Origin of the sequence: Marinomonas phaeophyticola, from assembly GCF_026966905.1 — a bacterium.
GTDB lineage: Bacteria > Pseudomonadota > Gammaproteobacteria > Pseudomonadales > Marinomonadaceae > Marinomonas > Marinomonas phaeophyticola.
Genome location: NZ_JAPUBN010000001.1, coordinates 1 through 57,671 on the forward strand (window position 1 = coordinate 1; position 57,671 = coordinate 57,671).

At 40.3% G+C, this 57,671-nt stretch carries 51 protein-coding genes, 3 tRNA genes and 2 rRNA genes (1 of these 56 running past the window's edge); 42 read left to right on the forward strand and 14 right to left on the reverse strand.

Going from position 1 to position 57,671, the window contains the following annotated elements:
* The 3 genes from O1D97_RS00005 to O1D97_RS00015 form a co-directional block, all read left to right on the forward strand.
* A 23S ribosomal RNA gene (locus tag O1D97_RS00005) occupies window positions 1-2,019 on the forward strand; the annotation flags it as partial.
* Window positions 2,020-2,280: 261 nt separating this feature from the next.
* Window positions 2,281-2,395 (forward strand): 5S ribosomal RNA (gene rrf / locus O1D97_RS00010).
* 477 nt (window positions 2,396-2,872) lie between these two features.
* Window positions 2,873-3,805, forward strand: coding sequence for an AEC family transporter (locus O1D97_RS00015; protein ID WP_269121681.1), 933 nt, complete (start codon window positions 2,873-2,875; stop codon window positions 3,803-3,805).
* Here O1D97_RS00015 and O1D97_RS00020 read toward each other — a convergent pair.
* From O1D97_RS00020 to O1D97_RS00035, 4 genes are all read right to left on the reverse strand, one after another.
* The gene (locus tag O1D97_RS00020; protein WP_269121683.1) at window positions 3,802-4,845 is read right to left on the reverse strand and encodes a Gfo/Idh/MocA family protein; all 1,044 of its coding nucleotides are present in this window, start codon (window positions 4,843-4,845) and stop codon (window positions 3,802-3,804) included. The genes O1D97_RS00015 and O1D97_RS00020 overlap by 4 nt on opposite strands.
* Window positions 4,846-4,881: 36 nt before the next feature.
* Window positions 4,882-5,517 carry a YceH family protein gene (locus tag O1D97_RS00025; RefSeq protein ID WP_269121685.1) on the reverse strand — a complete coding sequence of 212 codons (636 nt, stop codon included), beginning with the start codon at window positions 5,515-5,517 and terminating at the stop codon, window positions 4,882-4,884.
* 35 nt (window positions 5,518-5,552) lie between these two features.
* Window positions 5,553-6,359 carry a sterol desaturase family protein gene (locus O1D97_RS00030; RefSeq protein ID WP_269121686.1) on the reverse strand — a complete coding sequence of 269 codons (807 nt, stop codon included), beginning with the start codon at window positions 6,357-6,359 and terminating at the stop codon, window positions 5,553-5,555.
* A gap of 201 nt (window positions 6,360-6,560) precedes the next feature.
* The gene (locus tag O1D97_RS00035; RefSeq protein WP_269121688.1) at window positions 6,561-7,721 is read right to left on the reverse strand and encodes a MalY/PatB family protein; all 1,161 of its coding nucleotides are present in this window, start codon (window positions 7,719-7,721) and stop codon (window positions 6,561-6,563) included.
* A gap of 295 nt (window positions 7,722-8,016) precedes the next feature.
* Between O1D97_RS00035 and betI the strand changes: the two genes are divergently transcribed.
* From betI to choV, 4 genes are all read left to right on the forward strand, one after another.
* Complete coding sequence (gene betI / locus O1D97_RS00040) at window positions 8,017-8,595, forward strand: transcriptional regulator BetI (RefSeq protein WP_269121690.1); 579 nt, start codon at window positions 8,017-8,019, stop codon at window positions 8,593-8,595.
* An 81-nt stretch (window positions 8,596-8,676) separates the two neighbouring features.
* The gene (locus tag O1D97_RS00045) at window positions 8,677-9,615 is read left to right on the forward strand and encodes a choline ABC transporter substrate-binding protein (RefSeq protein ID WP_269121692.1); all 939 of its coding nucleotides are present in this window, start codon (window positions 8,677-8,679) and stop codon (window positions 9,613-9,615) included.
* Between the two features lie 90 nt (window positions 9,616-9,705).
* Window positions 9,706-10,554 (forward strand): choline ABC transporter permease subunit, encoded by an 849-nt coding sequence (gene choW / locus O1D97_RS00050; protein ID WP_269121693.1) that lies wholly within the window; start codon window positions 9,706-9,708, stop codon window positions 10,552-10,554.
* Window positions 10,554-11,738 (forward strand): choline ABC transporter ATP-binding protein, encoded by a 1,185-nt coding sequence (gene choV / locus O1D97_RS00055; RefSeq protein WP_269121694.1) that lies wholly within the window; start codon window positions 10,554-10,556, stop codon window positions 11,736-11,738. Before choW ends, choV begins: the two co-directional genes overlap by 1 nt.
* A gap of 55 nt (window positions 11,739-11,793) precedes the next feature.
* Here the strand turns inward: choV and O1D97_RS00060 are convergent, their stop codons facing one another.
* A complete protein-coding gene (locus O1D97_RS00060) occupies window positions 11,794-12,720 on the reverse strand; it encodes a LysR substrate-binding domain-containing protein (RefSeq protein WP_269121695.1) in 927 nt (308 codons plus the stop codon).
* A 385-nt stretch (window positions 12,721-13,105) separates the two neighbouring features.
* Between O1D97_RS00060 and O1D97_RS00065 the strand changes: the two genes are divergently transcribed.
* The 6 genes from O1D97_RS00065 to choX all read left to right on the forward strand — a co-directional run bounded on the left by O1D97_RS00065 (window position 13,106) and on the right by choX (window position 18,352).
* Window positions 13,106-13,558: an MFS transporter gene (locus O1D97_RS00065; RefSeq protein WP_269121697.1), complete on the forward strand. Its 453-nt coding sequence runs from the start codon at window positions 13,106-13,108 to the stop codon at window positions 13,556-13,558.
* Window positions 13,549-14,388 (forward strand): MFS transporter, encoded by an 840-nt coding sequence (locus tag O1D97_RS00070; protein ID WP_269121698.1) that lies wholly within the window; start codon window positions 13,549-13,551, stop codon window positions 14,386-14,388. Before O1D97_RS00065 ends, O1D97_RS00070 begins: the two co-directional genes overlap by 10 nt.
* Window positions 14,389-14,470: 82 nt before the next feature.
* Window positions 14,471-15,304, forward strand: a complete 834-nt coding sequence (gene galU, locus O1D97_RS00075; RefSeq protein WP_269121700.1) for a UTP--glucose-1-phosphate uridylyltransferase GalU — start codon at window positions 14,471-14,473, stop codon at window positions 15,302-15,304.
* 547 nt (window positions 15,305-15,851) lie between these two features.
* Entirely contained in the window at window positions 15,852-16,982 is a 1,131-nt protein-coding gene (gene betC, locus O1D97_RS00080) for a choline-sulfatase (RefSeq protein WP_269121702.1), read from the forward strand.
* Window positions 16,983-17,047: 65 nt separating this feature from the next.
* Window positions 17,048-17,371 (forward strand): hypothetical protein, encoded by a 324-nt coding sequence (locus O1D97_RS00085; protein WP_269121704.1) that lies wholly within the window; start codon window positions 17,048-17,050, stop codon window positions 17,369-17,371.
* Window positions 17,372-17,395: 24 nt separating this feature from the next.
* The gene (choX, locus tag O1D97_RS00090) at window positions 17,396-18,352 is read left to right on the forward strand and encodes a choline ABC transporter substrate-binding protein (protein ID WP_269121706.1); all 957 of its coding nucleotides are present in this window, start codon (window positions 17,396-17,398) and stop codon (window positions 18,350-18,352) included.
* A 95-nt stretch (window positions 18,353-18,447) separates the two neighbouring features.
* On the opposite strand, the gene O1D97_RS00095 is transcribed toward choX, so the two are convergent.
* Window positions 18,448-18,533 (reverse strand) — tRNA-Leu (locus O1D97_RS00095).
* A gap of 169 nt (window positions 18,534-18,702) precedes the next feature.
* On the opposite strand from O1D97_RS00095, the gene O1D97_RS00100 reads away from it, so the two are divergent.
* On the forward strand, window positions 18,703-19,950 hold the full coding sequence (locus O1D97_RS00100; RefSeq protein ID WP_269121708.1) for a TIGR03862 family flavoprotein: 1,248 nt from the start codon (window positions 18,703-18,705) through the stop codon (window positions 19,948-19,950).
* 31 nt (window positions 19,951-19,981) lie between these two features.
* Here O1D97_RS00100 and O1D97_RS00105 read toward each other — a convergent pair whose 3' ends face one another.
* Window positions 19,982-21,208, reverse strand: coding sequence for an EAL and HDOD domain-containing protein (locus O1D97_RS00105; protein WP_269121710.1), 1,227 nt, complete (start codon window positions 21,206-21,208; stop codon window positions 19,982-19,984).
* Window positions 21,209-21,385: 177 nt separating this feature from the next.
* Here O1D97_RS00105 and O1D97_RS00110 point away from each other — a divergent pair.
* The 8 genes from O1D97_RS00110 (at window position 21,386) to O1D97_RS00145 (ending at window position 33,508) form a co-directional block, all read left to right on the forward strand.
* Window positions 21,386-21,461 (forward strand) — tRNA-Ala (locus tag O1D97_RS00110).
* A gap of 155 nt (window positions 21,462-21,616) precedes the next feature.
* Entirely contained in the window at window positions 21,617-25,033 is a 3,417-nt protein-coding gene (recC, locus tag O1D97_RS00115; RefSeq protein ID WP_269121711.1) for an exodeoxyribonuclease V subunit gamma, read from the forward strand.
* Complete coding sequence (gene recB, locus O1D97_RS00120; protein WP_269121713.1) at window positions 25,030-28,872, forward strand: exodeoxyribonuclease V subunit beta; 3,843 nt, start codon at window positions 25,030-25,032, stop codon at window positions 28,870-28,872. The genes recC and recB overlap by 4 nt, the downstream gene beginning before the upstream one ends.
* Entirely contained in the window at window positions 28,859-29,389 is a 531-nt protein-coding gene (locus tag O1D97_RS00125; protein WP_269121715.1) for a hypothetical protein, read from the forward strand. Before recB ends, O1D97_RS00125 begins: the two co-directional genes overlap by 14 nt.
* A 41-nt stretch (window positions 29,390-29,430) precedes the next feature.
* Entirely contained in the window at window positions 29,431-30,864 is a 1,434-nt protein-coding gene (gene recD, locus O1D97_RS00130; protein WP_269121717.1) for an exodeoxyribonuclease V subunit alpha, read from the forward strand.
* A gap of 130 nt (window positions 30,865-30,994) precedes the next feature.
* On the forward strand, window positions 30,995-32,002 hold the full coding sequence (locus O1D97_RS00135) for a tryptophan--tRNA ligase (RefSeq protein ID WP_269121718.1): 1,008 nt from the start codon (window positions 30,995-30,997) through the stop codon (window positions 32,000-32,002).
* A gap of 13 nt (window positions 32,003-32,015) precedes the next feature.
* On the forward strand, window positions 32,016-32,885 hold the full coding sequence (locus O1D97_RS00140) for a Tim44 domain-containing protein (protein ID WP_269121719.1): 870 nt from the start codon (window positions 32,016-32,018) through the stop codon (window positions 32,883-32,885).
* A gap of 116 nt (window positions 32,886-33,001) precedes the next feature.
* Window positions 33,002-33,508: a chemotaxis protein CheW gene (locus O1D97_RS00145; RefSeq protein WP_269121720.1), complete on the forward strand. Its 507-nt coding sequence runs from the start codon at window positions 33,002-33,004 to the stop codon at window positions 33,506-33,508.
* An 84-nt stretch (window positions 33,509-33,592) separates the two neighbouring features.
* Here O1D97_RS00145 and O1D97_RS19710 read toward each other — a convergent pair whose 3' ends face one another.
* From O1D97_RS19710 to O1D97_RS19720, 3 genes are read right to left on the reverse strand one after another with little or no spacing between them, the layout of a single operon-like run.
* On the reverse strand, window positions 33,593-33,961 hold the full coding sequence (locus O1D97_RS19710; protein ID WP_346433178.1) for a carbohydrate kinase family protein: 369 nt from the start codon (window positions 33,959-33,961) through the stop codon (window positions 33,593-33,595).
* 11 nt (window positions 33,962-33,972) lie between these two features.
* The gene (locus O1D97_RS19715; protein ID WP_346433179.1) at window positions 33,973-34,479 is read right to left on the reverse strand and encodes a PfkB family carbohydrate kinase; all 507 of its coding nucleotides are present in this window, start codon (window positions 34,477-34,479) and stop codon (window positions 33,973-33,975) included.
* A 2-nt stretch (window positions 34,480-34,481) separates the two neighbouring features.
* Complete coding sequence (locus tag O1D97_RS19720; RefSeq protein WP_346433180.1) at window positions 34,482-34,889, reverse strand: carbohydrate kinase family protein; 408 nt, start codon at window positions 34,887-34,889, stop codon at window positions 34,482-34,484.
* Window positions 34,890-34,979: 90 nt separating this feature from the next.
* On the opposite strand from O1D97_RS19720, the gene O1D97_RS00155 reads away from it, so the two are divergent.
* Window positions 34,980-35,726 carry a HesA/MoeB/ThiF family protein gene (locus O1D97_RS00155; RefSeq protein ID WP_269121722.1) on the forward strand — a complete coding sequence of 249 codons (747 nt, stop codon included), beginning with the start codon at window positions 34,980-34,982 and terminating at the stop codon, window positions 35,724-35,726.
* Window positions 35,727-35,863: 137 nt separating this feature from the next.
* Window positions 35,864-36,817 carry a thioredoxin-disulfide reductase gene (gene trxB, locus O1D97_RS00160; protein ID WP_269121723.1) on the forward strand — a complete coding sequence of 318 codons (954 nt, stop codon included), beginning with the start codon at window positions 35,864-35,866 and terminating at the stop codon, window positions 36,815-36,817.
* Window positions 36,818-36,922: 105 nt separating this feature from the next.
* Here the strand turns inward: trxB and ppa are convergent, their stop codons facing one another.
* Window positions 36,923-37,453 carry an inorganic diphosphatase gene (gene ppa, locus O1D97_RS00165; RefSeq protein ID WP_269121725.1) on the reverse strand — a complete coding sequence of 177 codons (531 nt, stop codon included), beginning with the start codon at window positions 37,451-37,453 and terminating at the stop codon, window positions 36,923-36,925.
* 210 nt (window positions 37,454-37,663) lie between these two features.
* On the opposite strand from ppa, the gene ihfB reads away from it, so the two are divergent.
* From ihfB to O1D97_RS00205, 8 genes are all read left to right on the forward strand, one after another.
* On the forward strand, window positions 37,664-37,969 hold the full coding sequence (gene ihfB / locus O1D97_RS00170; protein ID WP_269121726.1) for an integration host factor subunit beta: 306 nt from the start codon (window positions 37,664-37,666) through the stop codon (window positions 37,967-37,969).
* Window positions 37,970-38,042: 73 nt separating this feature from the next.
* Window positions 38,043-38,366, forward strand: a complete 324-nt coding sequence (locus O1D97_RS00175) for a LapA family protein (RefSeq protein WP_269121727.1) — start codon at window positions 38,043-38,045, stop codon at window positions 38,364-38,366.
* A 5-nt stretch (window positions 38,367-38,371) separates the two neighbouring features.
* Window positions 38,372-39,544, forward strand: a complete 1,173-nt coding sequence (gene lapB / locus O1D97_RS00180; RefSeq protein ID WP_269121729.1) for a lipopolysaccharide assembly protein LapB — start codon at window positions 38,372-38,374, stop codon at window positions 39,542-39,544.
* Window positions 39,545-39,602: 58 nt separating this feature from the next.
* A complete protein-coding gene (pyrF, locus tag O1D97_RS00185; RefSeq protein WP_269121731.1) occupies window positions 39,603-40,310 on the forward strand; it encodes an orotidine-5'-phosphate decarboxylase in 708 nt (235 codons plus the stop codon).
* Between the two features lie 161 nt (window positions 40,311-40,471).
* On the forward strand, window positions 40,472-40,822 hold the full coding sequence (locus tag O1D97_RS00190) for a ComEA family DNA-binding protein (protein ID WP_269121733.1): 351 nt from the start codon (window positions 40,472-40,474) through the stop codon (window positions 40,820-40,822).
* Window positions 40,823-41,096: 274 nt separating this feature from the next.
* Window positions 41,097-43,127, forward strand: a complete 2,031-nt coding sequence (gene uvrB / locus O1D97_RS00195; protein WP_269121735.1) for an excinuclease ABC subunit UvrB — start codon at window positions 41,097-41,099, stop codon at window positions 43,125-43,127.
* A gap of 78 nt (window positions 43,128-43,205) precedes the next feature.
* Window positions 43,206-43,634: an acyl-CoA thioesterase gene (locus O1D97_RS00200; protein ID WP_269121737.1), complete on the forward strand. Its 429-nt coding sequence runs from the start codon at window positions 43,206-43,208 to the stop codon at window positions 43,632-43,634.
* A 115-nt stretch (window positions 43,635-43,749) separates the two neighbouring features.
* Window positions 43,750-43,826 (forward strand) — tRNA-Val (locus O1D97_RS00205).
* 617 nt (window positions 43,827-44,443) lie between these two features.
* Here the strand turns inward: O1D97_RS00205 and O1D97_RS00210 are convergent.
* Both O1D97_RS00210 and O1D97_RS00215 read right to left on the reverse strand, forming a co-directional pair.
* Entirely contained in the window at window positions 44,444-45,058 is a 615-nt protein-coding gene (locus O1D97_RS00210) for a LysE family translocator (RefSeq protein WP_269121739.1), read from the reverse strand.
* 105 nt (window positions 45,059-45,163) lie between these two features.
* On the reverse strand, window positions 45,164-46,075 hold the full coding sequence (locus tag O1D97_RS00215) for a LysR family transcriptional regulator (RefSeq protein ID WP_269121741.1): 912 nt from the start codon (window positions 46,073-46,075) through the stop codon (window positions 45,164-45,166).
* Window positions 46,076-46,444: 369 nt separating this feature from the next.
* Here O1D97_RS00215 and O1D97_RS00220 point away from each other — a divergent pair, with 369 nt between their 5' ends.
* Genes O1D97_RS00220 through O1D97_RS00235 form a run of 4 tightly spaced genes read left to right on the forward strand, consistent with a single transcriptional unit; the run spans window position 46,445 to window position 51,330 of the window.
* Window positions 46,445-48,631: a YHYH protein gene (locus tag O1D97_RS00220; protein ID WP_269121742.1), complete on the forward strand. Its 2,187-nt coding sequence runs from the start codon at window positions 46,445-46,447 to the stop codon at window positions 48,629-48,631.
* Window positions 48,632-48,641: 10 nt separating this feature from the next.
* On the forward strand, window positions 48,642-49,157 hold the full coding sequence (locus tag O1D97_RS00225; protein WP_269121744.1) for a hypothetical protein: 516 nt from the start codon (window positions 48,642-48,644) through the stop codon (window positions 49,155-49,157).
* Between the two features lie 26 nt (window positions 49,158-49,183).
* Window positions 49,184-50,644 (forward strand): ATP-binding protein, encoded by a 1,461-nt coding sequence (locus O1D97_RS00230; RefSeq protein ID WP_487353043.1) that lies wholly within the window; start codon window positions 49,184-49,186, stop codon window positions 50,642-50,644.
* 5 nt (window positions 50,645-50,649) lie between these two features.
* Complete coding sequence (locus tag O1D97_RS00235) at window positions 50,650-51,330, forward strand: response regulator (protein WP_269121748.1); 681 nt, start codon at window positions 50,650-50,652, stop codon at window positions 51,328-51,330.
* A gap of 157 nt (window positions 51,331-51,487) precedes the next feature.
* On the opposite strand, the gene O1D97_RS00240 is transcribed toward O1D97_RS00235, so the two are convergent.
* Window positions 51,488-52,243, reverse strand: coding sequence for an IclR family transcriptional regulator (locus O1D97_RS00240; protein WP_269121750.1), 756 nt, complete (start codon window positions 52,241-52,243; stop codon window positions 51,488-51,490).
* A 183-nt stretch (window positions 52,244-52,426) separates the two neighbouring features.
* On the opposite strand from O1D97_RS00240, the gene purU reads away from it, so the two are divergent.
* The 6 genes in view from purU to O1D97_RS00270 are tightly spaced (at most 37 nt apart) and all read left to right on the forward strand, a layout consistent with a single transcriptional unit that may run on beyond the window.
* Complete coding sequence (gene purU / locus O1D97_RS00245) at window positions 52,427-53,281, forward strand: formyltetrahydrofolate deformylase (RefSeq protein WP_269121751.1); 855 nt, start codon at window positions 52,427-52,429, stop codon at window positions 53,279-53,281.
* Window positions 53,282-53,299: 18 nt separating this feature from the next.
* Window positions 53,300-54,172 (forward strand): bifunctional methylenetetrahydrofolate dehydrogenase/methenyltetrahydrofolate cyclohydrolase FolD, encoded by an 873-nt coding sequence (gene folD / locus O1D97_RS00250; RefSeq protein WP_269121753.1) that lies wholly within the window; start codon window positions 53,300-53,302, stop codon window positions 54,170-54,172.
* Between the two features lie 37 nt (window positions 54,173-54,209).
* A complete protein-coding gene (locus O1D97_RS00255) occupies window positions 54,210-55,457 on the forward strand; it encodes an FAD-dependent oxidoreductase (protein ID WP_269121754.1) in 1,248 nt (415 codons plus the stop codon).
* Window positions 55,458-55,466: 9 nt separating this feature from the next.
* Window positions 55,467-55,778 (forward strand): sarcosine oxidase subunit delta, encoded by a 312-nt coding sequence (locus O1D97_RS00260; protein WP_269121755.1) that lies wholly within the window; start codon window positions 55,467-55,469, stop codon window positions 55,776-55,778.
* Complete coding sequence (locus O1D97_RS00265; protein WP_269121757.1) at window positions 55,775-56,218, forward strand: 2Fe-2S iron-sulfur cluster-binding protein; 444 nt, start codon at window positions 55,775-55,777, stop codon at window positions 56,216-56,218. Before O1D97_RS00260 ends, O1D97_RS00265 begins: the two co-directional genes overlap by 4 nt.
* Window positions 56,185-57,671: the 5' portion of an FAD-dependent oxidoreductase gene (locus O1D97_RS00270; RefSeq protein WP_269121758.1), read on the forward strand. 1,024 nt of this gene lie beyond the right edge of the window; only the first 1,487 of its 2,511 coding nucleotides appear in the window; the start codon lies at window positions 56,185-56,187; its stop codon lies beyond the right edge, outside the window. Before O1D97_RS00265 ends, O1D97_RS00270 begins: the two co-directional genes overlap by 34 nt.

The window sequence follows — 57,671 nt, forward strand, 5'->3', positions numbered from 1 at the left end:
TCATCCCGACTTACCAACCCCATGCAAACTCCGAATACCAATGAGTGCAATTACGGGAGACACACGGCGGGTGCTAACGTCCGTCGTGGAAAGGGAAACAACCCAGACCGTCAGCTAAGGTCCCAAAGTTACAGTTAAGTGGGAAACGATGTGGGAAGGCTTAGACAGCTAGGAGGTTGGCTTAGAAGCAGCCATCCTTTAAAGAAAGCGTAATAGCTCACTAGTCGAGTCGGCCTGCGCGGAAGATATAACGGGGCTAAAACTGTACACCGAAGCTACGGATGCAAGATTTATCTTGCATGGTAGAGGAGCGTTCTGTAAGCCGTTGAAGGTCAAGCTGTAAGGCAGGCTGGAGGTATCAGAAGTGCGAATGTTGACATGAGTAACGATAAGGGGAGTGAAAAACTTCCCCGCCGGAAGACCAAGGTTTCCTGTCCCATGCTAATCAGGGCAGGGTGAGTCGGCCCCTAAGGCGAGGCAGAAATGCGTAGTCGATGGGAAACAGGTTAATATTCCTGTACTTATGTATATTGCGATGGAGAGACGGAGAAGGCTAGGCTAGCACGGCGATGGTTGTCCGTGTTTAAGGTGGTAGGTTGAGAGCTTAGGTAAATCCGGGCCCTCTTAAGACCGAGAACTGATGACGAGTCCTCTTTTGGACGAAGTAGTTGATGCCATGCTTCCAGGAAAAACTTCTAAGCTTCAGATATACATGAACCGTACCCCAAACCGACACAGGTGGTCAGGTAGAGAATACCAAGGCGCTTGAGAGAACTCGGGTGAAGGAACTAGGCAAAATGGCACCGTAACTTCGGGAGAAGGTGCGCCGGTTAGTGTGAAGGATTTACTCCGTAAGCATTGATCGGTCGAAGATACCAGGTGGCTGCGACTGTTTATTAAAAACACAGCACTCTGCAAACACGAAAGTGGACGTATAGGGTGTGACGCCTGCCCGGTGCTGGAAGGTTAATTGATGGGGTTAGCGTAAGCGAAGCTCTTGATCGAAGCCCCAGTAAACGGCGGCCGTAACTATAACGGTCCTAAGGTAGCGAAATTCCTTGTCGGGTAAGTTCCGACCTGCACGAATGGCGTAACGATGGCCACACTGTCTCCACCCGAGACTCAGTGAAATTGAAATCGCAGTGAAGATGCTGTGTATCCGCGGCTAGACGGAAAGACCCCGTGAACCTTTACTATAGCTTCACAGTGAACTTTGAACCTACTTGTGTAGGATAGGTGGGAGGCTTTGAAACTAGGACGCCAGTTCTAGTGGAGCCAAACTTGAAATACCACCCTGGTATGTTTGAGGTTCTAACTCAGGTCCCTTATCGGGATCGAGGACACTGTGTGGTGGGTAGTTTGACTGGGGCGGTCTCCTCCCAAAGAGTAACGGAGGAGCACGAAGGTGTGCTCAGCATGGTCGGAAATCATGCGTAGAGTGTAAAGGCAAAAGCGCGCTTAACTGCGAGACAGACACGTCGAGCAGGTACGAAAGTAGGTCTTAGTGATCCGGTGGTTCTGTATGGAAGGGCCATCGCTCAACGGATAAAAGGTACTCCGGGGATAACAGGCTGATACCGCCCAAGAGTTCACATCGACGGCGGTGTTTGGCACCTCGATGTCGGCTCATCACATCCTGGGGCTGAAGCCGGTCCCAAGGGTATGGCTGTTCGCCATTTAAAGTGGTACGCGAGCTGGGTTTAGAACGTCGTGAGACAGTTCGGTCCCTATCTGCCGTGGACGTTTGAGATTTGAGAGGAGCTGCTCCTAGTACGAGAGGACCGGAGTGGACGAACCTCTGGTGTTCCGGTTGTCACGCCAGTGGCATTGCCGGGTAGCTATGTTCGGACGGGATAACCGCTGAAAGCATCTAAGCGGGAAGCCTCCCTCAAGATGAGATCTCACTGGGACATAAGTCCCCTAAAGAGCCGTTGAAGACTACGACGTTGATAGGTTGGGTGTGTAAGTGCTGTGAGGCATTGAGCTAACCAATACTAATTGCTCGTGAGGCTTGACCATATAACACCAAAGTGGTTTTGAGTGATAAAGAGAGACTGAGAAAACTCGTAAAGAGAAGGGTCAAACGGCATCATGAAAAGATCATAGAGACACAGATTACGACAGCATCAGCAATGATGTGGCTGGTTTGATACTTGGTTATCGCTATTTCAAAAAAAGCATTGTTAAAGATTCAAGCACGTATTGGCGTGTTGTGAGTGAACCTGCTGGATTAAGCCTAACGGCTTAACACAGACACTCAGAACGAACGCAACCCGTTTGCTTGACGATCATAGAGACGTTGAACCACCTGATCCCATCCCGAACTCAGAAGTGAAAAGCGTCATCGCCGATGGTAGTGTGGCATTCGCCATGTGAGAGTAGGTCGTCGTCAAGTTTTATTTAGAAAGCCCTGATTGCTCACGCAGTCAGGGCTTTTTTTCGTCTGTAGGTTGGCCTTTAGGCCAACAATAATGCCACACAGCATACCTATATCGACTAACATGATACTTTTTGTCGGGATGAATCCCGACTTACATCTCCCGTAGGTTGGCCTTTAGGCCAACAATAATGCCACACAGCATACCTATATCGACTAACATGATACTTTTTGTCGGGATGAATCCCGACTTACATCTCCCGTAGGTTGGCCTTTAGGCCAACAATAATGCCACACAGCATACCTATATCGACTAACATGATACTTTTTGTCGGGATGAATCCCGACTTACATCTCCTGTAGATGCAAGGTTGGGGTTAATGGCGACTTCAGACCGACAATAGGGTGTATGGAACTTAATTGTGTTAAAACAGATTCCTCATAATGTGATATCTGTATTAAAATTTAGCTTTGATAATAACTAGGTTGCTCAGGATGATTTCCCTTTCTTTTACTATTCTTCCCGTATTCTTATTGCTTGTGTTGGGAATTGTTTTATCTCGATATCGCTTTCCTTCGGATTCATTCTGGAGTGGTGTTGATAAACTAGTCTATTGGGTGTTATTTCCTTCTTTGCTTTATACCAAAACATCTGAGGTGGATTTTAGTAACCCAATTGTTGGTAGTTATGCGACGGTTTTTCTTTCAACCATATTTATTGTTTGTTGCTGTGTATTACTGGTAAATTATTTTTTCAAATCTTCACCTCCCACATGTACTAGTATGATGCAAGCGGGAGTACGGTTTAATACATTCATCGCTTTAGCTGTGGCTGAGAAGCTATACGGTGAGACAGGACTGCTTTTTGCCACATTAGGTGCATCTATATTGATTCCAACCATAAATGTCCTAGTAGTTGTCTATATGGTAATTAAACATGGTAAAGAGGGAGTGAACTTAGGAAGTCTGATTTTTAAAGAGTTGTTTAAAAATCCTTTGATTATTTCTATTTTGTTGGGGGTAAGTGTGAATTTGATGGGATTAAGTAAAGTGATTCCTCTTTATACCATTACCGAATTACTTGCCCAAGCAACTCTGCCTTTAGTGTTGTTGGCTGTAGGGGCCAGTTTACAGTTCCATGAAGTGAAAACAGCTTGGAAATATATAGGTTTTTCAACATTAATAAAAATGGTAATTTTCCCGGGGGTTATTATCTGGCTTTGCTTGTTGCTAAACGTTACTGGGATAATGGCTGCAGTGGCGGTTATATTCGGAGCGGTTCCAACGGCTACATCAGGTTATGCATTGGCACGCCAATTAGGTGGGAACGCTCCACTAATGGCTGTTCTAATCAGCTTTCAAACCGCCATTAGTATTTTTATGTTGCCTTTCGTTATGTGGATAGCTCAGGCCATTTTTTTAAGCTAGTGCTTATGATGATGATGTTCATGATGATGATCATGGATATCGTGTTCATCCATGGGCATCTCTTCACCATCATAATAAAGCCCAATATCATCACGTACTTCATCGAGAGTACTGATGAGTTGCAGAGAATCTTGCCATGAAAAATTAGGACTTTGTAATAAGCCTTCTTCCAAGCAGCGATTCACTTCATCTATTTCAAATTGATAGCCCATGCCAGGAAAGTCAAACTCAATTGATCTTTCATTATTGTCGACATCTATTAATCGGCAAGATTTAGACATAAACCAAGGGCCATCGATTTCAATATAGCCTTTGCTACCAGAAAGAACGGCTTTATTCGGGGAGTGAGAAATAAGGGAGGACTCTAATATTGCGAGCTGTCCTTGCTCCCAACCAAGTAGGATTTGGTTGAAAATATCGACATCAGTATCTCCAATTACGGCTTGGTTTTGAATAAAATCAGGCTTTCCAAAAAATAATTGAGCAAGAAATACTGGATAAATACCAAGGTCTAAAAGAGCGCCGCCTGCAAGTGATTTGTTAAGTAACCTGTGTTCTGGATCAGATGGACCAACAAAACCAAAACTGGCTTGAATACTGTTTAACTGCCCTAATTCACCGTCTTCAATCCAATCATAAACTTGCTCAATGACTGGGTTAAATCGTGTCCACATGGCTTCCATAGCAAAAACGTTACGCTCCTTGGCCAAATCGTAGAGCTCGCTAGATTGCTCATGATTTATGGTAAATGGTTTCTCACAAAGAATGGACTTATTCGCTAAAATACAAGCTTTAGCAATCTTGTAATGCAAGTGATGGGGTACTGCAATGTAGATAACATCAACTTGATCACTATTGATTAGAGAGAAATAATCAATGTAGGCTAGATCAACGTTAAAATCTGCCGCAAACTGATCAGCTGTTTCTTTGTTGCGTGAAGCAATTGCGGTTAATTCACCTGCTTTCGCATAAGCAAAATCATGGGCGAAATTTCTAGCGACCGTTCCTGTGCCTATAATGCCCCAACGTATTGTTTTCATAGTACTCTCCTGTCTTATTACTGGTCGCTTTTGAGGTTATTTTTCGAGTTTATTTTGTAAGTCAGAAACCTGTTCTTCTAGTTCTATAATACGATTCTTTAAGTTAATAATCAGTGAATTTGTGTCTGTTTCTGGTATACAAGTATCATGTTGCACTGTATCGATTGCAAATAGATGCACGTAGCGAATTTCCCTTTTTCCTGGAACTTTAGGTAGAGATTGAATATAAGGTCCACCTGCCATATGAATTAAAGACTGTAACGTATCCTCTACTTCTGAGAGGTCTTTGAATGTATAAAGCCTTGTGGATCTAGATCTCAGTTCACCAGATGTTTGAGGCCCCCTAAGCATGAGTAAGCAGATGATAGCAAGTTCTGGGTCGCTAAACTGAATGTCTGAAAATTCGGTATTACAAAATCTATGCTGGTATTTTGAGGTTTTGCTATTAAAGCTAGAGGTATCTATCACCAAATTACTTTGAATCAATTCGTCTAGGATTTCTTCTATTTCAGGTAGAGTAAAAGCGGTAATAGGGTCTCGACTGGATTTTTGATTGCTCGCATTTTGTAATGACTTAAGGCTTAAAGGATAGAGATCAGGAGTAGTAATCGACTTTTCTATTAAGCTACCAATAATACGGATTTGTTCATTTGTCAGAGATTGCTGGCTCATAGTAAATCCTTATGAATACTTAACGTTAATATATATTACTCTTTGTCATGCTTGTTTTGGAAGTCGCTTCTTTTAAATGATGGCATCAGTAGTAAAGAAAGTAAGCTCTTTGGGCGATAGGTTTTAGTTTGAGGCATTCCAATTTGAATTTTTTCATCTCCAAGTGACGCATTTGAGGTGTATGTATTAAAGAGTTTGTCCCAAATGCTTAAGAAAAATCCATAGTTGCTATTCGTTTCTTCTGTTACACGTGAATGATGAATTCTATGCATCTCAGGAGTAACAATGCATTTTCTTAAGATAGATTCTAAGCCTGCAGGTAACTTTATATTTGTATGGTTGAACATAGCTGAGGCATTCAAAATTATATCAAATAACAAGATGGCAAAAGCAGGCACACCAAAAATAACAACAACCATGCTTTTATAGATTAATGACAATAGGATCTCTATAGGGTGGAAGCGTACAGCGGAGGTAACATCAAGTTCCGCATCAGAATGGTGGACCCTATGTAGACGCCATATCCAGGTGATTTTATGGGAAATATTGTGTTGCCAATAAATGGCAAGATCAAGCAATATAATACCAATAATAATTTCTACCCATAGAGGGAAAGGTACTAGGTTTAGTAGGCCATATTTCGTTGCAGTGAGAGCGATCAGTGATAGTAGAATTGGTTGAAAAAAGCGAAGTGTAATTGTGTTTATGGCTAAAAGGCTTATATTTTCTACCCAACGTAGCTTCCAATGCTGTAATTTCTTTTTGGGATAAAATGTTTGCCACAAAATGAGTGCAATTACACAACTCAAAAAAATAGTTACCCTTAACGTATAATCAGTCATATTTAAATATCTTTAGTTAATATTAGAAATGGCGGTAGATAAGTGCTTAAAGTACGTTAGTGGGTGGTATAGGAATAAAGTTCCCTTATAAAGTAGCCATCTCGTCATAATTAATAGCTATGTTATTCTCTAATTTGAATCATCGTAAGAGAATAGTTTGTTACTCACTTACGATGGCTTGTATTTACTTCTTTCGGTTTGCTATGGTAGTTGCTTCATTGCATCAACCATTCTGTCGAGCGCTTTTTCTAATATTGCTCGAGGACACCCAAAGTTTAGTCTTAGAAACTGGGAATTGCCAAAATCTTTACCATCGGAAAGACCTACACCAGCTTCTAGAAAAAAGGTATGTGGGTTATTTAATTTTAATTCACTGACATCTAACCACTCTAAATAGGTGGCTTCTAATGATGCAAATTTAATCGGTGTATCCTTTAATTTTGCTCGGATAAAGTCTCTATTATCTTTTAAATACTCTAACAGCTGTGCGTGCCATTCATTCCCATTTTCATAGGCGGCTTGAGCGGCTACTAGACCGAGTAAATTGGGAGAAGGGACGATCCCGTTCTTACCTTTATTAAACTGATTCCTCAGTTTACTGTTTTCAATAATTGCAAAAGCAAATCCTAGACCTGCAATATTAAATGTTTTGCTAGGTGCCATTAGAGTAATGGTTCTGCTTTTAGCATCGTCATTTAAACTAGCGAACGGGACATGAGGGACATCTTCTAGAATCAGGTCGCAATGAATTTCATCTGATATAACAATCAGATCATTTTGTTTAGCCATTTCGTGAATGCGCTTTAATTCTTCTTTTGTATAAACTGTCCCTCCAGGATTATGAGGGTTGCAAAGTAGCAGCATGCGACTGTTTTCTTTAGCACAGGCTATTTTTAATTCATCAAAGTCAGGTAACCAACGTTGTTGATTGTCTAGTTTCATCTCAACATGAAGAACTTCGCGTTCTGAAAGTTCGGCCGCTTTTGTTAAATGGTAGTAAACTGGACCTGGAACCACGATTCCATCGCCTTGGTTTGAAAAAGTTCTTACTCCTGAATGCAGTGCACAAACAAGTCCTGGTAAGTTCACAATGGATGAATCGCTTATAGTCCATTGATAGTGTTTAGATAGGTGATTTTTAATGCTGTTATATAGTGATTCCGACGCAGCAGTATAACCAAAAATGCCATGCTTTAAGCGTTCGGATATGGCATCTTTAATAATACTTGGAGAAGCAAAGTCCATGTCCGCTACCCATAGAGGAATGACATCGTCTGAGTATCTCGACCATTTATCACTTTGAGTATTTTTCCTTGAAATAACCGTATCGAATTCCGTTTCTATATTGTGCAATCTTGTCATTATAACCTCTCAAAAGTTGAATTATTTCCTTCCTAGCCTTTATTAAACAATAACTTTGAAAATATAAATACTGATTTTTAAATTATAAAATCTAAGGAAATCAATGATATTAAATGGAATTATCGTTTTTTGAAAAAAACTTTAAAAAAACTAATAAAATAAAAATATTCAATAAAATCAATGTTTTATTTTTTTATATAAACCTTTTTTTTCATTTGTCAAGGGTTGCCCTTATTTCTTAAGCATCCTACTATGTTTAAAGTTAAACAAGCGTTTAATATAAAGGTTAATTATTATGCCAAAAGTCGGAATGCCAGCAATTAGAAAACCACAGTTAATACAGGCTGCGATTGAAGCTATTGACGAGCGTGGATTTTCTGGCGCAACCGTAAGTGTTATTGGAAAAAAAGCAGGGGTTTCTCCGGCAATAATTAATCATTACTTCGGTGGTAAAAATGGTTTATTAGAAGAAACCATGAAAAGTTTGATTCGAGAGTTTTTCTTATTATTAAAGCAAGAACTTGTTCGAGGGAAAAAGGCCTCTGGGATAGATAAAGTAATGATTATTGTAAAAACAAGTTTTAGTCATTCTCAAACTCAACCAGAAGTTGTTAAAGTCTGGATGGGGTTTTGGGCGTTAGCTATGCATAGCCATGTTTTTCTTCGGTTACAACGAGTGTATTCAAAGCGTCTTAAAACCGCGCTTGTTATGGAATTAAAAGCTATATTAGATATTCAGAAAGCAAGAGAAGTTGCGCATATAGTCGCTTCCTTGATCGACGGAATGTGGCTGAGAGGATCATTAGATGGAGGGATTAATAAATCTTACTCCACAAAACTAATTCGTTCTTATTTAGAATTAGAAATTAGTTAGTAATACATTTTGTTTAGAATTATTTCTTTCAAAATGGTCATTTCATTTAAGTTAATTGAATTATTAAAACGAGGGTAAGTTATGTTATCAATGCTAAGTAAATCCGTGGTTGCTGTCGGCGTTGCAACTGTTTCTGGGCTAACACTTGCAGCGAACTGTTCTACCGTTCGATTTTCAGATGTAGGCTGGACTGATATTACGGCGACAACAGCGGTCACTACTGAAGTGCTACAAGGGCTGGGTTATGAAACGAAAACTCAGCTGTTATCTGTTCCTATTACTTATACATCGTTAGCGAATGGAGATATTGATGTATTTCTAGGAAACTGGATGCCAACAATGGAGGCGGATATCACTCCATATCTTCAAGCGGGAACGGTTGAAGACTTAGGCCCAAATTTGACTGGTGCTAAATATACGCTTGCCGTTAATAAAGCGGCTTATGATGCCGGTGTCAAAACCTTTGCTGATTTAGCCAAGTTTAAGAAAGAATTTTCTAGCCGAGTTTATGGTATTGAACCTGGTAATGATGGTAACCGTATCATTCAAAGTATGATTGATTCTAATGCATTTGATTTAGGATCATTTAAATTGGTTGAGTCGAGTGAATCAGGCATGATTTCTCAAGTAAGTCGTAATACTCGTCGCGATAAATGGATTGCTTTCTTGGGTTGGGCTCCCCATCCAATGAATTCAAACTTTGATATTGAATATCTAGATGGTGGCGATGATTTCTTTGGACCAAATTACGGTGGTGCCAATGTTCATACTAACGTCCGTAAATCTTATGTTGCAGAATGTCCTAATGTTGGCAAATTATTGACTAATCTAGAGTTTTCATTAGATATGGAAAACCAAATTATGGGTGCAATTTTGGATGACGGTAAGCAACCTGATGTGGCTGCAAAAGAATGGTTAGCGAATAACCCTGCTGTATTGGATACTTGGTTAAATGGTGTAATGACTCAATCTGGGGATAACGGCAGTGTATCTGCTGTGAAGGCGCATTTAGGGCTGTAAGTTAGTTAAGTGAAATAAGGGTGGTTCGTTAGTTTTAGAGTTTTAGTAACCACCCTTTCTTTGAAGTCCTTATGTCGTGGAGAAAGTATAATGAATTGGTTAACTGACCATAAACTCCCTCTTGGATCTTGGATGGAGCTATTTGTAGATTGGCTCATCGAAGTTGCCGCTGTGTTTTTTGATTTTATTTCTGAAACACTAGAAACATTAATTGTATCTTTAGTTGATGCAATTGAATGGATGCCTCCTCTAGCTGTGATTATTATTGTAATGATTGGTGTTTGGCTTTTACATCGAAGTATTGGTCTAGTGATATTTGTTGCCGCATCAATGCTACTTATCATTAATTTGGGGTATTGGGTTGAAACGATCCAAACACTCGTATTAGTTGTCTCTGCTACAACAATCAGCGTGCTAGTTGGTGTGCCTATTGGTATTGCGGCGGCACATCGTCCTTGGCTTTATACGATACTTCGTCCCATTTTAGATTTAATGCAGACGATTCCAACATTTGTTTACTTAATTCCAACCCTTATTTTATTTGGTTTAGGGTATGTGCCTGGCCTTATTTCTACGATTATTTTTGCTATCGCTGCTCCTATTCGCTTAACCTATTTAGGTATTAGTAAAGTACCAACGGAATTAGTAGAAGCGGGATTAGCGTTTGGCTGTACCAAATCAAAATTGCTTTATAAAGTAGAGTTGCCAGCCGCCATGCCGAATATTATGGCAGGGGTTACCCAATGTATTATGTTGTCCTTATCAATGGTGGTTATTGCCGCACTAGTGGGTGCAGATGGATTGGGTAAACCTGTGGTGAGAGCATTAAATACAGTAAATATTTCTCAAGGCTTCGAAGCGGGTATCGTTATTGTTTTAGTTGCCATTATGCTTGATCGTATTTGTAAAAGTCCTTCTGCTAGCAAGGAGTTGTCATAATGTCTGTTGTAAGTATTCAAAACCTTGACGTTGTATTTGGTGACAATACCAGTAAAACACTTGCTTTGATGGATGAAGGTAAGTCTAGAAATGAGATCTTAGGTCTAACTGGCGATGTTGTTGGTGTTCAAAACGCAAATATAGAAGTTCAAGAAGGAGAGATTTGTGTCCTAATGGGGCTCTCTGGCTCAGGTAAGTCGACTTTGTTAAGAACGATTAATGGCCTGAATAAAGTGGCGCGTGGGAAATGCTTAGTACGAGATGGCGATACTATGGTCGATATGGCGACTTGTAATGAGTCCATGTTAAGACACATTCGGACTAACCGAGTCTCTATGGTGTTTCAAAGTTTTGCCCTTATGCCATGGTTGACGGTGCTTGAAAATGTCGCTTTTGGCCTAGAAATGCAAGGTCTGGGTAAAACAGAGCGACTAGCAAAAGCAAAAATACAAATCGATATGGTGGGACTTGGTAATTGGGCTGATAAGAAAATTGATGAATTATCTGGGGGGATGAGGCAGCGAGTGGGCTTAGCACGTGCATTTGCAATGGACTCTGATGTTTTATTGATGGATGAACCTTTCTCGGCTCTTGATCCATTGATTCGTTCTCAGTTACAAGATGAATTGATTGAATTGCAGCAACGTTTGAATAAAACCATTATTTTCGTAAGTCACGATTTAGATGAAGCTTTGAAAATCGGTTCAAAAATAGCCATTATGGAATCCGCTAAGATTATTCAGCAGGATAAGCCTGAAGAGATAGTGTTAAACCCAGCCACTGAGTATGTGGAGAAGTTTGTTGCCCATACAAACCCTCTGAATGTCCTTAAAGGCAGTTCTTTGATGTCATCTAAGTCAGAAATGGCAGTGTTTGAATCTGGATGTACAGATAACGACTTGTATTACTACTTGGATGCTACCGATCATATTTTAAAAGTTGAGCACAATGGTATAGAGCTGGGAATAAATCATTGGGCAATGGGAGAAGACATTAACGCGTTAACCGTTAATTCTGTTACTCAAGTTCCCTTCAATATTTCAATGAGAGACGCGGCTGAAATTCGTTATAAAACGGGTCAGCCATTAATGTTAATTAAAGATGAATGTTTTGTCGGTATATTGAACGATAATAATTTTTATCATGCTTTATTAGGTAAGCACTTTAGTAAATCAGAAGACTGATTCGTTATTAATCCATCGATAAAAAGGCCAAATTGTATGATTTGGCTTTTTTATTTTACGCTCTTGAAGCCATTTTCATTTCACCTTTAAGCCAGTTTACAAATGTTTCCATTAATAGTGTTTTTTCATCAGTATGAGTAAAGATTAAATGGTAGCCATTGTTTGATGTGAGGCTAAATTGTGGAAATGAGATGAGTATGTCTTTTTGGATTAGATCGTTTAGTAGTGGGGACCAAGCTAAGCACACTCCTTGTCCTGCTAAAGCGGCTTGAACGAGTAATGTGTAGTTGTCTGATTCAAATTGAGGTTGGATACCATTAAGTGTTAACCCATGTTTGTAGGCAATATCATCCCAATTCAACCAACTTTTACTTTTATTCTCATTGAGCTTTAGTAATGGAAAGGTTAGTAGCTCTTCTAGAGTATCTATACTTTTTCCGTCTAATAAGGCTTTGCTGCATACTGGTAGCACGGTTTCTATTACTAGTTGATGACTGTCGTAAGCTTGATAATGATTTGCGCCACAGACAATAACAATATCGGCGTCACCACTGTTTTCAACATCTGGGGCTTGTGAGGTTTGTAATCGAATGTCCATTTCAGGAAAGATCGATTGATATTGATTTCTAAACTCAGTTAATTTTGGAATCAATACATAGGAGGCAAAAGCAAAATCGGTGGCGACAGTTATCTTATTATTCTGTGGGCGTTGACGAATATCATCACAGACAAGTTTTAATTCTTGTAAACTTTTTTGAGTGGCTAATAAAAGTTTATTACCTGACTCTGTTAATTCTACTCCACGATAAATACGACTAAATAGCTGGCACTTTAAATTTGCTTCTAGAGATCTAACCTGTTGACTGACGGCTGGCTGAGTGGTTCCCATTTCTTTTGCTGCACGAGTAAAGCTGAGTAATCTGGCGGCAGACTCAAAGACAACTAAATTTTGTAATGGAGGAAGCACTTCTTTTTGAGGCATAAGTTCTATTTATCCCAGTGAACCAGTTTCAAGGAAAATACAGGGTAAACCGAAAGCCTTAATTGAGTAAAGACTGACATTACGTGAGCTAAGATAAATACTATATTTTTAATATTGAACTGTATTTGTGTTAATAGAAAAGCGTGGTTTTTTTATGACTGAATATGGCGTGTTTTTAACGGTTATTTTGTCGCTCTTTGAATAGAAAGAGTCGTTGTTTTAGTTGTTTTAACCCTGACGGTATATTTCGACTATATTAAGGTAAATTAATAGCATGTATGGCTTTTAATCTCAGCCATTTCTTGTATATTTGCGATTCTTTTTTACCTCGGTAGAATGAAAGTAATCCTAATGTGTTTGAGTATTCTAAAACAAGGAATAACTAATGGTTAAACAAACGATTTTACCAATATGGAGCTTATTGTTTGGTATTGTAATCATCACCATGGCAGGAGGGCTACAGGGCTCTTTGATTGGGATCAGGGCATCATTAGAAGAGTTTGATACGACTGTGACTGGTTTTATCATGTCGGGTTATTATATTGGTTTTATCCTTGGATCAATGCTTATTCCTGGATGGGTGAAAAATGTTGGTCATATTCGTGTTTTTGCTGCGGTAGCGTCTTTAGCCTCTATTACTATTTTAATGCAATCCATTGTAATAAATCCGTGGTTCTGGACTATTATGAGAACGGGGACGGGTTTATGTTACGCTGGACTTTTTATTGTTACAGAAAGTTGGCTGAATGATATTTCGTCAAATGAAACCAGAGGCCGACTGTTTTCTGTATATATGATCGTCCTGTGGGGGGATCAATTCTCGGTCAAATGTTACTAAATATCGCGTCCCCAAGTGGCTATGACCTTTTTATTTTAACGTCTGTGCTCATCTCATTTGCTTTGGTTCCTTTATTATTGGTACGTACACCATCTCCAACTATTGATGTACCTGAAAAACTGCAAATGGCGAGTTTAATTAAAACCGCTCCACTGGGGGTGACTGGGGTTACATTAGCTGGTGTCGTTATTGGCGCTGTGCTTGGGTTGGCTGCAGTGTATGCACAATCCATTGGGATGAATGTTGCCGAAATATCTTTGTTTTTAGGTGCCAGTTATGTGGGTGGGCTATTACTGCAATGGCCAATAGGTCGTTTATCTGACATTCAAGATCGTCGAGTAACCATACTCTTGGTATCCATTACTGCCTCTATCACCGCCTTTGTGGTTCCGGTCGGAATGTATTTAGATAATCATTATCTTATGCTGTTAGGTATGTTTTTAGTTGGCGCATTTTCTTTTCCTTTATATTCATTGTCGGCATCCCACGTAAATGATCAGCTCCGACCAGAACAAATTTTATCGGCCAGTAGCGGATTAATTTTATTAAACGGAATTGGTGGAGCGACAGGGCCTATTATTGGCGCTTTGGCAATGGACTTCTTGGATGTAAATGCTCTGTTTTGGTTTGTGGCTATTGTTAATATTTTTGTGGCTATGGTGGCGGCTTATCGTATTAATTATCAACCTCCAATGATTATCGAAGATCAAGGGGATCAGGTGCCTGTCGCACTTGGTGTCAGTCCTGTCGTGACGGCGGAAATGTTTGCCGAAGCAGACTCAAATCTTGAGGTGGAAGAAGAAGTTACAGAAGTTGAGATAAAACTTTAAAATTGAAAACAGCGTGTGAATTTGGTATGTATAATTACCCAGCTGTTAAAATTTGGTTATGTTTTTATAAGGAAGCACTATTATGATTCGTAAATGTTTATTCCCCGTTGCAGGGTATGGAACGCGTTTTCTACCGGCAACGAAGTCTATGCCGAAAGAAATGCTTCCAATTGTAAATAAACCACTTGTCCAATACGGTGTTGAAGAAGCGGTAAGTGCAGGGCTAAATAATGTGACGTTTGTAACCGGTCGTGGTAAACGATCCATTGCAGACCATTTTGATATTAGTTATGAGCTTGAGCATCAAATATCAGGAACTGGAAAAGAGCAGTATCTAGAAGGCATTCGTTATTTAATTAATAATGTAAATTTTTCTTATACTCGGCAAAATAACATGTTAGGTCTTGGTCATGCTATTTTGACTGGGGAACCGCTAATTGGTGATGAAGCGTTTGGCGTTGTGCTTGCGGATGATCTTTGTGTAGAAGAAGATGGCTCCGATGGCGTGATGGCGCAAATGGTTAAGTTGTATAACCAGTTTCGCTGTTCAATTGTTGCTATTGAAGAGGTGCCGGCAGACGAAGTAAATAAATACGGTATTATTGCTGGTGAAAGCATGGTCGACGGTTTATATCGTGTTACTGATATGGTTGAGAAGCCGAACCCAGAAGATGCTCCTTCGAATTTAGCTATAATTGGTCGCTATATTTTGACTCCAGATATTTTTCAAAAAATACGTGATACGCCTCCAGGTCGAAATGGTGAAGTGCAGATTACGGATGCTCTTCTTCAGCAAGCAAAAGAAGGTTGTGTGCTTGCTTATAAATTTAAAGGACGTCGTTTCGATTGCGGCAGCATTGATGGGTTTGTTGAGGCAACCAATTACTGCTATGAAAACATTTATAAGAAAAAGTAATGAATACGTTATAATCACCTAATGATTTTCCCCCAAGCTTGCAACGGCGGCGTGTCTTTTTGAAGATATGCTTCAGCCGTCGCAAGCTTTTTGATTTCTGAAGCGCATTTCAAATGCCTCTCCAATCCATTGCTTTGTTTGCTAGGCTTTAATAAATATCTAAAAACGACAAAAAAATGTTATTTAAGATCTTTTTTTTGTTTTTTTGCATGCTGATCTTTTGAAGTAAATCTATTGTGCCAGCCATTGATTTCTATCTTATTATGCAATCAAGTGTATCCCTATGAGTATTTTAAAAAACTAGCAGGAGTAGCGTTTCTCTAGGTTTAACGGAGAGTGTTATAAACAAACAGTTGTAAAGCAAAGCATGATTCTGGGTAATCACTATTTGAGTATTTTGGAACACCAAAAAATATATATAAGTTAAACTTATCTTAGTCATAAAAAATAGGCCAGTTTACAAGAAAATGTCAAAGGTTCACTCTATCTGTTATTAAGTCACGGCGTAATTTTTCGCTCTTGTTAATAACATATAGGTTACTGGTATATGACAAATAAAAAGCCCAACATCTTATTTTTAATGGCTGATCAAATGGCGGCCTCGGCACTCTCATTTTATGGACATAAAGTAGTAAAGACGCCAAACCTGGATGCATTAGCTAAAGACGCTGTTGTTTTTGATTCTGCCTACTGCAACAGTCCTTTATGTGCACCGTCTCGATATGTTCTTATGACAGGACAACTTCCCGCAAAAATAGGCGCATTTGATAACGCGGCGGATTTACCCGCTGACATCCCGACTTTTGCACATTATCTAAGGCAACAAAATTACCAAACGGCTTTGTCTGGAAAAATGCATTTTTGTGGACCAGAGCAATTGCATGGTTTTGAAGACCGATTGACTACGGATATTTACCCTGCCGATTATGGATGGTTTCCTAATTGGGATGATCCAGATACACGTCCAACTTGGTATCACAATATGAGCTCGGTGACTCAAGCCGGACCTTGTGTTAGAACAAATCAATTGGATTTCGATGATGAAGTTACCTTTCAAGCCAAGCGTTATTTATACGATTACGCGAGAGGTAAGCAAGAAAGACCTTTTTGTTTAACTGTGTCATTAACCCATCCCCATGATCCGTATGCAATCCCTGAGCAATATTGGAACCTATATAAAGAGGAAGATATTGACTTGCCAAATATTACTATTCCAAAGGCAGAGCAAGACCCTCACTCATTACGTTTGCAGGAGGTGTTCGCGTTTGATGAGAAACCGATAACAGAGCAGCAGATACGTAATGCAAGGAGAGCGTATTATGGCGCGATCAGTTATGTAGATGAAAAAATTGGTGAAGTATTGAAGTCCTTAAAAGACTGTGGTCTAGAGGATGACACTATTATTGTCTTTTCTGGTGATCATGGTGACATGCTTGGTGAGAGGAATCTTTGGTTCAAAATGTCCTTTTTTGAAGATTCTGTGCGTGTTCCCATGATGATTCATGCTCCTAAGCGCTTTGCGGCAAAGCGAGTGAGTGAATCGGTTTCAACTATGGATATTCTTCCTACTTTTGTTGATTTCGCCACAGATAAGGCTCCCCACGATTATGTAATGCCAATTCAAGGGCGTAGCTTATTGCCTCACCTTGAGGGGAAGGGGGGCATGACGAGGTCATAGCAGAATATTTTGGTGAAGGTACGATTGCTCCTCTCTTTATGATACGTCGAGGGGACTATAAGTATGTGCATTGCCATAAAGATCCTGATCAACTGTTTAACCTCAAAACAGATCCAAAGGAATTGCAAAACCTTGCCGAGAATGAAGAGCATCAAGAGCGTCTTGCGGCATTCCAAAGAGAGGCGTTAGAGCGTTGGGATAATGATGTACTCACCGAAGCGGTATTGATAAGTCAACGACGTCGTCGTTTGGTTGTGAGTGCGTTAAATAAAGGTAAGAAAAAATCTTGGGATCATCAACCCTTCTTTGACAGCAGTGAAATGTATATGAGAAATCATATTGATTTAGATGATTTAGAAACCAGATCAAGATTCCCTAAAGTAGATTGAACTCAAAAATGCAGGAGTAATACTATGTTGAAGACGTCATCTTATGTAAGTTTTATTAAAGCAGGAAGTGTCGCTGCGTTCTTAATCTCGAGTAGTTTAAGTTATGCGCAGGAGCCTATCCAATGTCAGAAAGTTACGTTCAGTGATCCAGGTTGGACTGATATTGGTGCAACTAATGGAATCACTACAACGATATTGAATGCGTTAGGCTATGAAACAAATGTGTTGTTGTTAGGGGTTCCTATTGGTTTTGAGAGTTTAAAGAGTGGAGAAGTAGATCTCTTTATGGGGAACTGGATGCCAGCTCAAACTGGCTTTATTAATGAATATAAACAAGATATTGATATTGTTAGAACCAATTTAGAAGGTGTTAAGTTTACCTTAGCTGTGCCGGAATTTGTTTATGATGCTGGGGTGAAAAATTTTGCCGACTTAAATCGGTTTTCAAGTCAATTTCGAAAACGTATTTATGGCATAGAGGCGGGAGCTCCAGCCAATCAAAACCTGCAAAAAATGATTGATACTAATGACTTTAACTTAGGTGAATGGAAGGTTGTGGAGTCTGGCGAACAAGCCATGCTATCTCAAGTAAACCGATCTGTTCGTCGAGAGCAGTTCATTGTGTTTCTTGGGTGGGAGCCGCATCCCATGAATGTCTCTTTTAATTTGAAATATTTAGCGGGTGGTGATGAGTACTTTGGGCCTAATTATGGAGGCGCAATTATTCGGACGTTAAGTCGAAAAGGGTATGGTACTGAATGCAGTAATGTCGGTCAGTTAGTAAAAAATTTAGAGTTTTCGTTAACCATGGAAAATGAAATCATTGATGGTATTTTGAATCAGTCACTAGAGTCAGGTATCGCGGCAGCAACATGGCTGAAAAAGCATCCAGAGGTACTGGAGGATTGGCTAGATGGTGTAACCACGTTTGATGGTGAGCCAGGGTTGGCCGCGGTGCAAAATTCGTTGGGCCTGAAGTAGGTTTTAGTGTTTAGGTAGGGTAAAGACGTAGTAGATACTTTGTAACAAACATAAAAAAAGCCCGTACAGATTAAAATCTATACGGGCTTTCTAATTGGTACCAGTGGGCGGACTCGAACCGCCACGCTTATTAGGCAACGGATTTTGAATCCGTCGTGTCTACCAATTCCACCACACTGGCCTTGAAACGTGGTGCATATTCTATGGATTTTTCAGCGACTGTCAATGCTTTAATTTAGAAAAAACGTTTTTAATTACAAAGTGATACCTGTTTTCTCTGAACTCAGAGCGGGAAACTGTTTTATAATAGCGGTACTCTGTTTTCAGTTCTCTTATTTTAGGTTAGTGGTATGTCTGCATTAAAGGCTCAAAAAGTTACATCTCATAAAGTTGTCGTTATCGGTGCTGGTCCTGCTGGATTAATGGCGGCGGAAAGGATAGCCAGTGCAGGATACCAAGTTGATATTTATGACGCTATGCCATCGGTAGCGCGTAAGTTTTTATTGGCGGGAAAAGGTGGAATGAATATTACCCACTCTGAAGCGGATAGGCTTTTTAGACAACGATTCTATGAGGCGAATGACTGGGTTTCTGAATGGCTAAACGTATTTAATGCTACCGATTTACGTGACTGGCTAGATCTTCTAGGAGTAGAAACCTTTATTGGTACCTCTGGTCGAGTTTTTCCAATAGAGATGAAGGCGGCTCCCTTATTAAGAAAATGGGTTCATAGGCTGAAGCAGCAGGGCGTAGAGTTCCATGTTCGACATAAATGGCTTGGCTGGCAGCAAGGATGCTTACATTTTAAGAATATAGAAAAGGATGTGTTTGTTGACTCTAACGCGGTTTTACTTGCACTGGGTGGCGCGAGTTGGCCCGCCTTAGGTTCAGATGCTCAATGGGTAAATTTTCTCGTTTCGAAAAGCGAGTTTCGTTCTTTTCGCCCTGCTAACTCGGGTTTTGAGTGCAAATGGAGTCAGTATTTCGCTGACCACAACAAGGGTAAACCAATAAAAGGCGTGTGTATTTCTTTAGCTGGAGATCCTGTTGATAAAAATAAGGTTAAAGGGGAGGTTATGGTCGATGAAAAAGGCTTGGAAGGAAGCTTGGTTTATGCTCACTCAGCATCCATTAGAAACAGGATTGAAGAGCGGGGATATGCTGAGATAACCATAGACCTGATGCCAGATTTGTTAAAGGAAGAAATCGTCAGTCGCCTTAATCAACCAAAAGGAAAGATGTCGCTTTCTAGTTTTATGAAGAAAAAGCTTAAACTCGACAGTGTGAAGAGCATGTTATTAAGAGAACGACTGTCTAATTCAGAAATGCAGGATTCGAAGGTAATGGCTTCTTATTTAAAGGCCTTTCCATTGGTATTAACTAAGTGCTTCGATATTGAGCATGCCATAAGTTCAGCCGGTGGTGTTAAGCGTTCTGCTTTAACTAAAGAGCTCATGTTGATAAATAAAGCGGGTGTGTTTTGCTCTGGTGAAATGTTGGATTGGGAAGCGCCTACAGGTGGCTATTTATTAACGGCTAGTATGGCGAGTGGCTATTATGCAGCAAATGGTCTTATTCATTGGTTAAATGAACGATAAAAATGATTTTTTGGAAGAACGTTTCGGGCGGCTATGCGATTGCTTTTAGTATGGCGTTAGCCCACAAAACACCTTCACCATAGCATCGGCTCAAAATAAGTTTACTCTTTGCTGGAATCGCTGAAATTTCATCCCAACTGTTTCTTTCAAGAGAGTTAAGCAGTTTTAAATATTTACCGATGTCCCCCTCATAATGAAGAATGATCCTTTTGACTTCATCGCTTAAGGCTATTTGATTAAGAGCTTCTTGCTTATCTATTTCTAATATGGCATCGATGCCTGACATAATACCGGCAATAAAGCCTGTCTCTTCATTGAGTTTGCCATTTATACGACACATTGTTTGGCAACAATACGCTCTAATTAAAATAACTCGGAACATTTCTATTGGCTGGTTTGAGGTCGATGTAAGAGTGATTAATAGTGCCCATTTTTTTATTTGATTAAGACCAATAAAAATAACCGCTTCTTTTATACTTTCCACTTTTTTGGGAATGCCACAAATAGGACTGTTTAGAACTCGCAACAACTGATAAGAAAATTTGGGATTTTTCTCGACTAACTTAGCCACTCTATCAATGCTGATATCAGGGTTTTGCAGTTCACTGACAAGCTCTACGGTCATCTGTGTTGCTGAGTCTACTTTTTTACCTTTGACAATGGTGGGTTTCTGCAAATAATAGCCTTGAAATAGAGTAAAGCCCATCTTTCTGCATAGTTGTAACATAGATTGGTTTTCAACTTTTTCAGCAATTAAAATAATGCCTTGTTTGAGAAGACTGGAAATCTGCTCTTTGTGTCTTTCTGGGTGAGTTGCTAAAACGTCAATTTTAATCATTTTTACCAAAGGAATTAATGGATCATATTCCTTAGTAAATTGATAATCGTCTAAAACAAAATGATAGCCAGCGTCTTTCCAAGAAGAAACTTTTTCTATGAGTGTGGCTGTGACTTTTTGTTCTTCTAAAATTTCAATATAAACTTGGGAAGGATCAATAGGAAAAAATGCATCGGATAAAAGTAGGTCGCCAGTCATATTAATGAAGAAAGGCGTATTAAGCTGTACGTTTAGTTCCGTTATACCAATACAAAGGTTAACCAATACTTGGCTTGTTGCTGCTTCACCATTCGTAAAATTAGCAAACTTCTCTTCTTGACCCCGAAATAGTAATTCGTACCCAAATAACTCATTATTGATATCAAATATTGGCTGCTGAGCCATCATAAGATCATTTAAAGGGTTATTGTTTTCTTTCAAAGTTTATACCTTTTGACGTTGATCGATCATATTATCATACGTTTAAACTGAAAAACGGGATCAAGTTAAAAGTATAAAATTTTGCAGTGAAGAAAAACAGCAATAGTTTGAAAATGTTTTTTTAGTCAATGACTTGACACCATCGTAAATAGTGACTATCATCTCGGAAAATTTGTTGGGGCCTTAGCTCAGCTGGGAGAGCGCAACGCTGGCAGCGTTGAGGTCAGGAGTTCGATCCTCCTAGGCTCCACCAACTCTTTTCTTACAAACTTTCTTTTTCTTCCCTTATTTACTCGATTACCTGTATAGAGTTTAATTCCACTGTTCTTATGGAAAGTGTACTCTTTAGTTCAAAAGTTTTATACCTTGAATATACAGTAATCTTGATATGCAGCAAGAAGGAAGGCTATGTTTCACGTCTACTCCGGAAATCATCTAGAAGACCTCTCAATCGTTCTTAATAAAATACTGTCTTTAACTCCACCTAAGAATGCATTTCAATCTGAGCATGTTTTAGTTCAGAGCCCAGGAATGGCTCAATGGCTAAAAATGGCTTTGGCTGAGCAACAAGGGGTTAGTGCGGGAACGATTTTTCCGTTGCCCTCCACATTTGTTTGGCAGTGCTTTCAGCAAAGTATTCCTGATATTCCGATGCAAAGTGAGTTTAATAAGCCTTTTCTCGTCTGGAGGCTAATGACAATTCTACCTTCAAGGTTAAAAGATGAAGCATTTTCTTCATTGGCTTGGTATTTGAAAGAAGATGATAGCCAAATGCGCTTATATCAACTGTGTGCAAGTATTGCTGACATTTTTGACCAATATCTAGTGTATCGTCCCAAATGGATATCCGCTTGGGAAGCGAATGACGAATCCGTAGACGAGATTAATAAAGTCACTGAAAAGCAGCCTTGGCAAGCGATATTATGGCGTGATTTGGTTGCTGATGTTTCTCAGCGCAATGGCTCTTTGTTTCACCGGGCTAACTTAGTAGATGCCTTAAGGGAGGCGACTCGTAATGGTCGCAAACCTTCCAGTCTACCTGATCGAATTTTCATTTTCGGTGTTTCATCTTTACCGCCAAATACCTTAGACGCATTGCAAGTTTTGGCTAAATCTGGATGGATAGAAGTGCATCTTTTTATGTTAAATCCAAGCCGTTTTTACTGGGGTGATGTTGTTGATAAACAATACTTAAATCGGCAAATTAAAAGGCAACCGAATAAACCTGGGTTAATGGCAGATAAAATGCATCTGGATGCGAACCCGTTATTGTCATCCTGGGGACGATTGGGTCGAGATTACATTTTACAGTTAATGGATTTAGCTGATAATCAGTTAGATGTCTTTGAAGATTACATTGATGAAGCTCGAATGAAAGAGGGTGAGCATGCGTCTTTACTTAGTTATATCCAACAAGACATTCTTAATTTAGATAATCATGGTTCAGAAGAAGAAAGGACGGCGAGCGCCAAAGATTCATCTTATAAACACATTATTGCTTCGGATGATGTGACTGTACAGTTTCACTCTTGCCACAGTGCGTTGCGAGAAGTAGAAGTATTACATGATCAACTCCTATCCATGTTTGAGCAAGACAGCCAGCTAACACCAAAAGACATCATTGTAATGTTACCTGATGTGAATCAATACAGCCCTTTTATCCAATCTGTTTTTTTATGTCAGCCTGATCATAAGCGAATTCCTTTTGCCTTAGTGGATTTACAAGCAAACCAAGAAACGCCACTTATTGATGCCTATGTGAGATTGCTGTCTCTAGTCGACAGCCGGTGTACGTTATCTGAGTTAATTAGTATTCTAGAGGTACCTGCGGTACTGGCACGTTTTGAGTTAAGTGTTGATGAATTGGAACGGATTAGGCAATGGAGCAATGAGTCAGGCGTGCGCTGGGGGTTAGATTCGAGTACCGCTGAGCATTGGTCTTTACCGGTAGAAACACACAATACGTGGCAAAATGGATTAAAACGCATGCTATTAGGTTATGCGGTTGGACACGATACCATTTGGAATGGCTTATTAAGTTATGGAGAAATAGAGGGGTTAGAGGCTCATGTCGCGGGTAAATTAGCTCAGTTCCTACAGTCTATTAGTGTACTTGTGAATGCGATGCGATCACCAAGATTACCAGATGAATGGGTTGTTTTTCTCTATGATATTCTAAGCGATTTCTTTGATTTGGATGACGATGATGTGTTTGCTCCCTTGTTATCTAAGCATATTAATGATGTGTCCTCTGAATGGCGTACAGCCAATTTCAATACGAAAATCGATTTAGCCGTTCTTAGGCAGATTTTAGCGCCACGATTACAAGAGCCTCAAGGAGGGCAACGCTTTTTAGCCGGACGGGTCAATTTCTGTACGCTTATGCCCATGCGCTCTGTTCCCTTTAGCGTAGTGTGCCTATTGGGTCTTAACGAAGGCGCTTACCCTAGGACTCAAATTCCTGTTGGTTTTGATTTAATGGTCGGTAACTATCAAAAAGGAGACCGGAGTCGACGAGAAGATGATAAATACCTCTTTTTGGAAGCCACCTTATCGGCTCGCCAACGACTTTATATCAGCTATATCGGTCGTAGTATTCGGGATAACAGTGAGTTAACGCCTTCTATTTTAGTGAGTGAATTGATGGAGTACATCGGTCAAAGCTGTGTGCTGGCTACCGATGTCAATTTAATACCTGAAGCCAGTCAACAGGCTCTTTTAAGTAAAATAGTGGTAGAGCACTCGTTGCAGCCATTTAACGAGAGATATTATCTATCGTTTCAAGAGTCAAGTGTTTCAAAGCGCCTTTTTAGTTATGAAGGCACATGGGTGGATGCGCTTCGCTTGCGTTCTAATGGAGTCGAAGAGGATGGTGGGGTTAATACCTCTCTGGCGTTATCGAAAGCGCCATTACCCATGTTAGAGCAAGACACTGATGAAGTTGATTTTGCTCAATTCATTCGTTTTTTTACGCATCCTGCCCGTTATTTCTATCAGCGCCGTTTAAAAGCGTATTTGTCTATTAGAGAAATACAAGAACAAGAAGATGAACCTTTTACTTTGAGCTATCTGGCGGCATTAGACTTTAGAGAGCAAGCATTACAGGCGTATGAGAATGAGGCTGTAGAAGGTTTTAAACGTAAGTTACAGTTGAGTGGTGAGTTTCCTTATGGTGAATTTGGGGAAATGTCTTTGCAAGAGTTATTGTGTCAATGTGAAGCAATGATGAAGGCGTCTCCAATACGAAAAGAGATCGATTTACCAAAAGTAGAGATTCAGCTTGGTTTTAAATCGGCAACGGGTGCTCAAACTAATTTAATTGCTTGGTTAGACCGTTGGGATAGAGATCGGCGAGTAGTGCGTTACTTAAGTCATTTAAGCTCCAGAATGCGAATGAAAACCTGGTTAGAGCATTTGGCAATGAATGCCCAAGGCGTGCCGGTACAAACCGTATTGTTGTCGTTTAAAACTTCTTCGTCGGCAGAAGTCGTTGAAACTAGTTGGCCAATGCTAGAGAAAAGTCAGGCGCTGGAACTCTTGTCTCGATACTGGGCTGTATTTGAACAAGGGGAGAATAGGGTAATACCTTTACCTGCAAAAACAGCGGATGCATGGGCGGCAGAAATGCACAAAACACAAGACGAACAATCCGCGTGGGATAAAGCATATAAATGTTATCACGATGCGTTCTTAGAATATTCAGAAGATCGAGATGTTTATTGGCAAAGAGACTTCACTTCACTCGAGCAAATGCAGGATACCTTTACTCAACTCAGTGAGCAACTTTGGCTACCCCTTTATGAGTATTTGGAGGACAAAGAATGAGTGTATCGACTGAACGCCCATTAATTGCACTTGATGCTTTTGCATTTCCTTTATATGGTCGCCGTTTGATTGAGGCGAGTGCTGGTACAGGTAAAACGTACACGATAGCCAATTTATATTTGCGTTTATTGGTGCCAACAAGGAGTGACGTTGAATTTGCTTATCCTTTGACCGTCGATCAAATATTAGTGGTTACCTTTACAGAAGCGTCCACCTCAGAGTTGAAAGCGAGAATCAGACAACGAATCAGGCAAGCGAGACAAGCACTCTTATTGGGTGCAAGCCAGGATGTATTTTTATCTCAATGGATTGGGCAGTTTTCAGCCAGTGAAGGTGAGCTTGCCGTTGAACGATTATTAAACGCTGAAAAACAAATGGATGAAGCGGCTATTTTTACGATTCATGGCTTCTGTCAGAGAATGCTTAGTCAAAATGCTTTTGAAAGTAGGATGTTGTTTCAGCAAGAAATAGAGACAGATGAAAGCATACCTTTAAGCATTGCTGTAAAGGATGTTTGGCGAGCAGAAACCTATCCTATGACATCTGAATTTGCCGCCATAGTGAGGGCGGTTTGGTCTACACCCCAAGCTTTACAAAAAGATTTAGCCAGTCTACAAAGTCAGCCTAGTGTCAATATACAAGGAGCGGATTTTGATATTGAAAATGGACTGAAACAAGCTCAAGAGCGAATTAAAAAAGTAAAGTCGCTTTGGAATGAGCAGGCGACAGACATTATTGCATTATTGGATGAGAGTGATATTAAAGGGACTTTTTGGTTTAACACCCCTAAAAAGCAAGACACGCGTGAAAAGTTAATCAATGCATTTTACCAATGGTCTAACAGCGATTCTTTTACATTACCTGCCGATATTAAAAGATTAGATGCGTCAGAGTTAGCGATGCAGGTTAAAAGGAATGGGGTTGCTCCGGTACATGAAATTTTTGAGTTGGTGTCGGACTTAAGAGCCAATTATCCAACTACAGATAAAGTAAAGCCCGCTCTCCTATCTCGCTATTGGCAGCTTGCGCAAAAACGATTAGCGTTATGGAAACAACAAACGTTAAAACTAACTTTTACGGACTTGCTAACATCTTTATATACGGCGTTGCACTCTGAAGAAGGACAACGTTTAGCCGAACGGATTCGTCAGTTGTATCCCATCGCAATGATTGATGAATTCCAAGATACAGACCCTGTTCAATATCGTATTTTTTCCTCCATATATGCATTGCAACAAGCGGAACAGCAGAATAAATCTGCGTTAGGCTTGATTATGATTGGTGATCCGAAACAAGCTATTTACGCCTTTCGAGGCGCGGATGTATACACCTATCTAGCTGCAAAGAATGATGTTGAAGCGGTGTATTCCCTAGCAACCAATTACCGTTCTTCAGCTGCCATGATTCAATCGGTTAACCGTTTGTTTATGACACAACCGAATCCTTTTCAGGTGACAGGTATTCCTTTTACGCCAGTGCAAGACCGGGGCGTGGCTGGTGGTTTTGTACGTCATGGGCAGGTTCAAACGGCGATGCAATTTTTACGTCCAGAACAAAATGAAATTTGGAGTGCGGCTACTTATGAACAAACATTGGCAGAGATGTCGGCGAGTCACATACATGAACTGTTGTTAGAGGGGCAATCGGGTCAAGCGACATTAAATACAGATAATAAGATAAGGAGCCTTGCGCCTAAAGACATTGCCATTTTAGTCTCTGGCTATCAACAGGCACAATTAATGAAGCAGTCTTTGTCTAAAAAAGGCATTAGTAGTGTTTATTTGAGTGATCGAGGCTCGGTATTCGCTTCAACTGAAGCTCAAGATTTATGGGTTATTTTACATGCAGTACATGATGAAGGCAGAGAAACCTCATTAAGGTCTGCGTTAGCAACGAAGCTTTTGAATAAATCACATGAAGAGCTAGACCTTTTCAATCATGATGATGTCTATTTTGAGCAATGGTCTGAGCGTTTTCAGCATTATCATGAAGTGTGGTTAACTCAAGGTTTGATGCCTATGCTCAGGCGATTTATTCAAGATTTGAAGTTAGCCAGTGATATTTTGAATCGAGCAAACGGTGAACGTTCATTAACAAATCTTTTGCATCTTGGTGAAAAATTACAGCAGAAAGCGATGGAGATGGAATCTCAAGAAAACCTGCTGAGGTATTTTTTGATGGTTATTCAATCTCCTGATGGTAACAGTGATGAGCAAAAAGTACGTTTAGAAAGTGATGCTGAATTGGTTCGTATTATTACCATTCATAAGAGTAAAGGCTTGGAGTACCCATTGGTTTATCTGCCCTTTGCATTAAAGCCTTTTTCTAATCGAGATAAGCATGCTCTGTTCCATGAGTCGGATATTTCAAAAAATAACCCAGTTCACAGCCCTTCATTATGGTTCTCCGCTTGCCCTAATGACCAACAAAAAAAGCAACATGAGGATGAACTGTATGCCACTGAAATTCGATTGGCTTATGTGGCCCTTACACGAGCGAAGGAAGCCTGTTTTATTGGCTGCGCAGAAATAGGCAAAGCGGCAACCAAGACACTTGCAGACAGAAGCTACCTTCATTTAAGTGGTGTGGGCTCGCTTTTGTATGCGGCCGAACCAAAAGAATACGGTGCCTTAGATGAGGTTCTGCAAACCTTATCAAAGGGTTCTATTATTCACGGGACTCACTCTATAGATGTGGTCGAGAAAACGACAGAGTCGTTGCCCAAGTTCAAGCAAAGTAGAGAGAATGAATTTACCGAATGTCAGCTTGATCAGCATGACAACCCTTTATTAGAGAATAGAAAATTTTCAGCTCAGATTGAGAGAGATTGGTGGGTTGGCAGTTACTCTTCTCTCATTGTTGGCGATGAAAACCATAAAAAATCCTCGTTGAATCCTGGTCTTGATGAGGCGGCGTTGGTAACGATTTCTGAAGACTCTGATTTGCAGCAGGCATTATTAAAAGAGCTTGCTGTGGCGGATCAAAGTGACGCGGCCGTATTGATTGACACCGTAGAGGTTGTTGAAAATAAGTTTAGCTTTCCTAGGGGGGCTAAACCTGGCACCTTTCTACACGATTTACTTGAAGGTGCGCCTTTGGCTGACAGTTACAGTCGTGTGGCGTTTGCCGATTTACTATTGGCGAAACACCAGTCAAAATTAGTTGATTATTTTGAGCGCCAAGGTTACGGCCAATGGCATGCGGTTTTGCTTAGTTGGTTACGTGATATTCTGCAAACGCCTTTAGCGACAGATTTGCCGGGTTTAACGCTAGATACCTTATCTGAGAGCCAAGTTTTCAAAGAGATGGAATTCTTTTTACCTGTATCGGGTTTCAAGGCATTAGAGTTAGATAACATTGCGAGACGTTATGATTCGGTTTCTAAAGACGCGCCTCGTATTCAAGATCGCCCTTTAAAAGGCATGTTAAAAGGATTTATTGATTTACTATTCGAATGGCAAGGTCAGTATTATGTTGTGGATTATAAATCAAATCATTTAGGTGATTCTGAAGATGATTATCATGATCAAGCGTTAAGAGAGGGGGTAGCTGATCATCGTTATGATCTTCAATATCAGCTTTATACGTTGGCATTACACCGATATTTAAAAACACGCATAGACGACTATGACTATGATATGCACGTGGGCGGCGTGATGTATTTATTCTTACGAGGAATGGATGGTAAGAGCCAGCAAGGTATTTACCGGACAAAATTGTTAAAAGAACACGTGTTGGAAATGGATGCCTTATTTACAGGAAACCAAAGGTGTCATGGCACGGATGATCTCGCATCTGGGTTTACCTCAAATGAAGAGGGTCAGTATGACTTATTCTAAAATAGAGGATGAAAATATACATCATATGACGATTGAGCCTCCCGCCTCGATTGAGGCAATGGTACTTATGTGGCATCAATCTGGAGTAATCAGAGCGATTGACGATCAATGGATTCGATCTTTGATGTTACATGCACAAGAGATGGACGATGCGGTACTGCTTGCGGGTGTTCTCTGCAGTAATTACTTGGGAATGGGTCACGTTTGTTTGTATCTAGATCAAATATTAGAAAAGCCTTTTCTAAATAGTACCAAAGACGATATTCATATATGGAAGCAGCTGCTGATACAAGAAGGCATTTATACAGTCGCCGATTGGAAGCAGAGGTTGATGCTTTCTCAACTTGTTTCTTCTGATGACAGGATCATTAGTCCTGTTTCTCCTCAAAAAATTAATACAGATAAAAGACCGTTAGTTTTGTCGGCTAATAGACTGTATTTAGCACGTTACTTTTATTATGAAGAAAAGGTGTACCAATTTTTAAAATCCTCTTCTGAAAAAAACGCTTTAATGTAAAGAAAAAATGGCTTGATGAAGTGTTTCCTAAAGAGGACGCTGTGGCTGATGGTGTGGATTGGCAGAAAGTGGCGGTTGCTTCAGCAGCAGCACAAGATTTTTCAATTATTAGTGGCGGCCCTGGAACGGGTAAAACAACAACCGTTATTAAGCTCTTAGCCTTGTTAGTTCAACAAGCCAATTTTGACAACCAAAGTATGACAATAAAGTTAACTGCTCCTACAGGAAAAGCGGCCGCTAGGCTAACGGAATCTATCAGTAACGCTAAACACAGTTTGCCGGTCGATCAATCGATTAAAGATGCGATTCCTGAGCGGGCTTCTACTTTGCATCGGCTTCTAGGCGCAAATTTTGGTCGCAGTGAATTTAAGTTTAATGCTCAGAATCCTTTACATTTAGATGTGCTATTAGTCGATGAAGTCTCTATGGTTGATTTACCCATGATGGCTAAATTAATCGATGCATTACCTGCTCACGCAAGATTAATTTTGCTAGGAGATAAGGACCAGCTAGCTTCAGTAGAGGCTGGAGGCGTGTTAGGAGATTTAACGGCAGGAATAGAAAACTTATCTTTTTCTCCGTCTTGGACGAACTACTTAACTGACATGCTAGATAATGATTTTTCATCTTATACTCAATCATTTACAAAAGATAAATGGATTGGGCAGCACTTAACGTTACTAAGAAAGAGTTATCGTTTTGATGGTCGCAGTGGTATTGGATTACTTGCCAGTGCGGTCAATAAAGGGAGTGAAAAGCAAGCATTAAAAACGCTATACAATCCTCCTGATAACAGTATAGCGTGGCATTCAGTTGAGTTGAGTCAAGAATCAAAGCAAATGCCAAATGAGAAAATAGACATTGAATTATTAGGAAAAGGGTATGCCGACTATTGGCAAGGAGTGCGGTCTAATCTGTCCATAGATCTTTTGTTCTCGCTGTTTTCAAGTTATCAGGTCTTGTGTGCTGTACGACAAGGTGAGTTAGGAGTTGAATCCATTAATGAGGGGCTGCGTCAGTATTTCTACCAACGAGGGTATCTGAATTTAGATCAAGTTTGGGAACCAGGTAAAGCCATCATGATCCGTCGTAATGATACCAGTTTAGGATTATTCAATGGGGATATTGGTATTTGTATGCCGGAATCCCCAGATTCAAATAGAATGCGAGTTTGGTTTCAATTAAGTGATGGTTCAATAAAGGGGATTCTTCCTAGCCGCTTAAGTGAATATGAATTGGTTTATGCCATGACAGTTCATAAATCACAAGGCTCAGAGTTTGATCGTGTGGTACTCGTGTTACCGGAAAAGACAGGACCCGTGTTGACGAAAGAGCTTCTTTATACTGGGATTACAAGGGCGAAGCAGCACTTCTCGCTTTGGGGAAGTGAAATGGTGCTCCGTCATGCAATTAGTAATAAAGTCATTCGATTATCAGGTTTGCAAAGTAAGATATGGTCAAATTCCGAACAATAAATCTTCTCTAAGGCAAGGCTGTTGAACTTTTTGAATTAGTCCCAACTATTTGCTAAAGAGTCTCATTTTTGAATTAATAAAATTGTGTTAGTGTAGGCATCAAATTTTATCTGTGACTAAGTAGGAACACATGAGTAAAGAGATTGTTTTAACCGGAATTACGACCACTGGAACGCCTCATTTAGGAAATTATGTTGGTGCCATTCGTCCAGCAATAGAAGCGAGTCGAGTAGACAGTAATGAAACTTATTTTTTTCTGGCAGACTTCCATGCATTGATCAAATGCCATGATCCTGCTCGTGTGCAACAATCTCGTTTAGAAATTGCAGCTACTTGGCTTGCTTGTGGTTTAGATCCTGAAATTGCCACTTTTTACCGTCAATCAGACATTCCTGAGATTGCTGAATTAAATTGGTTACTGACCTGTGTGACAGGTAAAGGTTTGATGAATCGTGCACATGCTTATAAAGCGGCAGTAGATGAAAACCTTTCAGCCAATCAAGATGCTGACTTCGGGGTGACAATGGGACTCTTTTGTTATCCTGTATTAATGTCAGCAGATATTTTAGCCTTTAATGCTAAAAAGGTGCCAGTTGGCCGTGATCAGATTCAACATATTGAAATGGCACGTGATATCGCAGGGCGTTTTAATCATATCTTTGGCGAGCATTTTGTTTTACCAGAAGCGGTTGTAGGGGAAGATACGGCGTTATTAAAAGGTTTAGATGGCCGAAAAATGAGCAAAAGCTACAACAACACGATTCCTCTTTTTGAAGGTGAGAAAAAACTTAAAAAAGCCATCAATAAAATTGTGACAAATCTATTAGAACCTGGTGATCCAAAAGATCCTGAAGATTCAACTGTGTTTGAAATTTATCAAGCATTTGCAACTCCCGAACAAACCGCTGAAATGAGACAGAAGTTTGCGGATGGTATTGCTTGGGGACAGGCAAAGAAAGAGTTATTTGAACTGGTCAATGGCGAATTAGCGGAAGCCAGAGAGAAATATAACGAATTAATGGCAAATCCTGCCAAGGTCGAAGAGATTCTGCAAGCTGGAGCATTAAAAGCTCGTACGCGTGCGCAAAGCTTGCTAAAAGAGCTAAGAGAATCTGTAGGCTTAGTCAATTTTAAATAACTGGAGAATAAAAATGAAATCAAGTGTATATGCGTTAATTGTGGCTTTCGTATTAGCCCTAGGTGTAGGTGGCTACAGTGCTGATGTTGAAGCGAAGAAATTTGGTGGTGGTAAGAGTTTTGGTAAGAGTTTTTCAACACCAAAACAAACTGCGGCACCTACTTCTGCAAGTAGTTCAACTGGTGCGGCAGCAGCTGGAACGAAAAAAGGCGGCTTCTTAGGCGGTCTTGGTGGCGGCTTGTTAGGTGGTTTGTTAGTTGGAGGTTTGTTTGCTTCTTTGTTTGCTGGTGGCGCCTTTGACGGTTTTGCCTTTGGCGATATCTTATTGTTCGCGTTGGTTGGTTTCTTAGTTTATAAGTTCTTTATTGCGCCAAAGCGTCGTGCAGCACAGGCGGCAGCAGGTGGGGCTCCTGATCAAATGTTCCGTAATATGGGGCAAAATGAAGCAACTGGAAACTCTAGTATAAATACCGGTGGTTTTGGTGGACAATCAGCGACCCCAGCGATGCAATTCCCTCCAGGCTTTAATGCGGAAGCTTTTGTTGCTGAAGCAACGAATCACTACAAAGCACTGCAAGTCGCATGGGATGATAATAATTTTGATGAAATTCAGGATTACGTATCTCCTGAGCTTTATAATTTACTAAAAGAAGAGCGTAATAAACTGGGTGCAGATAAAGCAAAAACAGAAGTGGTTTCTGTTATAGCTAACCTGGTTCGCGGTGAGTATATTGGTTCTACTGCTTCCATTTCTCTGGAATTCTCTGGTTGGGTGAAAGAAGGCGATAATACTTCTGATACGAAAGAGCTTTGGCATTTGGAAAAAAGTATGACAGAAGCGAATGCAAACTGGATGATTGTTGGTATTGAACAGCTTAACTAATCGTTATTTAAAAAAATAAGGTAAATTCGTTGATTCTTCGCTAGACTAGACTTAATAGCTGGTTCAATTAGTTAGCGAATTTACTCATTTAAACAGAATTAAAACGGATGTAAGCCATGTCTGAGATTGCGACAATTAAAGATTCCAACAAAACCGTGGTAGAAAATAAGAAAGGTGAGCTGTTACAGTATCTAACCTTTACTTTAATCGATGAAACCTACGGTATTAATGTAATGCAAATCAAAGAAGTTTTGCGCTACAGTGAAATAGCACCGGTACCGGGGGCACCATCCTACGTATACGGTATTGTTAATCTTCGTGGGAACGTTGTCACAGTTGTTGATACGCGTGTCCGTTTTAGTCTGCCTGAATGTACGATTACTGATAACACTCGAATCATTATCATTGAGCATGAAGGGGAGCAAGTCGGTCTTTTAGTTGATGCCGTTCAAGAAGTGTTTTACCTATATCAAGGTGAAATTGAGCAAAGCCCTAGTGTTGGTAATGATGAAGCCTTAATGTTTATCCAAGGTGTATATCAAAAAGACGAAGAGCTTGTTATTTTACTTGAATTGAACCGTATGTTTGAAAGAAATGATGCGCTTGGTATTGCAGCAATGTAATAGGATGTTGAATTTTCTTTGATAGAAGCAAAAAAAATCAGTTATAGTTAACTGATTTTTTTGTTTTTTTATATGCAATGAAAATTATCTGTCCCAATAGCTCTCTTCAAGACTGTCTTCTTTTTCCGGTAACCCTTTCGATAGTCGTGGTGCATTTTGCGCTAAAATCTCATAACTTACTCTATTTGAATATTTACAAATTTGGGCAAAAGATGAGTAGGCTAGATAATCAGTTTTATGTTTACTGGATTGAGGGACGAGGTCTTTGTGAAAGTTATTGGCGGCAATATCGTGCAGTAAAGCAGACAGTGCGCCATCACCTGCGCCATTGGTATTTTTGATTTTCTCTGGCCCCCCCATATAAGGGTTAATATGAGAAAACACTTTAATTGGTTTTTTACAGGCTCCCTTAGAAAGGGGGCGGCTAAATTCAAATCTATTAAAGTCAGGCAATTGCTCTGATTTTATTGGATTTGTGGTTTCTCTTTTAGCTCATCGTCAGTGTAGCCACACAAATATAGACCACTCGGTCCAGCCGTAAGTAAGACCATATCAACAAACTCTAAGGCAGAGTCGGCGGCTAATAATGGATCTGAATGGCCTGTTAATGCTTCCGCCTCAAGTTCATTCATCGCAAGAATATCAACATATTTATTAATAATATCCATTAGTTGCTGACGATTCTCATCAACTAAATGTTTAGTACCAAGAGACATTACAACAGGGATATGGTGCTGCTTAGCGTATTCCAATGACAGTGTTAATGCTTTTTGAATGGGTTTGCCGTGATGTCTAATCGGATAGGCGCAGGTAACAAATGCGGATGCTCCGGCGATGATGTCTTCTGGAATATGATCTTCATTTAATTCATCCATATCTCCTGGGGCAATGGCAAAGGTTCGCTCTCCATCAGGCGTGATTAGAGTGATTCCACGACCAATATCCCCTGCGACGCCTTGTAAGTGGTTCATGTCTACTTTGCTGCTAGTGTGGCAAATGTAGTGGTAGGCGGGGAGCCAAGTTTTATGTTGGATGACATGACGCCTAATAAAACCGACTTATCATCAGCTAAAACAGAATAGTTATGTAAGGTGTTGCCAATAGTCCCTCCTGCGAAGTGGTCAGAAATACGACCTTTATCCACTAATTCTTGATAAATTGTTGTCGCAGTTTGATGATCAACTAAGTTTGATAGGCCTTTAGTGATATTATGATGTTGTAAAAAATCATCACTAACACTTGCAACTACGTCAACAATGGTTTCGTCCAAACCCACTATATAGGTGTCTTTATCTGGTCGGACCTCTGAAGATGGTAGAATGGGCTTCGTTTGGGAAACGGGGAAGTAGTGTTTAATCTTTCTGCGACCAGGAAATTTCATTGATTGATGGAGCTCATAAAAAATAGAATGAAGTATTTTACCAAACTATTGATTATTACTCACAGTTAGATTTTATAAAAAGTGAAATTTATGAACGAAACAGAGCTTGATAGGTACAGTCGACAGATATTATTAGCAAATTTTGACTATATGGGTCAACAACGCTTATTAGATGCACGAATTTTAATGGTTGGAGTTGGGGGACTAGGAAACATTGCGGCGTCTTATTTAACCGCTGCTGGTATAGGGCACCTTACCTTAGTTGATGACGACTTTGTGGAAAGTAGTAACTTACAAAGACAGGTGTTGTTTAAAGAGTCTAATATAGGCCAAAAAAAAGTTGATGCCGCCAAAATGCAATTATCCTCTCTTAACTCTTCAACCCAGATCGATGTCATTGATGCGCGTCTATCCGGGCAAGAGCTAGTGAAGCAGATTCAACAAGCGGATTTAGTGATGGATTGCACTGATAACTTTGTCATTAGACAGCAAATTAATCAAGCATGTCATGCTTACAAAACCCCTTTAGTGAGTGCGGCCGCGATACGTTGGGAAGGACAAATCGTGAGCTTTCTTTTCGATCAAGCAATGGCTCCTTGTTATCAGTGTTTATACCCGAATCTTTCTGATAACGCTTTAAATTGCAGTCAATCAGGCATCATTAGTCCTGTTGTTGGCAGTATTGGTGTATTGCAGTCTCTAGAGGCACTTAAAATAATCAGTCAATGTGGGGTAGTTACTCATGGGGTATTGAAGTTATTTGATGGCTTTAACGGCCAATGGAGAGAGCTAACGTTAACCGCTGATCCTGACTGTAAAGTCTGCCACCCACATTGATTCTTTATAGTTAGCCCCTATCTACTTGATAGAAATAATTCGTCCTGTTTTTGTTGGGTTTTTGATACAATACGCGCCAATACTATCACCAGTAAGGTGTATTTGCTGGTCTGTTTACTATTTTAGGAGTGATATAAATGAGTGATGTAAAACACGCTAAATTGATGATTTTAGGTTCTGGCCCTGCGGGTTATACGGCAGCAGTATATGCCGCTCGTGCTAATTTAAATCCAGTAATGATTACTGGAATGCAAATGGGTGGACAGTTAACGACAACAACAGAAGTTGATAACTGGCCTGGTGATGATCAAGGTGTACAAGGTCCTGAACTAATGGAACGTATGCGCAAACATGCAGAACGTTTTGAAACTGAAATCGTGTTTGATCACATTAATAAAGTAGATTTAGAAAACCGTCCTTTCCGTCTTGAAGGCGATAGTGGTGTGTATACTTGTGATTCATTGATCATATCGACCGGTGCAAGTGCTCAGTATTTAGGCATGGAAAGCGAAACTAAATATATGGGGCAAGGTGTTTCGGCGTGCGCAACATGCGATGGTTTTTTCTACAGAAATCAAGATGTAGCCGTTGTTGGTGGTGGTAATACAGCGGTTGAAGAAGCGCTTTATCTAGCCAATATTGCAAAAACAGTTACGGTTATACATCGTCGTGATAAGTTTCGCTCCGAAAAAATCTTATCTGATAAATTGCTAGAAAAAGCAGAAAAAGGCAATGTTAAAATTGAATGGTTCTCCGAGCTTGATGAAGTATTAGGTGATGATGCGGGTGTAACAGGCGTTCGTATTAAAAATAATCAAACGGGCGAATTTAAAGAGCTTGCTGTTGCAGGATTATTTGTTGCTATTGGACATAAACCAAATACAGATATCTTTGAAGGTCAGTTAGATATGAAGGACGGCTATATTAAAATTCAGTCTGGCTTACAAGGAAATGCAACACAAACCAGCATAGAAGGTGTTTTTGCTGCCGGTGATGTATGTGATCATATTTATCGTCAAGCGGTTACATCGGCTGGTACCGGGTGTATGGCGGCGTTAGACGCTGAGCGTTTTTTGGATTCTGCTGAATAATAAAACGACTATCTTTGAGTCTTATTATTTAAGACTCAAAGATAGTTATAGTTATAAAAAAACCACGCAATTCGCGTGGTTTTTTTATAACCAATAAGATATTTCTTATTTAGCGTTGTAGGCTTCAATGCCTTCGATGATGATCGCTTTTGCCGCCGCCGCATCAGCCCAACCTTCCACTTTAACCCACTTATTTTTTTCAAGTGTTTTATAGTTTTCAAAGAAGTGCTCAATTTGGTTGCGTAATAATTCAGGAACATCATTAACGTCTTGAATGTCAGAATAAATTGTCGTCAATTTATCGTGAGGAACCGCCAGCAATTTTGCATCAGTACCCGCTTCATCGGTCATATTCAATACAGCAACAGGACGGCAACGAATAACCGAGCCTGGTACAATTGGATGCGGTGTGACAACTAATACATCAACAGCATCACCATCATCTGCAAGAGTATTGTTAATGTAGCCATAGTTTGCAGGGTAAAACATAGGCGCGGCCATGAAACGGTCTACTAAAAGTGCGTCCATGTCTTTATCAATTTCATACTTTACAGGTGAACTCTGTGCAGGGATTTCAATAGTAACGTAGATGTCGTTTGGCACGTCTTTACCAGCCGGAATGTTTGAATAGCTCATTATTTAGTCTTCCCATAGGGTTAAAATTTAACGCATTATAAAAGCTCATCGCGGCTGATGCTAGGTAGTTAGGATTATAGTTTGGGATTATTATGCATTTTTTCACCTAAAAGAAGCTAAAAAAATGAAGAGAAACGACTTAACTTATTGCTTTCTTTCCAGATTTAGCTAGTCTTAGTCTATGATCAAAATTTAGTCGTGAGGATTGAGATGACAAAATCAGAGTTGATCGAACTGCTTATTGACCAACAATCTCACCTTCCTGTGAAGGATGTAGAGTTAGCGGTTAAAGCAATACTGGAACATATGTCTGAGTCTTTGGCAGATGGCGAACGAATTGAAATACGTGGTTTTGGTAGTTTTTCATTACATTACCGTGCTCCGAGAATCGGTCGTAATCCTAAGACGGGTGAATCTGTTGAATTAGATGCGAAATATGTTCCTCACTTTAAACCAGGTAAAGAGTTAAGAGAGTTAGTGAACGATCCAGATGCCGATTTATCTGAACTAAACTAAATTTACCTTTTACCTCGAATTTTTACGCTGATCGCGGCATAATGACCTCATTAAACTTGTGGTGGGTCTTTTCATGTTAAAGTGGTTATACCGTATTATTGGTGCACTCATTCTTTTTACTTTATTAGTAATTGGTGTGTTTTTTGCTGTTCGTAATCCTCAGTTAATCAGTCTGGATTTTGTTATTTGGCAATCTCCTGAATTTAGTATTGCTTTGCACGTCATTCTAGCTTTTGGTATTGGCGTTATCTTAGCCTTAGTGGCGAGTTCAGCAATAATGATAAAATCTGAACGGAAAGTTCGTCTATTAACAAAACGCCTTGCTAAAAATCAAGCTGAACTTGCTTCTATTCGTAAAGACTCTATTGCTAAAGAGCTTGACGTGAGCGAGGAGTAAATGGATTGATTGATGTAGGTTTATTTGTTGTTCTTTTTGTTGCGTTAGCTTGCGGTTGGTTATTAGGTAAGCGCAAACCAAGAGAAACAAAAAAAGTTACTGACAAGGGAATTCCAAAAGATTACTTCAGAGGCCTCAATCATTTATTGAATGACCAGCATTCTGAAGCTATTGATGCTTTTGTTGATTCCTTACATGTCAATTCTGAGACGTTTGAAATACACCTTACGATAGGTAACCTATTTCGTAAAAAAGGTGAAATTCAAAAAGCAATTAACGTTCATCAGAATCTTCTCTCTCGTCCCGAAATCAGTCCAAAAGAAATGCGCTTGGTGCAACTTGAGCTAGCCAGTGACTTTATGTCGGCTGGATTGCTTGATCGTGCTGAACGCTTGTTACTTAATATTGCAGGGACAAACTCTGAATTTCAACCGATGATTTTGACATTATTAGTTGACTTATATGAGTTTGAACAGAGCTGGGATAAAGCCATTAAAATTGGTACTCAGTTAAATCTAATTCAAAGCAATGAAAAAATAGCTAAGCGCTTAGCTCATTACCATTGTGAAATTGCTCAATCCATGATGGACAAAGAACAATATCAGGAAGCTTATAAGTATTACACTTCAGCCTTAGATGTGGATGAAAAATGCGTCCGAGCGAGTATTGGAGCTGCAGACATTCTTATTGAACAGGGCCGTTTTAAAGAAGCGATCAAAGAGTTAAAACAAGTCGCTATTCAAGATAAAGAGTTTGTCCCGGTTATTTTACCTCAATTGAAAGAATGCTATGACAAATCATGGCGTATGGGGGGATATTTAAAGTTTCTAATTGAGCAAAACAAACAAAGCCCCTCCGCTTCGTTAATGATGGCCATTGCACAGCATTATTATCATGAAGATCCTCAGTATGCAGAGACTTTTTTAGTTGAACAATTACGTTTACATCCAACGATAAAAGGTTTTAAAGAGTTGATTAAAATGCAACTCGATGAATCGCAAGGAAAGAATAGCGATCATCTACACGTTATTTTTGAGTTAATAGAACATCTAGAACAAGTTAAACATAAATTTTTATGCCGCCAATGTGGCTTTTCAGGTCATCAATTACATTGGCAATGCCCAAGTTGTAAAAATTGGGGCACAGTAAAGCCAATTCATGGCTTAGAAGGCGAATGACCAAGTTGTTTATCTATTAAGATAAACGAGATTTATTTATCAATTCAGAGGAAGCATAATGTCCTGCCAGTCTCCCATTGTGGTTGCATTAGATTACCCGATATTAGAAGATGCAATGAACATGGCACAACGCCTAGATCCATCTCAGTGCCGAGTAAAAGTTGGAAAAGAGTTATTTACTCGTGTTGGCCCTGCCATTTTAGATGACCTGCATAAATTAGGTTTTGATATTTTTCTTGATTTAAAATTTCACGATATTCCTAATACAGTAGCCAATGCGGTAGCTGTTGCTGCTCGTGCTGGTGTTTGGATGGTGAATGTTCATGCTTCTGGTGGACGTAAAATGATGGAAGCGTCGGCTAATACGCTACAATCTATTCAGGGGGCAAATACTCTACTTATTGCGGTGACAGTTCTGACAAGTATGGACCAACAAGATCTAGCCGAGATTGGTATTGATTTGTCTCCACAAGAACATGTCCAACGATTAGCTCGTTTAGCGAAGTCCTCAGGCATGGATGGGGTGGTATGTTCTGCTCAGGAATCGTCAGTGTTGTCACACGAGTTGGGCAAAGATTTTTGTTTAGTTACACCGGGCATTCGTCCTACAGGAAGTGATCAAGGCGATCAAAAACGCATAATGACACCAACGGAAGCGATACAAGCGGGAAGTCATTATTTAGTGATGGGAAGGCCTATAACACAAGCGGCGGACCCCATTGCCATTTTACGTCAAGTAAATACAGATCTAGGTGTTGTTATTTAAATTTGTACTTTTGAAATGAATCATAGGACTTGTTTCTACTAAACTTTTTTCCTATGATTCATATACAGCTTACATGGAGTAGGCTGTTTACCGTATTTTTACTTTTCTCTTTGTGATTAATAAAAATAGGTAATTTACTATAGATTAAAAGGAGTTTATCGATGAATATCGGAATGAAACCATCCACTTTTTTCTTTTCTACCGTAAAGCTGTTAACTTTCTGGTGTGTGTTAATCCCTTCATTTTTTGTCAATGCCTATGCTGTTTCTCCGTTGAATATTAATACAGCAAGCGTCAAACAATTATCAGCAGTAATGTCTGGTGTTGGAGATGCGAAAGCAAAGGCAATTATTGCTTTTAGAGATCAAAATGGTCCCTTTGAATCCATAGACGATCTAACGAAAGTAAAGGGAATTGGTAGTGCTTTAATAAATAGAAATAGGGAATTTATCTCTGTTAAAGACTCTGAAGTACACCCTAAGAACGACATACAGGAGGCAGGTACCGAGTAGTTTTTTGACACTAGACTCAAAAATCAGTGCTGGTTATTCTGTTTACTCAGTCAAAAGGTAACCAGTGCTGAGACTTTATTCATAACTTCCCTGTCTTCAATGTGTTTAGGAGGTATTCATCAATAGCAGACAATGCCACTTTATACTTGATGCGAAGCTGGAATAAGTCGTTTCTTGAGATGTAATAGGCTGTGTTACTGTTTAAAAAGACAGTATTTCAATAAAGTTTTTGTTAAGCTTCATTTATCGTCAAAATTACTTATAGGAAGCTATTGTGTCGAATGAGTTTACGCTGGTCTCTTCTTATTCTCCTGCTGGAGATCAACCGGCAGCAATTGAAAAACTGGTTAGAGGGGTTGAGTCTGGTTTAGCGCATCAGACCTTATTAGGGGTAACCGGTTCAGGTAAAACCTATACGATTGCCAATGTTATTTCGCAAATAAAGCGCCCGACCATCATTATGGCCCACAATAAAACCTTGGCTGCGCAGCTTTACGGTGAATTTAAAGAATTTTTTCCAAACAATGCCGTAGAATATTTTGTTTCTTATTATGACTATTATCAGCCTGAAGCTTATGTGGCCGCATCGGACACCTTTATAGAGAAAGATGCGTCTGTTAATGAACACATAGAGCAAATGCGTTTGTCCGCTACCAAAGCATTATTAGAAAGAGAAGACGTTATTATTGTGGCGACGGTCTCGGCTATCTATGGCTTAGGAGATCCTGAATCTTATTTAAAAATGATGTTGCACCTTGATCGTGGAGAGCGCATTGATCAAAGGGACGTATTACGCCGTTTAGCGGAATTGCAATACACGCGTAATGATATGGTGTTTGAACGGGGAAACTTCCGTGTACGGGGTGATGTGATTGAAGTCTTTCCTGCGGACTCTGAAGACACCGCCGTTCGTATAGAGCTTTTTGATGACGAAGTAGAGCAACTTTCTTACATTGACCCTTTAACAAATAAAACCCTTCGTAAAGTTCCACGAGTAACTATCTACCCTAAAACACACTATGTAACACCTAGAGAAACTATAGTTAACGCTATTGAGCGTATCAAAGTCGAACTTGATGAGCGATTAGCACAATTAAAGTCTCTTGATAAACTGGTGGAATTACAACGGTTGGAACAAAGAACTCGATACGATCTGGAAATGATGCAGGAATTAGGTTATTGCTCTGGGATAGAAAACTATTCACGTTACCTTTCTGGTCGTCCAGAAGGTTCACCACCGCCAACCTTATTTGATTATTTACCCGATAATGCCTTATTAGTAATCGATGAATCTCATGTCACTGTGCCTCAATTGGGAGCTATGTATAAAGGAGATCGTTCTCGTAAGGAAAATTTAGTTGAATATGGATTTCGCTTACCTTCAGCATTAGATAATCGTCCTATGCGTTTTGAAGAGTGGCAGAAAATGAAACCGCAAACGATTTTGGTTTCCGCAACACCAGGTAAATATGAAGCAGAACATCAAGATTGGGTTGTAGAGCAAATTGCACGTCCAACAGGGCTTGTAGATCCAGAAATTGAAATACGTCCTGTCGCGACTCAAGTGGATGATTTACTCTCTGAAATTAATATTCGTTTACCTAAAAAAGAACGAGTGTTGGTGACGACGTTAACAAAACGAATGGCAGAAGATTTAACGGATTACCTTCATGATCATGGTATTCGTGTGCGTTACTTGCATTCAGGGATTGATACGGTCGAGCGGGTTGAAATTATTCGGGACTTACGCCTGGGTGAGTTTGATGTCTTAGTGGGTATCAATTTATTGCGAGAGGGTTTAGATATACCTGAAGTAAGCTTGGTCGCTATATTAGACGCTGACAAAGAGGGGTTTCTTCGTTCAGATCGTTCACTTATCCAAACGATTGGCCGTGCTGCACGTAATCTTAATGGCCATGCCATTCTTTATGGCGATAGAATTACTGGCTCTATGGAGAGGGCCATTAGTGAAACTAGCCGCCGGCGAGAAAAGCAAATCGCTTTTAACTTAGAGCATAATATTACGCCTAAGGGCATTTCTAAGTCAGTCGAAGATATTATGGAAGGTTCCTATAACCCAGGAGCCGGTAAAAACCGCAGTCAAAAAACGAAAAAAGTGGCAGAGATGGAAGCGGACTATAAAGTTGAAACTATGGATGATGTTTCTGATGTGCGTAAAGTTATATTGAATTTGGAAAAAGAGATGGTCATTGCATCTGAAGAACTTAAGTTCGAATTGGCTGCTGGTTATCGAGATCAAATACGCCAACTACAAAAGAAATTGAAAGAGGTGGGCGCATTATAGCGATGTGACCTATCCTGTATATTGATTAAAGAGTGCTCTTTTATGCGAGCATTAAACGAATACTATTAGAGGTGATATATGGCAGAGGAATCAAGCCAAGCGAAAGGTCGTTTAACTACTCGTACTGTTGCTATGCCATCGGACACCAATCCCGCGGGTGATATTTTTGGTGGTTGGGTCATGTCGCAAATGGACATTGCCGCCGGAATTTGTGCCGGACAGCGAGCGCAAGCGAGAGTGGTCACCGTAGAGATTGATCGTATGAGTTTTATTCGTCCAGTAAAAGTAGGAGACATATTAGGGGTTTACACTCATGTTCACTCCATTGGTCGAACCTCTATGCAAATCGCGGTGGAAGCCTGGGTTAGGCGCGGTCGTATAGGAACAAGAGAAAAGGTTACCGAAGGCATTTTTAAGTTTGTGGCATTAGATGAAAATGGAAAATCTACCCCGGTACCAGCCGAAGAAGATTTACCAGACTATGTCATGGAGAGTGCTGGCTTTTAAAAAAATTGTCGGAAACACAAAAAAATAACTTTAATAAATTCAAAATGTTAAAATTCAGGCAAACAGTACTTGCCAATGTAAAAACAATGGGTATAATTTGCGGCACAAAGACAATAGGACTATAGCTCAGTTGGTTAGAGCGCATCCTTGACATGGATGAGGTCAGCAGTTCGAATCTGCTTAGTCCTACCAAATTTATACTTACTACTTTCTTGGATTTGAGAGTATAAGTTACAAAAGCCGGACCTTATGTTCGGCTTTTTTGTATCTGATTTTGCCTAGTTTGTGCCCCATGTTACTGAATATGGATGAAAATGATGATCTTTACTTTTAATCATTATTTATGTGTGATTCGTAGAAAAGTTTTCAATCTAAGTTTTTACAAATTCAAGATTGTAGTAATGAGCGAATTAACAAGTTTTAAAAGAGTCTGCGGACAGTGCTGTACTGCTTAATCTATCTAGGGCGTTTGTTCTAGAAGGAAGCGATCAAATAGACATTGCGGGCTTCTACTCTCCCAGTAATATTAATGTGAAAATTCCTGTTCCTTATAAACGACACAAGAAACACTCCAACTCCCATTCTCGGCGTAACATTTGCCAGAATGGATGTGGATAACGGCTACCAAGGGCAGGGCATCGCTAAAAACATGGTAACCATGCAATGTAGCGAACCCTACTGATAAACGAGAGTATGAGCGTAGTTGGGTTAATTGTAGAGGGTAAAGATGATGATTTTGTTAAATTCTATCAAAGTCGTCATTTCATCTTCTTTAATAAGGAAGATAAAAATCTACGCGTTTATTTGCTTCAAATGGTATAAATGACTCGCAGTGCGAGTAAAATCAAAATAACCCCAGAGATTCGGTCAATGATCAGTGCCTTAGAGCGCACTCTGTCTATTACCTTAGAGTTAGAAAGAAAAATAGCGATTAAGCTATACCACAATCCATCAATCAATAATGGTGTTGAAACGATTACAATTTGATTAAAGGTATCATTTGCAATCGCTATAAACGGACTAAAGAGAGCGGTGAAAAACAGCATAATCTTTGGGCTTAAAATAGAAGTCAAAAAACCCTCTCGCATTCCTTCGAAAATCGGCGTCTTTTTTCCAGAAGCCAATTTAGCCGCTAGTCCTCCCTTTGAGCGCAGAGCATTCGAACCTAAGTATATTAAATAAGCGGAACCTAGAAGGGTAATGCTTGTAAATATTAGTGGTGTCTGCTCCATCACGACAGATAAGCCGATTATCGTAATGAAAGCGTAGATACCAATACCCATGGCATGTGACCAAGCGACAGCAATACCGTGAGCTCGACCACTCGCTAAAGAATGTTTTGCAACGATCGCAAGACTAGGGCCCGGAGACATAGCGCCTAATAAACAAATGCTAAAAAGTGATAACCACACTGTGATTGTCATAACCTATCCTTATTTTATTTTCTCTCATTAGATAGGAACTTGATCATTAATTGAAATCATAATTAATTATAATCGCCATGATATAAAATCATGGCGATGTATTTATCAGACACCGTATTTCGAAGTACTTAATATTCGAGCTATCTCGTATCTGAAGTACTTATGTGCGGGTTCATTATCAAATTTTGGGTGCCAAAACAGCCAATATTTCTGCTCTTGAGTCTCAAATGGGAGGACATGAGTTTTTATATCCCAATGTCGTGCTAGGTTCATCGCAATGTGCTCTGGAAGTATAATTAAGCGGTCACTGTTTGTTAATAAGTTCATAGCGGTGCTAAAGAAAGGCACCTTCAACGTAATTCGGCGAGAGTAGCCTTTATCAGCCAATTGGCGATCAACGGAGGAGTCTTTATCGGCACCACCAGTAACCTTTATATGGGTATATTTTACGATGTCTTGAACTGTTATTTGATCTTGTTCTGCTAACGTATGGTGACTGGCCATAACGCATACTGGTATATCCGAGCCTAAATAAATACTGGATACATTATCGGGCTTTTGTGTAAGCATTGATGACGCTAAGTGAATTCCAGATTCATGTAACATATTGATTAGATCCGGTTTCCACAGCTGAAAAGAGATATCCAATTTTGGAGATTGCTGTGTCAAATACTGGGCTATATCAGGGAATAGATACTGAGCGACATAATCACTCGATGCGAAAACGATTTCTCCTTGATAGCCTTTAGGCTCAAATGGAACATCGGTAAGTAACTCATCAAATTCACCAAGCAGTGAATCCAACCTGGTTTTAAGCATTACTGCTTTTGCGGTTGGGATTAATTGATTGCCATTTCTTACCAACAGCGGATCTTGGCATAAATCTCTAAGTTGAGCCAGTTGGCGGCTTACGGCAGATTGTGAAATATGAAGGCGGGCGGCCGCTTTTGTGACATGGCACTCTTCTAATAAAATATGGAGAGATCGTAATAAGTTGAGGTTAGTATTCCTTAACATGCCAAAAGTCCTGATTTAACAACTTATGATGAAGTCGTATGGTGTATTTTAAGGGTTATATAACCTTTCTGAACCGATTGAGTCAATTCATACTTTAATGCAATGCTGATCAAATAAAAGTAGAAATAATCAAGCGGAATAGAATGTCAAAATAGTCCTGTACAGCATTCACAGTATTCTAACTCATTCTCCTATGCCTGGTTAAAAAGAGCGATTTACACAATCACTAAATCTCCTCTCTTTGTCATCGTAAATTTTCTTAGAAAATGATGGATCCGCACCAAAATCATATAATTTGCCTACATTTCATAAGTAGCCTATTTGTCATTATTTTTGATATTGACTCTTAATTTAGTGGAGTACAGCGAGATGGAAAAAAAATCGGCGTTTTTAATGACGGCGCTATGTGGTTTTGCCATGAGTGGGTATGCCGTTGAATATAGTGAAGCTGAGCAAACACCTGTTTTTGATACGTTTGTGTTAAGCAGCCCTAACATGCACCATGGTGGACGGTTACCTATGTCCTACACATGTGATGGTGAGAGTGCTAGCCCGCCATTAAGCTGGCGCGGCGCACCAGAGTCGACACAATATTATGCGTTAGTCATGCAGCATAATGCCCCGGACGGTATCCATTGGTATTGGACTATGTACAACATTCCTGTAACCAAAAACCAAATACAGAGTGGTGAAATACTGGGTGAAATTGGTAATAATAGTGTTAACCGCTTGCTTCAATATGCGCCACCTTGCTCTAAAGGGCCTGGTGAGAAAGTTTACCAATTTACCCTCTACGCTTTATCGGAATTGGCTAAAATAAACACTGATAAACCAATGGATAGAGCTACATTGCTTATGTCTATAAAAGACATTACTCTTGGCTCGGCCACCATGACGATGACTTATGAGCGTGAGCCCTATAAGCGACCGCAGCAATCAGAAGCCAGGCCTAGACCTGCTGAACCAGAGAAGCTTAATCCTCCTGCATTAACAGATAGTATAGATTCCCCTCGATGCCATGATATTAGACGCTCGATAAATGCGGCTGGCTTCTCATCAAGTGTCTCAGTAACTTGTGATAATGATTACGCGTATGTCGTGTCTTCTACTTACCCCGACCATGCAATGATGACGGGCATCACAGGGACTAATGAGCAAATACCGGTTCCAGCAGAAGGTTATGCCGCTCCCATTAAGCTTCATCCTAAAAAAGCAGATACCTTTACCACCATTGATGCTGCCGTCGGTGTCGCCGTAAACGGAGTACCTATTTATGATTATTCATCTCAAGGGGAGTTGGATGTACATGAATACGATCAAAAACACGATACCTTGGTGCTTGGTCAATTAGACAATTGCGGGGGGCATGCTGGTCGCGGGGATGATTACCACTATCATGTATCACCTACTTGTATGATAGATGTAATGGAAAATCAAGGTGATGATGCCATCATTGGCTGGGGCTATGACGGTTACCCTTTATATGGGGATAAGAACCCAGATGGAAGTGACATTTCGGCTGACTCGCTAGATGTATGTAATGCTCAAGTCGATGAAAAGTACGGCTACCGTTATCAAACCTCTACGACACCACCTTATATTATTCAATGTTTAGTTGGTGAGGTGGATAGGCAGAAATTGCCTCGGGTTGCGCCTTTGAACGGTGATTATGAAGGTATAAGAGCAGACCTTCGTCCACCACAAGATGAGGTAAAAAATTTAACTCATACGATTTCCAAAGAAGGGAGTCGCAGTATGCGTTACCAATATCAAGGCGAAGATTATTTCACCACTTACACGCCTTCTACTCAAAGCAAAGGGTGTTATGACTTTCAGCAAAAGACCATTAGCAATGGTGGAAAGCTTGAGTCGGGCATATTTTGCCGAAGTGAACAACCGACTAATACCAAATCAGCGACTACAGTCCCAACAATAAAGCGCCGCTCAGTCCTATCTGGTACGCACAATTTAAGACTAGATGCCTGGGCTGATAACTGGTTTGCGGCCTATATTGGCGAAGTACTTTTGGTTGAGGATTCAGTATCAATCACGACCGAGCGTTCTTTTAATGCAGAGAGTGTTTTATTTTCAGCCGATTACCCCATTGAGTTGAATGTTATTTTGAAAGATTTTAAACAGAATGATTCCGGCTTAGAGTACATTGGTGCTCGAAATCAACAGATGGGTGATGGTGGTTTTATCATGCAGCTTACCGATACAGACACCAACAAGGTGGTTGCGGTAAGTAGTAGTGACTGGAAGTGCGAGATACTGCATAAAGCACCGCTTAATAAATTGTGTGAAAGCGAGTCAACTCCAATTCCTGGACAAGGCTATTGTACTTTTATTTCAAAGGGTGCTCCTGCTAATTGGTTAGACAGTGGTTTTGATGATTCTAAATGGGCAAACGCTACTGAGCATTCTGCGTCCTCTGTGGGCCCCAAAGATGGCTATAACGATATTAATTGGGACCGCCGTGCGAAATTTATCTGGGGTGAAGATCTAGAAACAGATAACACTCTTATTTGTAGAGCCACTATAGAAGAGCCTAAATAAGGAGTCAAAAATGCAAGTGATGATTAAGTTTCAACTATGTAAACGTGTTTTTCTGAATCTTTTAGTGATCGTGTTCAGTATGATGATTTTGCCTGTTCAAGCACATACGTTAGAGGAAACGAGTGCTCAAGTTATCTTGAGGGACGGTCAGGTTGAAGTAAGAGTCCTTACTGACATGGATCATCTAATTCTGACGCTACAGAATGATCAGGCGTGGTTAATGGGGGATATTGATGCGGTAATGCCAGACGGTTTGACTCATGATCAGCAAGAGGTCTTTATTAAAAACGCACTTAAAGCAACGTTTAGTCTGTTTGTGAACCGCCAGTCCCTCCCATTTGAGCGAGTTGCCGTTGCCAATCATGGTCATGATACTGAAATTGTTTTTCAGGCTCGGCATGCATTTGCAAAAGTAACAGACATCACTATATCCTTTCCGAAAAGCTTGGGCAGTGTACACGCCAGTTTTGTGAAGCCACAATATAGAATCCTGAGTGCTGATGATACGGCTACTATTATTTTTTAACGGTCTTTAATTATGTTTACGTGCCTGTGAAATTAATACATAAGTTCTTTTTCGCTTTTTTTATCACTAGCATGGCGCTTGTAGGTCTCATGTTTGTGTTTATTTATCTGACGTTTTCCAGTGGTTTTAATCACTATGTTGAGCAAGAAGAGCAGAAACATGTGGATGCAGTGAAGCAACAGTTGATTGACCTTTATGGGCAGTCTGATGGTTGGCAGCCGATTAAACAAAACACACTATTATGGCGCTCGATAGTTGAACAAAATGTAGACCCAAGAACCCCGCAACAACGGAACTTTAAAAATGAAGCTGAATTACCGCAAGACAAATCTTCTAAAGGCAGGACGAATCCCCCATCCCCCTCTTTTTTATGGATAAATCTCCCTCCGGGCTCATTGAAAACAGGTCAAAGGATCAGTTTATATGATGTAAATAAAGAGGTAATTGTCGGTAGGGAGTATTTAACAGATAACCCTCAAGTAGAGTCCATTTTACTGAATAATAAGGTTATTGGCTGGATAGGTTTTGAACCTTCTCGATTAGTAGAAAGTAGTCCTGCGAAGGCATTTTTAAGCGCTCAATTTCATAATTATTTTATGATTACCCTTGGTGTGATGTTATTGGCTTTCATTATGGCGATTATTTTATCTCGACATTTAATAAAACCGATAAGACAAATTGTCTCGGGAACCAATGCATTAAAAAAAGGGGATTTTTCTAATCGTATTCCTGCTCTCACTCAAGATGAGCTTGGAACGTTATCTAAGAACGTCAATGAGTTGGCTCAAACACTTGAAGAGAATCAGCAAATGCGGGCTCAGTGGGTGTCCGATACGTCACATGAATTAAAAACACCACTAACGGTACTTCGTTCCCATCTATTGGCTGTACAAGATGGGATATTTGTTGCGGATGAAAAGCGTATTGCTTTGCTGATCAAGCAAGTGGATAACCTGAACCATATTGTTGATGATCTTACGCAGTTGTCCCATAGAGACGCCGGGGTTTTTACCTATACACAGGTAGATTTGGATATTATTCAAGCGTTCGAAAGTAGTCTCGATGATTTTGTTATGCGGTTTGAGCAACAAGGGTTGTTGGTTCACCGACAGGCATTGCAAACAGTAGGGCAATGCCTAGTTAGGGGAGATAGAGATCGCTTACAGCAACTGTTTGTGAATCTATTGGAAAACACGTGTAAGTACACGAACAGAGGAGGGTCTCTCAATATTGAGGTGAATAAAACAAGGTCTCATGTTGTGCTAACTTTACAAGACTCGGCTCCCAGTGTTACGCCAGAAGACCAAGAAAAGTTATTTGAACGTTTTTATCGGGTTGAAAAATCTCGCAATAGAGAGCTAGGCGGTTCGGGTTTAGGTTTGGCTCTCTGTAAACAAATAATTGAAGCTCATAAGGGCGACATCTCTCTGCAAGACTCACCCTTTGGTGGTTTGTCCGTTCAGGTGCGCTTTCCGTTACTAGGGTAATGATGATGTCTAAGCAAACAATTCTCATCGTTGAAGATGAAGAAAATATCGCCGAAGTACTGATTGCTTATAGTCATCAGCAAGGCTATAGCACGGAATATTTTAAGAGTGGTCAAGGAGTAGTAGATTTTGTGAAACACAATACTGTGGATTTAGTGCTTTTGGATATCATGCTTCCTGTGGTCAATGGTATCGACATTTGCAAGCAGATTCGGGCTTTTTCAAATGTTGCTATTATTATGGTCACGGCAAAGCGGCAGGAGATCGATAAATTAATAGGGCTTGAATTGGGTGCAGATGATTATGTCTGTAAACCATTTAGTCCAAAAGAAGTCATGGCGAGAATCAAAACCGTCTTAAGAAGAGCGCCCCAATCTGGCAATAATGTGCTGAAACATTCGGCTTTTGAACTGCATAAAGACAGTTATCTTGCTCTGTTGCACGGTCAGCAAATGAGTCTGACCGCGGTAGAATTTAAGATCTTAGCGTTGTTGCTAGGGAAGGTCGGCCGTGTATTTAGCCGAGAAGACATCATTCAACACGCTTACCGAGAAACGACAGATATTTCGGACCGTAATATCGATAATCACATCAAAAATATACGTAAAAAAATTCAAGAAATTGAAGCGGGCTTTAACCCTATTTCTACTGTCTACGGCGTAGGGTATAAGTTTCTAAAAGAATAAAAACGGCCATTAACTCAGAGGGGGACTGGATAACCGTAAGAGGCCATAAGTGCTTAGTTATGCTACTTAAAGCTGTTCTAAATCAATCGATTAAAGATTAGGGGGTAATTCCCCCTTTTTTTGGGTTCTGAATTTAGCTTTTTAAGTGTCTTGGTGTTTAAGGGGCGACTTGTGAAATGGCTTTTGCGACGTCTAAAAGCTTTTCTTTTGCGGATTCAAATTCATTGTGATTATGCATGATTTGGTCTGCTCCTGAGATGTTTATTGCAGCGATGGTTTTGCCTAAATAATTGGTAATCGGGACCGCGATGGCTGTGGCATTATCAGAGCGATTACTAGAGAAACCTTGAGCCCATTCTTTGCGTAATAGCTGTTTTAATTCTGGTAGTGACTGGGGGTGCGGTCCTGGATATAAGTCGAGTTGTAAGGATTGATACATGGCATTTAATTCAATATCACTCAATTGTTGCAGTAACACTCGCCCCATTGCATTGGTATGGCATGGCAGTCTTGATCCCAATGGAATATTAACGGACAGGCGCTGTGATGCTTGTGAGCGATAAATATAGACAGTCTCTAAACCATCACGAATGCCTAAATGACATGAAATCGACGTGTTGTCTCTTAATTCATTTAGATGAGGGGCGGCTATGTCAACTAAATCCCGACCTGCTAAAAAGGCAAACCCCCGAGAGACCACTTGTGGTCCCAATTCATAGGCATTACGAGTCACTTTTTGTAGGTAACCCATGTCTAATAAAGTTTGCACTATTCGATAAGTGGAAGAGGCGCTCACGCCTAAAGAGTCCGCAAAGTCCTGAGTGTTTAGAACACGATTTTCCTTATCAAACATTTCTATAATCTGTAACCCTCTAGATAATGCAGGAACATGGTAATCGCTATTTTTTGTCATTTTAAATCCAAATATGATGTTTTTTTTTGTATATGAATTAATTTTCTGTTTTTTTGCTTTGTTCTAATTTTTTACTTTCAAAATTGATTTATTTAAATATATTGGAATACAGCTGTGATTAATAGTGTAAATACTATTTTTTATTTATATGTGCTCGTATTTTTATCTGTGGGGATTGGTGTTATGTCGAAAGAATTTGTTTTAAAAGCGTCCTGTGAAGCGGCAAGTGGGATTGTTGCAGCTGTCTCATCTTATTTGGCCGAACACAGTTGCTATATATCTGAGATGCATCAATTTGATGATGAAGATAGTAATCGCTTTTTTATGCGTGCTGAATGTCGAATTGAAGGAAATGAGCAAACAATTGAGTCAATTCGTCATGATTTTGATGAGCAGGTCGCACGTTTCGACATGGAATGGGACATCCTTGATAAAAACAAGCCTGTAAAAGTACTGCTCATGGTGAGTAAGTTTGATCATTGTCTAGATGATCTCCTTTACCGTCATCGTAAGGGCGAGTTACCAATGCAGATTACTGCCGTTGTTTCAAATCATAGAGATTTAAGGCCTATGGTTGAACGTGAAGGCATTCGCTTTATTCATTTACCAATAACTAAAGATAATAAGGCGGATCAGGAAGCGGCCTTGTTGGATATTATTGACGAAACGAATACAGATTTAGTGGTGTTAGCGCGTTATATGCAAATTTTATCGAATTCCCTTTGTGAAAAATTACATGGTCGTGCGATCAATATTCATCACTCGTTCTTACCTGGTTTTAAAGGCGCTAAGCCTTACCATCAAGCCCATGAAAGAGGTGTGAAATTGATTGGCGCAACGGCTCACTATGTGACATCAGATCTTGATGAAGGCCCTATCATTGAGCAATCTGTTCAGCCAGTTGATCATACTTATTCACCTGATCGTTTAGTGGCGGTAGGACGTGATACGGAAACCGTAGCGTTAGCGAAAGCCGTAAGAATGCACCTTGAGCATCGGGTGTTTATGTATGGCAATAAATCGATTGTTTTTAAGTAGCGAATTGAGGAGAGCGTCATGACAATTAAGATTGATGGCAAAGCGCTGGCGGATGAGATCGTTCAAAGAGTGGCTAACGATGTATCGATTTTTAAGCAAGAGCACAGTATTGCGCCCGGATTGGCTGTTGTGCTGATTGGGGAAGACTCAGCGAGTGCCGTCTATGTACGTAATAAAGTAAGACGTGCAGAACAAGCCGGTTTGCGATCCATTGAGCATTACTTATCGGCGGACGCAACGCAACAAGAATTAGAAGACCTCATTGATGATTTAAATAAAGATCATTTAGTTCACGGTATTTTAGTGCAGCTACCGCTTCCAGCCCATCTTTCTGAAAATCGAGTAATAGAAGCCATTTCCCCTGTAAAAGATGTGGATGGTTTCCACCCTGAAAATGTGGGTAGGTTGGTGGCGGGGCAAGCGGCTTTGACTCCCTGTACGCCACTTGGTTGCATGATCATGCTTAAACGTCTACTGCCGGATTTATCCGGTAAGCATGCAGTCGTTCTTGGACGATCCAATATTGTTGGTAAACCAATGGCGAATTTACTTTTGCAAGCTAATTGCACTGTAACCGTGGTTCATTCTAGAACTCAGAACATTGAATCTCTCTGTCGAACGGCGGATATTTTAGTGGCCGCTGTTGGGCAACCCTTATTGGTTAAAGAAAGTTGGGTTAAGCCGCAGGCGGTAGTAATTGATGTGGGAATTAATTCGGTTCTAGTAGAGGGTAAGAGAAAGTTAGTCGGAGATGTGGATTACAACACAGTATTTTCTAAAGTCTCAGCCATCACGCCTGTACCGGGCGGGGTAGGCCCAATGACGATTGCTTGTCTTATGCAGAATACTCTTAAAGCCGCCCAGTTCCAATTAGGTATGTCTTTGGCTTAATGGCGCTACAAAATTAGATTTATTTAGGAAGTATATTATGCCTTTTTCGTTATTGAAATACGGATTAAAAAACGACTACCCATTTGAAAATGACATCGATCTACCATTACCTACAGAGTTAAAGAAGCACTATGATGTTGTGATTATCGGTGGTGGGGGTCATGGTGTGGCCACGGCTTTTTATCTTGCAAAATACCATGGCATTACTAATGTGGCTATTTTGGAGAAAGGTTATCTTGGTGGTGGCAATACGGCGCGAAATACGGCGGTTATTCGTTCAAATTACTTAACCTCGGAAGGTGTGCGGTTCTATAAAGAATCCGTGGATATGTTCAAAGGGCTGTCTAACGAGTTTGATTTTAACATCATGTACTCTTCACGTGGTCAGCTAACCCTAGCCCATACGGATGCTACAATTCGCTCATTCCGTCAACGAGCAGAAGTAAATACGCACTTTGGTGGAAAAACAGAATTAATTGACCCTCAGCAAATTAAAGAACTGGTTCCTACGCTTAATATGAACCCCGCCGACATGCCTGTTTTAGCTGGTTTATGGCATATGGATGGGGCAACGGCTCGCCATGATGCTGTGGCTTGGGGTTATGCTAAAGGGGCCACACAACGAGGCGTTGAGCTTCACCAATTGACGGAAGTGACGGATGTCATCATTGAAAATGGTAAAGCTAAAGGGGTAAAAACCAATCGCGGAACCGTTAGTTGTGGTTGCATTATTCAAGCTGTAGCAGGGCATAGTTCCATTGTTGCGGCCATGGCAGGTATTAAAATGCCGATTACAACCTATCCTCTGCAAGCCATGGTGACGCAGCCTGTGAAGCCTTTCTTAGATCCTTTGGTTAGTTCATCCGCTCTGCATTGTTACGTGCAACAAACTGGACGAGGAGAAATTGTTTTTGGTGGAGGCTCTGACCCCTATCCGCTTTATAACACCCGTTCCACTCTGGACTTAAAAGAAAGTTTATTAGCCAGTGCAGTTGAAATGTTCCCATTTATGGCGAATTTAAAGCTGATGCGTCAATGGTCAGGCATCACCGACATGACGTCAGATTACAGTCCTATTATGGGGTTAAGTCCAGTAGAAAACTATTATCTTGATGCAGGTTGGGGAACATGGGGGTTTAAATCTACCCCTATCTGCGGCAAATCCATGGCTGAGTTGGTTGCTAGTGGAGGCAAGGTTCCTGAGATTATAGCGCCATTTGCAATGGATCGATTTGATGTCTTTCGTCAGGTTAACGAAATGGGTGCCACGGCAGCAAGCCACTAAGGGGTTATTATGAAAATTATGAATTGCCCATTAAATGGGCCAAGAAATATCAGTGAATTTGTGTATGGCGGTGAAGTTAAAGCTATGCCTAACATTCTAACTTGTACGGATAGAGAGTGGGCTGATTATGTATTTTATTCTGAAAATACGATACGCGTCATTACTGAATGGTGGTTTCACTCTCCATCCGGTTACTGGTTTATCGCGGAAAGGCATACAGCGACGGATGAGATTTTTAAAACCTATGATCCTTCTGAATTATTTAATCAGCGCATTGATTTTGAGGCGACGTCTGCGCTTGAAGCGGAGAAGCCAGTATGACCAGTCATAATAGATTACCTATGCCGTCAGGCTTATATATTAATCGGGATAAGCCCTTGTCTTTCACTTTTGAAGGTCAAATTTATCAAGGTGTAGAGGGAGATACGATAGCTAGCGCATTGATTGCTAATGATCAATGGTTAATGTCTCGTTCTTTTAAATACCATCGTCCACGAGGACCGCTGACCATGGCTGGTCAAGATGCGAATACCTTAGTGCAATTAAAAAATGAGCCCAATGTATTAGCTGATAAGCAGGTTATTTCCAACCGTTTAGAGGTCTTGGGTCAAAATTATAATGGCTCACTGGAAAAAGACAAAGATGCAAAATTAGGGTATGCAGGACGGTTTATGCCTGTAGGCTTTTATTATCGCGCCTTTTATAAGCCGCTGGGAGTGTGGGATAAATGGGAACCTCTTATTCGAAAAAAGCCGGCTTAGGTTTTGCTGATCTGACTTTTACGCCTATTTATCATGATAAATCTTATCTTTTTCATGATGTTGCTGTCATTGGAGCAGGACCTGCTGGGCTTGCGGCCTCTCTCAAAGCGGCCGATGCCGGAGCAAATGTTTTACTTGTCGATGAAAACCCCATGTTAGGTGGCGCTTTGACCTATCATAGGTTTGATGTGGCAGGGGTACGTGCGGCTGAATTAAGAGAGCAGCTAACGGCCAAGGTTCGCCATCATAAGAATATTACTGTGTTAAACAGTGCGACTTGTAATGGTTGGTTTACGGATAACTATCTGCCCGTTATTCAAGGCAATCGTATGTATAAAGTGCGTGCGAAGCAATGTATTGTGGCTTCGGGAGCATTTGAGCAGCACGTGGTGTTTCGTAATAATGATATTCCAGGTGTCGTTATGTCCAGTGCTGCGATGAGATTAATGACTCAGTACGCAATTAAACCAGCGAACAAAGCCGTTGTTCTTGCGGGTAATGATGATGGATATCTATGTGCACTCGAGTTACTTAAAAATGGAGTCGAAGTGGCTGTCATTGTGGACATGCGTTCACAAAGTTCGGATCCTTTACTACACTCAGCTGTGATCGAAAAAGGCATTAATGTGCTTTTCAATTCGACGGTATATGAGGCGTTACCTAGTACTGATAAAAAGCGTCTTGCCGCGGTGCAAGTACATGCGATTACTGGAAGAGGGAAGGTCGCCGCTACTGGTGTCACTATTCCTTGTGATTTGCTGTGTATGTCAGCGGGATATATGCCAGTGTATCAGCTTCTTTGTCAGGCTGGAGCTAAGTTAAGTTATGACGATGACAGTGCTCGTTTTGCATTAACGAATCTTCCGAAGAACCTGCATGTGGCAGGCTCTGCAAACGGTGTGCATGAATTAGATGCGGTAATCAATGACGGTGAATTAGCGGCCTATACAAGCTTAACTTTATTGGGTCTAGCCAGTGATGAGCCGCAACCTGTGACTTGTAATAAGCAGACTAACTTTCCTTGGCCGATCTTCTCTCATCCAAAAGGTAAAGATTTTGTTGATTTTGATGAAGATCTTCAATCTAAAGATATTGTGAATGCAACCCGTTTGGGTTATCGGGATGTCCAGCTGGTTAAACGATTTTCAACTGTGGGAATGGGGCCGTCTCAAGGGCGTCATTCGGCGTTACCTACCGCACGTTTGGTTGCTGATGCCACGAACCGCACAGTAACGGAAACAGGTGTTACGACGGCAAGGCCCCCTTTCGTTCCTGAAAAACTGTCTCATATTGCTGGTCGTATATTTAATCCATATAAATTGACACCGATGCATCAAAAGCATCTAGAGTTGGGTGCTCATATGATTCCTGCTGGGATTTGGCAGCGTCCAGCCTACTATGGGAATCCTATCGATCGGGATAAGGTGGTCCAACAAGAAGTAGAGATGGTCCG

Excerpts from the sequence above, each read along its gene's own strand:
- O1D97_RS00070 (WP_269121698.1), top strand. The coding sequence starts at position 13,549 with ATGTTACTAAATATCGCGTCCCCAAGTGGCTATGACCTTTTTATTTTA.
- O1D97_RS00190 (WP_269121733.1), top strand. The coding sequence starts at position 40,472 with ATGAATATCGGAATGAAACCATCCACTTTTTTCTTTTCTACCGTAAAG.
- O1D97_RS00155 (WP_269121722.1), top strand. The coding sequence starts at position 34,980 with ATGAACGAAACAGAGCTTGATAGGTACAGTCGACAGATATTATTAGCA.
- O1D97_RS00135 (WP_269121718.1), top strand. The coding sequence starts at position 30,995 with ATGAGTAAAGAGATTGTTTTAACCGGAATTACGACCACTGGAACGCCT.
- O1D97_RS00215 (WP_269121741.1), bottom strand. The coding sequence starts at position 46,075 with ATGTTAAGGAATACTAACCTCAACTTATTACGATCTCTCCATATTTTA.
- O1D97_RS00235 (WP_269121748.1), top strand. The coding sequence starts at position 50,650 with ATGTCTAAGCAAACAATTCTCATCGTTGAAGATGAAGAAAATATCGCC.
- recC (WP_269121711.1), top strand. The coding sequence starts at position 21,617 with ATGTTTCACGTCTACTCCGGAAATCATCTAGAAGACCTCTCAATCGTT.
- betI (WP_269121690.1), top strand. The coding sequence starts at position 8,017 with ATGCCAAAAGTCGGAATGCCAGCAATTAGAAAACCACAGTTAATACAG.
- ihfB (WP_269121726.1), top strand. The coding sequence starts at position 37,664 with ATGACAAAATCAGAGTTGATCGAACTGCTTATTGACCAACAATCTCAC.
- O1D97_RS00060 (WP_269121695.1), bottom strand. The coding sequence starts at position 12,720 with ATGCCTCAAAAAGAAGTGCTTCCTCCATTACAAAATTTAGTTGTCTTT.
- O1D97_RS00020 (WP_269121683.1), bottom strand. The coding sequence starts at position 4,845 with ATGAAAACAATACGTTGGGGCATTATAGGCACAGGAACGGTCGCTAGA.
- betC (WP_269121702.1), top strand. The coding sequence starts at position 15,852 with ATGACAAATAAAAAGCCCAACATCTTATTTTTAATGGCTGATCAAATG.
- O1D97_RS00030 (WP_269121686.1), bottom strand. The coding sequence starts at position 6,359 with ATGACTGATTATACGTTAAGGGTAACTATTTTTTTGAGTTGTGTAATT.
- O1D97_RS00265 (WP_269121757.1), top strand. The coding sequence starts at position 55,775 with ATGACCAGTCATAATAGATTACCTATGCCGTCAGGCTTATATATTAAT.
- O1D97_RS00255 (WP_269121754.1), top strand. The coding sequence starts at position 54,210 with ATGCCTTTTTCGTTATTGAAATACGGATTAAAAAACGACTACCCATTT.
- O1D97_RS00210 (WP_269121739.1), bottom strand. The coding sequence starts at position 45,058 with ATGACAATCACAGTGTGGTTATCACTTTTTAGCATTTGTTTATTAGGC.
- O1D97_RS00225 (WP_269121744.1), top strand. The coding sequence starts at position 48,642 with ATGCAAGTGATGATTAAGTTTCAACTATGTAAACGTGTTTTTCTGAAT.
- O1D97_RS00260 (WP_269121755.1), top strand. The coding sequence starts at position 55,467 with ATGAAAATTATGAATTGCCCATTAAATGGGCCAAGAAATATCAGTGAA.
- choW (WP_269121693.1), top strand. The coding sequence starts at position 9,706 with ATGAATTGGTTAACTGACCATAAACTCCCTCTTGGATCTTGGATGGAG.
- choX (WP_269121706.1), top strand. The coding sequence starts at position 17,396 with ATGTTGAAGACGTCATCTTATGTAAGTTTTATTAAAGCAGGAAGTGTC.
- trxB (WP_269121723.1), top strand. The coding sequence starts at position 35,864 with ATGAGTGATGTAAAACACGCTAAATTGATGATTTTAGGTTCTGGCCCT.
- O1D97_RS00035 (WP_269121688.1), bottom strand. The coding sequence starts at position 7,721 with ATGACAAGATTGCACAATATAGAAACGGAATTCGATACGGTTATTTCA.
- pyrF (WP_269121731.1), top strand. The coding sequence starts at position 39,603 with ATGTCCTGCCAGTCTCCCATTGTGGTTGCATTAGATTACCCGATATTA.
- O1D97_RS00220 (WP_269121742.1), top strand. The coding sequence starts at position 46,445 with ATGGAAAAAAAATCGGCGTTTTTAATGACGGCGCTATGTGGTTTTGCC.
- ppa (WP_269121725.1), bottom strand. The coding sequence starts at position 37,453 with ATGAGCTATTCAAACATTCCGGCTGGTAAAGACGTGCCAAACGACATC.
- O1D97_RS00125 (WP_269121715.1), top strand. The coding sequence starts at position 28,859 with ATGACTTATTCTAAAATAGAGGATGAAAATATACATCATATGACGATT.
- recB (WP_269121713.1), top strand. The coding sequence starts at position 25,030 with ATGAGTGTATCGACTGAACGCCCATTAATTGCACTTGATGCTTTTGCA.
- O1D97_RS00025 (WP_269121685.1), bottom strand. The coding sequence starts at position 5,517 with ATGAGCCAGCAATCTCTGACAAATGAACAAATCCGTATTATTGGTAGC.
- O1D97_RS00100 (WP_269121708.1), top strand. The coding sequence starts at position 18,703 with ATGTCTGCATTAAAGGCTCAAAAAGTTACATCTCATAAAGTTGTCGTT.
- O1D97_RS00140 (WP_269121719.1), top strand. The coding sequence starts at position 32,016 with ATGAAATCAAGTGTATATGCGTTAATTGTGGCTTTCGTATTAGCCCTA.
- O1D97_RS00175 (WP_269121727.1), top strand. The coding sequence starts at position 38,043 with ATGTTAAAGTGGTTATACCGTATTATTGGTGCACTCATTCTTTTTACT.
- choV (WP_269121694.1), top strand. The coding sequence starts at position 10,554 with ATGTCTGTTGTAAGTATTCAAAACCTTGACGTTGTATTTGGTGACAAT.
- O1D97_RS19720 (WP_346433180.1), bottom strand. The coding sequence starts at position 34,889 with ATGAAATTTCCTGGTCGCAGAAAGATTAAACACTACTTCCCCGTTTCC.
- folD (WP_269121753.1), top strand. The coding sequence starts at position 53,300 with ATGACAATTAAGATTGATGGCAAAGCGCTGGCGGATGAGATCGTTCAA.
- galU (WP_269121700.1), top strand. The coding sequence starts at position 14,471 with ATGATTCGTAAATGTTTATTCCCCGTTGCAGGGTATGGAACGCGTTTT.
- O1D97_RS00065 (WP_269121697.1), top strand. The coding sequence starts at position 13,106 with ATGGTTAAACAAACGATTTTACCAATATGGAGCTTATTGTTTGGTATT.
- O1D97_RS00200 (WP_269121737.1), top strand. The coding sequence starts at position 43,206 with ATGGCAGAGGAATCAAGCCAAGCGAAAGGTCGTTTAACTACTCGTACT.
- O1D97_RS00015 (WP_269121681.1), top strand. The coding sequence starts at position 2,873 with ATGATTTCCCTTTCTTTTACTATTCTTCCCGTATTCTTATTGCTTGTG.
- O1D97_RS00045 (WP_269121692.1), top strand. The coding sequence starts at position 8,677 with ATGTTATCAATGCTAAGTAAATCCGTGGTTGCTGTCGGCGTTGCAACT.
- O1D97_RS00145 (WP_269121720.1), top strand. The coding sequence starts at position 33,002 with ATGTCTGAGATTGCGACAATTAAAGATTCCAACAAAACCGTGGTAGAA.
- purU (WP_269121751.1), top strand. The coding sequence starts at position 52,427 with ATGTCGAAAGAATTTGTTTTAAAAGCGTCCTGTGAAGCGGCAAGTGGG.
- O1D97_RS19715 (WP_346433179.1), bottom strand. The coding sequence starts at position 34,479 with ATGAACCACTTACAAGGCGTCGCAGGGGATATTGGTCGTGGAATCACT.
- O1D97_RS00240 (WP_269121750.1), bottom strand. The coding sequence starts at position 52,243 with ATGACAAAAAATAGCGATTACCATGTTCCTGCATTATCTAGAGGGTTA.